Here is a 57671-nt window from a genome sequence, read left to right as displayed (position 1 = left end):
CCGGCGCTCAAGCAGGTGATCTTCAATGTCCTGGACAATGCACTCGAAGCGTCGCCTCATTGGGTCGGGCTGAACGTCAGCCGTCACGAGGACAGTCTTGTCGCCGAAGTTGTCGACACAGGCCCGGGATTTGAAAAAGCCATGCTTGCGGAATTCGGCAAGCCTTATAGTTCGACCAAGAATCGGCCCGGCAGTGGGCTTGGCCTGTTTCTTGTCGTCAACGTCATCCGCAAGCTGGGGGGCAGCGTCGCCGTCAGGAACAGATCGGAGGGGGGAGCTTCGGTCACGTTGCATCTGCCGCTGGCTGCTCTGTCCCCAGGAGGCCACAATGCCGACTAGACGCGCGCTGTTGATCGTCGAGGACGACATCGCCTTTGCAAACGCGCTGCGCCGGTCTTTCGAACGGCGCGACTACGATACGCATATCTGCCAGAGTGTCGACGGTGTGCTGGCGCTCATCGGCACGGTTGTGTTTCGATATGCTGTCGTGGATCTCAAGCTTGCCGGCGGCTCCGGCCTCGAATGCGTCAAGGCGTTGCATGAACACGACCCGGAGATGAGGATCGTAGTCCTGACGGGTTTCGCCAGCATCGCCACGGCTGTCGAGGCGATAAAGCTCGGCGCCTGCCAGTATCTCGCGAAGCCCGCCAATACGGACGACATAGAGGCTGCTTTCGGCAAGGTCGACGGGGACGCATCAGTCCCGCTCACCGAACGGCACACCTCCATAAAGAACCTCGAATGGGAGCGCATCCACGAGACCCTTGTCGACACCGACTTCAACATTTCGGAGACGGCGCGGCGCCTCGGCATGCATCGACGAACGCTAGCGCGGAAGCTAGAAAAGAGACGCGTGACGTGAAAGAGCGAAATTAGGAAACACCAACGGCCGCGCGCTTCGGAAAAAATACCGTCAGTCCGCAACGCTACGCCGGCACATGGCCAGCAGCGGTCTCGTGCCGCGATCCGTCTGATTTTGGTCATCTTCGTGCTCGCCCTCGCCGGCCGGCAGGCGATTGTGCGGCGCTCGGCTGCCGATCCAGCCGGCAACGACGATGCCACCGCCTCAACGGCAGGGCGGCCCCACCCATCCCTGCCATCCGCCGATCTTCAACGACGAGGCCGACATGGCGGCGAAGAAGGACCTTTCCGGGGCTCCGAACATTCGGGATTCAGACATCGCGGCACTTCGCGGTCTCCAGTGCGTTGACGAAATCCAGCGATCGTCGCAGGGCGCCGCGAATGCTCGCGATGTCGACAGGTGTCTTCAGGCGCTGGGGATCGTGGCGCCGCGGGCGCTCCAGTCGCAGCGGCAGTTCGATGCTGACCGGGAGCGTCGCCGGCAGGATTGCCCAGTAAGGTTTGTAGCCGACCGAGCCGTCGCCGACGGCACAGAATGTCCACCCTGCCCCGGTGCTGACAACATCCTTCAGATGGGCATGACCGACAATGTCGATGGCCGCCGCTATATCCTGCGCCGGCTGCAGGATCTCGCCGCTATAGGTGAAGACGTTGCCGGCGTCGTGGTTCAGCCGGACATGCGGCGAACCGATTTCGCGGATGAAGCCTGCCCCCGATGCAGCGCTGCCGAGCAAATCGCCACTACCATGTCCGGGGTTTTCGAGCGCCAGAACGATATCGGCTCGCTCCAGCCTCGGCAGAACGGCATCGATTGCTCGACGGATAGCCGCCCGGTTCATCATCGGGCCGGCATTGGTGATCAGGAAGGATGCACCAAGACCCGTGGCAAAGGCGACGCGCCGCGACAACGCATCCACCGCATCGGGCCCCGACAAGTCGAGATGGGCAGACACGGCATTGATCCCAAGCCCGGCATTCTCCGCCGTCTGACGCAGTCTCGACGCCTTGCTGTCGGTAAATATGCTTTCATCGAAATCGACATAGCCGCGAATGAAGGCCGGTTCGACGTGGGTGGCACCGGCCGCCGCAATTTCCTCGACGGCCAGTTCCATGGAATAGCCATCGAAGAGTACGGTCGAGACCGATATGGTGCGTGGCGTCGAAGGCAGCGCTCAGGCTCCCTTGCCATAGACGATCAGTTCCGATGCTTCCTTGACCTTGGCCGGCGACAGCGCCTCGCGCCAGTCGTCACGGACCACGACGCCCTTGGCGAACCGCATCAGGCGCAGTGCGGCATCGGATGGCACTTTCGGAGAGAAGCCGAACCACATGGCGATCTCGACATTGAGATGGCCGATCAGAAAGTCGAGGGCGGCCTTTCTGGGAATGCCGTACTTGCGCTCGCACTCCTCGACAGCCTCGACCATGGTGTCGACGAAGGGCATGGCCACCATTTCGGACAGGCCGGGCTCGAGGATCGCCAGCTGCTCGATGGTGACGCGGTGGCTGTCGATGATCGGCGACCACATCGCCTTGCACACCTCCTCGCCAAGCGCGTAGTGCTCTTCCGGGCCTTGCATCAGGGCGCAGACGATCGACTGCCTGGCAATGCCGCCATGATAGTCGCGGCGGGCCGCCCACTCCGTCTCGTCGCCGAACAAAGGCGGATGGCAGGGATGGCCGACAAAATAGGTCAGATCCGGACGATCCCTCGGCAGGTCGCCGGCGTAAGGTGCTGCGGCATCAAGGATGAGCAGCATGGTGCCTTTGGCCAGCATCGGCGAGATCTGCCGCGCCACCTGGCCGATGATGTTGTCCGGCAGGGCCATCACCACGACCTTGGCGCCGGGAATGCCATTCTCCATGGCGATGGCTTTGATGTCGGCCTCCGCCAGACGCTTGCGGCCCGCATCGCCGACTTCGACGGCACGGACATCGTAGCCCGCTTCGATCAGCTTGCGCGTCACGCGGAAGCCCATCTTGCCTCCCGCCCCAAGCAACGCCACGGATGTTGTCATTTGCTTCTCTCCCATTTGCCTTGACGGTGCGACGATGGCGCAGGTTCACCGAACGCTTGCAAAACGGCCTCGATCATAGGCGAGGGTTAGCACCAAAAAGACATCATGTCATCATATGACTTTTTGCGGACAGAATTTTTTGCGACCCGGCTATTCAGCCGGCTCCGCCGCCGGCCAGCTTCGAATACAGCTCATTGGCGCGGCCAATGTGCTCGGCCATGGCGACGCTGGCGCCTTCGGCATCGCCGCCGGCGATCGCCTTGTAGATCCGCTCGTGCTCCTCGACCGTCAGACGCTCGGCACCCTTCACCGCCACAAGGTCGCGCTTGAACCGGGACAACCACTCGAGCATTCCCTTCACCACCGCCGCGATCATCGAATTGCCGCTCATCTCGGCGATGACCGCGTGGAACTCCATGTCGGCGGCCACAAATCGCGCCTGGTCGCCCTTCGCGTCCCGCAAATGTCGCAGCGTCTCGGCAAGCCGTTCCAGGCTCCTGGCCGTGGCGCGTCGCGTGGCTATGCGGACAAGGCCGGTTTCCAGCAAGAGCCTGACTTCCTTGAGTTCTTCGAGGCCACGAGAGTTCGTCGCCAGCATCATGACCATCGCCGCCGAGACCTGATCGACGATCACCTCGGGCGTCGGGTTGATCACCCGGGCACGTTCTCCGTGCGAAATCCTGATGAGCCCCATCTGCTGCAGCGTCAGCATCGCCTCCCGGATCGACGGCCGCCCTACGCCGATCATCGTCATCAGCTCCTTTTCCGACGGCAATTGAGAGCCGGGCGGGAACTCGGAGGTCGAGATTGCCGCCATCAGTCGGTCCAGCACTTCGACATACAGCTTCTTCTTCTGGACCGGCTCCATCAGCCACCTCCGTGATCACTCGGCATATCGATCCCGAGTCGCCTCGATAGACAAGGTCCCTTCACCGATTGACATTACATATATGATGACCTAACGTCCATATATGATCGCGCGCCGAGATGCCATGCGCCCGCGAATGTGGTTGCCGGAGGAGGAGCCGGAACGGGAAGCGATCCTCCCGACTGGTTATGGGCAAACACGGAAACTGACAGGCCGCTTCGCTCTCGACACCGCGTCGAATGAAGTTCCGGTACCCGCTTGCCTATTTGGTATGCTGGTATAACATGTAGCTGGTATGGCGTCCTCCGGAAGGGACGCTACAACGGAATGGCAGGCGAGCCGGCCATGCTGGCCGGTGTTTTTGGGAGGAAATATCATGAAGTCTACAATCGTGGCGGCGCTTGCCAGCGCCGCGCTGGCGAGTGTGTGCGTGCTGCCGGCAATGGCATCGTCGGACAAGCCGGTCATCGCGCTGACCAATGCCTATTACGGCAACACCTGGCGTCACCAGATGGTGGAAGCGTTCGAAGCCTCGGCCAAGGAAGCCAAGGCCGCCGGGCAGATCGCCGACTACATCGTCATGAACGGCGACGGCTCGGTCGCGCAGCAGAACAGCCAGATCGCCGAATTGATCCTGAAGAAGGTCGACGTGCTCGCCGTCGACGCCGCCTCGGAGACCGCGGTCAACGGCATCATCGAAAAGGCCTGTAAGGCCGGCATCATCGTCGTCTCCTTCGATTCGGTCGCCTCTGCGCCCTGCAACTACCAGCTCAATTTCGACTTCAAGGGCTACAAGGCGACCCAGGCCGAAGCCGTGTTCAAGATGCTCGGCGGCAAGGGCAACGTCATCCAGGTGCGCGGCGTGAAGGGCTCGGCGCCCGACAACGACATGTTCAACGCGCAGCAGTCGGTGCTGGCGAAATACCCTGATATCAAGGTGGTGGCCACCGTCTATGGCCAGGCGACCGCTTCGGTGGCGCAGGCGGCAATCGCCAACGTGCTGCCCTCGCTGCCGCATGTCGATGCCGTGCTCGGCCAGGGCGGCAGCGACGATGTCGGCATCGCCCAGGCCTTCGTTCAGTATGGCGGCGACTATACGGGCAAGATGCCGATCATCGAAGGCGGCGGCGGCACCGATTTCGTCAAATGGTGGGCCGACGAGAACGCCAAAAATGGCTACCAGACCGTATCGATGAACACGACGCCCGGCATCGGCGGCGCCGCCTTCTGGCTCGGCCTGTCGCTGCTGAAAGGCGCGCAGGCGCCGAAGCTGATGATCATGCCGGTGGCCACGGTCGATGCCAGCAACCTCAAGGAGTATGCGAAGCTGCCGGGCGGCCAGATCATCAGCCCGAGCTATTCGCTGGACTGGGTGAAGCAGAACCTGCTCAGCAAGTAACGCGACCAGACCACGGATCGGGCGCTGGCCTGGAGCGGTTCAGCTTTTATCGCTGGCCCGCTCCAGGTATTTGGTTTTACGCAATTCCGGACGGAAAACCGCTACGCACTTTTCCTGGAATTGCTCTAGGCCGCGCCCGATCTTGCCGTCGAAGAAAACGGAGGACGAATGTCCCAGCTTGCCGTTGCCGATCAGGATGATGCCGCCTCCACGGTGCCTGCCGCTCCTGCCCGGCCAAGCGTCGTCTCGCTCAGCCGGATCACCAAGAGTTTCGGGCCGACGCTCGCCAATGCGGGCATCGATCTTTCCGTCAGCGCCGGTGACGTGATCGGATTGGTCGGCGGCAACGGCGCCGGCAAATCCACGCTGATGCGCATCCTGTGCGGCGCGATGTGGCCGACGCTTGGGTCAATTTCGTTCGCCGGCGAGGAGCTGGATTTCACCGGCTACGACACCAACGAGGCGCAGCGGCGCGGCATCCGCATGGTGCACCAGGAACTGTCGCTCTGCGCCAACCTCTCGGTCGCCGAGAATTTCTTCCTCGAAACACCGGGCGAAGCGGCCAGCCGGCCCGGCTGGCGGGCGCTCTATCGCACCCGTGCCCGCGCGGCGCTCGACGCGGTCTTTCCCGGCAACGGCATCGATGCCGACGCCGAGGTCGACCACCTCTCCATCGCCGAACGGCAGATGGTTGAGATCGCGCGCGCCGCGGCAACGCCCGGCGTCAAGCTGATCGTGCTCGACGAGCCGACCTCCTCGCTCGACCTCGACCGCTCGAAGCAGTTGCGCGCCTTCGTCCGCGAGCGGGCGAAGGCCGGGCTCGCCTTCATCTTCATCAGCCACAAGTTGCAGGAGATCATCGACATCGCCACCGAAATCGTGGTGCTGCGCAACGGCCGCACCGCCTGGCAGGGCAAGGTCGCGGACGCTTCGATCGCCGGGCTGGTGCAGCTGATGGGCGGCGACGCCAATCCGGTTCACCAGCATAGCGTCTCCGCCGCATCCTCCCAGGATGTGCTGGTGCGGCTCTCCGGCCCGCTGACGGCGGAACTCGGCCACGACATCGACATCGTGCGCGGCGAGATCGTCGGCCTGGCCGGGCTCGAGGGCAGCGGCCAGAAGGAATTGCTGCACGCGATCTTCGGCACCGGCCGCAAGCACGATGCAGCGGTCGTGAGGCGCGCCGAGGCGAGCTTCATCGCCGGCGACCGGCAGAAGGAAGGCGTCTTCCCGCTGTGGAGTGTGCTTTCAAACATCAGCATCGGCGCGCTTGCCCGCCGCCCGGCACTCGGCCTGGTTTCGGAGCGCGCCAACCGCGATACGGCGAGCGGCGCCGCCAGCAAGCTGCGGCTAGACGACAAGCGCTTCCAGTCCAACATCACCGAACTCAGCGGCGGCAATCAGCAGAAGGCGCTGGTCGCGAGGGCGCTGGTCGCCGATGCGCCGATCGTCCTGCTCGACGATCCGACGCGCGGCGTCGACATCGCCACCAAGCAGGACTTTTATCGGCTCTGCAACGAGATCGCGCGCGGCGGCCGCACACTGGTCTGGCACACGACCGAGGACGCCGAACTGCTCGCCTGCGACCGGGTGCTGGTCTTTGCCGGCGGACGCATCGTGCGGGAACTTTCGGGCGAAGCGATCACGGAATCGGCGATCGTCGGCGCCTCCTTCACCCAACCGACGGACAAGCTCGCCGACGCCGGGCCAAAGGTGCCGACGGCTGCCGGACTTGCCCGGTGGCTGGTGAACGCGGCACCCTTCATCGGGCTTGCCGCGGTGCTGGGCATCATGATCTCGGCCAATCCGGCGGTCGCCTCGATCTTCGGCCTCGACCTGCTCCTGATGCCGGCGCTGTCGCTGGTGCTGGTGACGGCGGCGCAGATGTTCATCGTCGGCGGCAGCGAGATCGACCTTGGCGTCGGCGCCTTTGCCGGGCTGGTCAGCGTGCTCAGCGCCACGCTGCTCTACGACCAGCCATGGCTCGGCGCGCTGGCGCTGGCGGCCGCGCTCGCCGCCTATGCCGGGCTCGGCGGCCTGATCCAGGCGCGCAAGATCCCAGCCATCGTTGTCACGCTCGGCGCTTCCTTCATATGGGTTGGGATCGGCTATGCGCTGCAGCCGACGCCGGGCGGCGCCAGCCCCGACTGGCTGACGACGCTGTTCGGCTGGTCGGTCGGCTTCATGCCGACCTCGATCATCCTCATCGCCGCCGTCGCGCTGATCGTGTTGGTCATCGACCGGCTGCCGCTCGGCGTGGTGCTGCGCGGCTTCGGCAACAACCCGACGGCGATGATCCGCTCGGGCTGGTCGCCGACGCGCTACGCGCTGGTACGCTATCTCATCGCCGGGCTGTTCGCGGGTGCCGCCGGCCTGTCGCTGACGGCGATCAACACCGCGAGCGACATCAACTCCGGCAATTCGTTCACGCTGCTCAGCGTCGCCGCCGTGGTGATGGGCGGCTGCTCGCTGCTCGGCGGCATCATCTCGCCGGTCGGGGCCATCGCCGGCGCGATGACGTTGTCGCTGATCGGCGCGCTGCTCGGCACGCTCAACGTCAGCAGCGACTACAACGCCGCCACGCAAGGCCTGATCCTGATCGCGCTCTTGACGCTGCGCAGCCTGACCGCCGACCGCAGGAGCGAACAATGAACGCTCTGACCACCTTCAGTATCTGGGCGCAGAGGAACCGTTGGATCTGGGCGGCGATCGGCGTGCTGCTTCTGTGGCTCGTTCTGTCGGTCGTCACCAACCGCTTCAGCCTGTCCAGCCTGTCCGGCATCATGCTGTCGGCGTCCTTCCTGACCATCGTCGGCATCGGCCAGATGTTCGTGGTGACGACCGGGCGCGGCAATATCGACCTCTCCGTCGCCTCGGTGATCACGCTCAGCGCCTTCGTGGCGCTGCTGACCATCAAGGGGCAGGATGCCAATCTCGCTATCGGCGTCGCCGCCGCCATCCTGCTCGGCCTTGCCGTCGGTGTGCTGAATTCGCTGCTGGTCGTCGGGCTCGGCATTCCGGCGATCATCGCCACGCTGGCGACCGGCTATGTGCTGGCGACGGCGACGCTGCTGTCGAACCGGGCGATACCGGGCTTCGCCGTCAGCCCGGCGCTGAAGACGCTGGCGAGCGGCCGCGTCTCCGGCGTGCCGATCATGGCCATCATCGCGATCCTCGGCGTGGCGGCGACCTCCTTGGTGCTGCGCTACACGGTGTTCGGGCAGTTGCTGTCGGCGGTCGGCCAGAACCGCGCCGCCGCCCGGCTCGCCGCGATCAGGAATGGAAGGGTGATCGCGGCGGCCTTCATCATCTCCTCGGTGCTGGCCTCGCTCAACGGGCTGCTGCTCGGCGCCTATATTGGTGGCGCCTTCCTGGAGATGGGTCAGCCCTATCTCCTGCAGTCGATCGCCGCGGTGGTGCTCGGCGGAACGCTGATCTTCGGCGGTTCGGCGACGGCCGTCGGCACCTTGTTCGCCAGCATCCTGCTCATCCTGATCGTCACCACCATGCAGATCATCGGCCTGCCGCCCGGCGCGCAGGACATCGTGCAAGGCATCGTCGTCATCTTCGTGCTGGCGTTGGCGGGCCGGCAGGCGATGGTGCGGCGATCAGCTGCCGATCCCACCGGCAACAACGACGCTGCCACCGCCCAGACAGCAGCGCGGCAGTCATGACAGGCACCGCATTTACCGCTACCCGATTGCCAAAATCTGGTAGTGTGATTATACCAGTTGATAAGTTGACGACAGGCGAGACCCGTCGCCGCAGAGATCAGGAGTAGTGGACCAGATGACAACGATTGCGCTGTTCGGTGCCGGCGGGAAAATGGGCTACCGCCTGTCGACCAATTTTCGCGGATCGCCCTACACGATACGCCATGTCGAGGTGAGCGAGGCCGGCCGCGAACGGCTGAAGACCGGACTGGGCTTCGATGCGGTCAGCGCCGACGAGGCGCTGAACGGTGCCGATGTCGTGATCCTGGCCGTTCCAGACACGCATATCGGCAAGGTGGCGCAGAGTATCGAAAGCAAGCTTGCGCCGGGCACGATGGTGGTGGTTCTCGATGCCGCCGCACCCTTCGCCGGCCATCTGCCGAAGCGGCCCGACCTGACCTATTTCGTCACCCATCCCTGCCATCCGCCGATCTTCAACGACGAGACCGACATGGCAGCGAAGAAGGACTTTTTCGGGGGCGTCAAGGCCAAGCAGCATTTCGTCAGCGCGCTGATGCAAGGGCCCGAGGAGGACTATGCCAAGGGCGAGGAAATCGCCAGGATCATCTGGGCGCCGGTGATGCGCTCGCACCGCGTGACGGTCGAACAGATGGCTCTGCTCGAGCCCGGCCTTTCGGAGACCGTCTGTGCCTCGTTGCTGGTCGTCATGAAGGAAGCCGTCGACGAAGTGGTCGCGCGTGGCGTCGACCGGCAAACCGCGCTCGACTTCCTGCTCGGCCACATGAACGTGCTCGGCGCGGTCATCTTCGGCGAGACCAAGGGGGTGTTCTCGGACGCCTGCAACAAGGCGATCGAGTTCGGCAAGCCGGTGCTGATGCGCGACGACTGGAAGCGCGTCTTCGAACCGGAAGAGATTGCGGCGAGCATCCAGCGGATTACCTGAGGCGCGTCTTGCCTTCTCCCCTGTGGGAGAAGGGATGAACTCAAGTACACATCATCTGAATTAGTGGTTGACTCATCATACCAGTTGGCTTTAGCTAATGACTGGCTCGGATCGATCATCCCTCGCTGGAAAATCGAAGCCGGGACGAGTGGAGGATGGCGGGGAACGGGAGCGTGGATCGGCTCGGATGAAAGCCGGCGAACGGCTTTTCAAACCCGAGCAACGCGCTGCCTGCACTGCCTGACGAAATTCGATGCAGACAGAGGCCTTGGTCGATCAAGGCACGGTTTTTTCAACGGGAGGACTTCATGAAACTCACTCGCAGAATGACGCTTGCGGCTTTTGCCGGCGTGCTGGCGCTCGGCACGGCTATGCCTGCCTATGCGGCGGATCTCATCGCCATCATCACGCCCTCGCACGACAATCCATTCTTCAAGGCGGAAGCCGTCGGCGCCGAAGCCAAGGCCAAGGAGCTCGGCTACGAGGCACTGGTGCTGGTCCATGACGACGACGCCAACAAGCAGTCGGAGCTGATCGACACGGCGATCGGCCGCGGCGCCAAGGCGATCATCCTCGACAATGCCGGCGCCGACGCCACCGTCGCTGCCGTGCAGAAGGCCAAGGACGCCGGTATCCCCTCCTTCCTGATCGACCGCGAGATCAACGCCACCGGCGTTGCCGTGGCGCAGATCGTCTCCAACAACTACCAGGGCGCCCAGCTCGGCGCACAGGAATTCGTCAAGCTGATGGGCGAGAAGGGCAATTTCGTCGAGCTGGTCGGCAAGGAATCCGACACCAATGCCGGGATCCGCTCGAAGGGCTATCACGATGTCATCGACGACTATCCGGACCTGAAAATGGTTGCCCAGCAGTCGGCCAACTGGAGCCAGACGGAAGCCTATTCCAAGATGGAATCGATCCTGCAGGCCAACCCCGACATCAAGGGCGTGATCTCCGGCAACGATACGATGGCGATGGGCGCTTATGCGGCACTTGCCGCCGCCGGCCGCAAGGACGTCATCGTCGTCGGCTTCGACGGGTCGAACGACGTGCGCGACTCCATCACCTCCGGCGGCATCAAGGCAACGGTGCTGCAGCCCGCCTTCGCGCAGGCGCAGATGGCGGTCGTGCAGGCCGACGACTACATCAAGAACAAGAAATCTCCCGCCCAGGAAAAGCAGTTGATGGACTGCGTGCTGGTCAATGGCGACAATGCCAAGAAGCTGGAGACCTTCGCGCTCACCAACTGAGCCGGCGTCACATCAATCGCAAGGGACGGACCTCCGGTTCGTCCCTTGCCTCCATTTTCGTGGGTGCTTCCTGACCGCCATGCCGAACAAGCTGACCTGGTTGAGCTTCGCCGTGCCAATTCTTGCCGGACTGGCCGGCCTCGGGCTCACCGCCTGCAAGATCCTGCCGACGCCGTCGGCGCAAAACGGCGGCACAGCACCGGCCTTCAATCCCGACAAGATGGTTGAGGATATCTGGACGGCGAAGGTCATTCCTTACCTGCAGCAGAAGAGCGGACCGTTCTCCGAAGTGCACGCTCTGGCCACCGCCGATCCGGCCGCCGCTGGCGCCAAATACGGCAACCCGAAGAAGCAGGCAAACTCACCCTGGACCTTCGCGGTGCGCCTGGAGGGCAAGACCGTTGCGGCAAATACCCAGTCACGCGCGGCGACCATCGATGTCGACGTCGATGGCGACGGCAAGGCGGATGCGCGGGTGCAGATCGGGCCGGCGGTGCGGGGGACCGCGCTGCGCGACAGCCTCGACTTCATCCAGTTCAACGACTTCACCAACCAGATCGACTTCGCCCAGTTCGGCAAGGCGTTCAACAGCTATGCCGACAAGACTGTGCTGTCCAAGCTGCCGCGCGAGTCCCTCGAAGGCCGCAGCGCCAAGGTGCTCGGCGCCTACACGCTGGGCAGCGGCCAAGACCTGCCGCTGGTGACGCCGGCGGAGGCAGAGATCGGGCCGAAGCCATGAGCGCGGCCGGCGAACACGATGTCATCCTGAAGCTGGAGGTTGTGTCAAAGGTCTATTCGGGCACCGTCGCAGTCAAGCATGCGAATTTCGAGGTGCGCAAGGGCGCGGTCAACGTGCTGGTTGGCGAGAACGGTGCCGGCAAGTCGACGCTGATGAAGATGATCGCCGGCGTCGAGAAGCCGACTGCCGGGCGAATTCTACTGGAGGGCGAAGAGGTCTCGTTTTCGTCATCCGGCGACGCGGTGAACCGTGGCATAGGCATGGTGTTCCAGGAGCTGAACCTGTTCGGCAATTTGAGCGTCGCCGAGAACATTTTCGCCACCCGCGAAATCACCAATCGGTTCCGCAAGATCGACCGCAAGGAGCAGGAGCGTCGCGCCGCAGAGTTCCTCGAACGGCTGCAGGCCGGCATCCGCCCGGACATGCTGGTCGAGGATCTGCGCATCGGCCAGCAGCAACTGGTCGAAATCGCCAAGGCGGTCTCGCTCGATGCGCGCATCCTGATCATGGACGAGCCGACTTCGGCGCTTAGCGCGGCGGAAGTCGAGATCCTGTTCAAGGTGATCGCCGACCTCAAGGCGCGCGGCGTCGCCATCGTCTACATCTCGCACCGGCTGGAAGAGTTGATCCGCATCGGCGACTACATCACCGTGCTGCGCGACGGCCGCATCACCGGCCAGGAGCAGATGAAGAATGTCGATACGCAGTGGATCGTGCGGCAGATGATCGGCTCCGACGCCAAGGATTTCGCCAAGGCCGACGGCCATCTGCCGGGCGAGGAAATATTCCGTGCCGAAGAGATCTGCCTGCCGCGCGCGACCGGTGGACTTGCCGTCGACCATGTCTCGCTGTCGCTGCGCGCCGGCGAGATCTTGGGCATCTACGGCCTGATGGGCGCCGGACGCAGTGAACTGTTCGACTGCATCATGGGCCGTCATGCGCATTCCACCGGTTCGATCTTCATCGCCGGCAAGAAGGTGCGCGAGCGCGACACGACGCGGCGCATCCGGCGCGGCCTGGCGCTGATCCCTGAAGACCGCCAGCGTGAAGGGCTGGTGTCGATCCTTTCGGTCGCCAGCAACCTGACGCTGGCCAGCCTGTCGCGCTTCGCCCGCCTGTTCCATATCCGTGGCACCGAGGAAAGACAGGCGGTGACCGGCATGGTGCGCGAACTGGCGATCAAGGTCGCCGACCCGGCGCAGGAGGTCTCCTCGCTGTCGGGCGGCAACCAGCAGAAGGTGGTGATAGGCAAGGCGCTGCTCACCGGACCGAAAGTGCTTTTGATGGACGAGCCCAGCCGCGGCATCGATGTCGGCGCCAAGGCCGATGTCTTCCGCACCATGCGCAAGCTTTCGCGCGATGGGCTCGGCATCCTCTTCGCCACCTCCGACCTCGACGAGGTGATGGCTCTGTCCGACCGGATCGCGGTGATGAGCAACGGAAAACTGACCGGCATGTTCGATCGCGCCGAGGCGACGGAAGCGGCGATCGTCGCCGCATCGGCGCTCGGCCACGGACCCGCGGGGCATAGGGAGATGAACGCCAATGACTGACATTCCGGCCAAGGCGGCTGCCCCTTCCGCGTCCAGCGGCTCCGTGCTTTTGACGCTGATGAAGCTCAGGACCTTCATCGCGCTGATCGCCGTGCTGGTGTTCTTTTCGATCGCGGCGCCGAACTTTCTGTCGGCGGCAAACCTGATCCTGATGGCGAAGCACGTAGCGCTGAATGCCTTCCTGGCGATGGGTATGACCTTCGTCATCATCACCGGCGGCATCGACCTCTCGGTCGGCTCGATCGTCGGCCTGTGCGGCATGGTCGCCGGCTACCTGGTGCTGAACGGCATCGACCTGCAGATTGGCTACACGATCTATTTCAACGTCGTCGAGATCGCGCTGATCACGCTTGCCGTCGGCATATTGATCGGGGCGGTCAACGGGCTGCTGATCACCAGGCTCAACGTCGCGCCCTTCATTGCCACGCTCGGCGTCCTCTATGTCTCGCGCGGCCTGGCACTGCTGTCATCCGACGGTCGCACCTTCCCCAACCTCGTCGGCAAGCCGGAGCTCGGCACCACCGGCTTCGGCTATCTCGGCGCCGGCAAGCTGCTCGGTCTGCCGGTCTCGATCTGGATCCTGATCGTCGTTGCCCTGGGGGCCGCCTATCTCGCAAAGTACACGCCACTTGGCCGGCACATCTTCGCCGTCGGCGGTAATGAGCGGGCGGCGCGGATTTCGGGCGTGCGCGTCAACATGGTGAAGATGTTCGTCTACATGTTTTCCGGCTTCTGCGCGGCGATCGTCGGCCTGATCATCTCGTCCGAACTGATGGCCTCGCATCCGGCGACAGGCGAAAGCTTCGAGCTCAATGCGATTGCGGCGGCAGTGCTCGGCGGCACTTCGATGTCCGGCGGGCGCGGCACGATCGGCGGTACCATTGTCGGCGCCTTCGTCATCGGCATCCTGTCCGACGGACTGGTGATGATGGGGGTCAGCTCGTTCTGGCAGATGGTGATCAAGGGCCTCGTCATCATCGTTGCCGTTGTCGTCGACCAAGCGCAGCGCCGGCTGCAAAGCCGCGTGACGCTGATGCAGATGGCGAAAGTGAGCTGAGCATGGGTGAACTGCGCGGAGCGCTGATCGGTTGCGGCTTCTTCGCCGTCAACCAGATGCATGGCTGGCGCGACATCGACGGTGCTTCGATCGTTGCCATCTGCGACCGCGATCCGGAGCGGCTCAGGATCGTCGGCGACCAGTTCGGCATTGCGAAGCGCTACACCGATGCGGCTACGATGTTTGCGATCGAAAAGCTCGACTTCGTCGACATCGCCACGACCGTCGGCAGCCACCGGCCGCTGGTCGAGTTGGCGGCCGCCAACCGCGTTCCGGCGATCTGCCAGAAGCCGTTCGCGCCGACGCTGGCCGACGCCAAGGCGATGGTCACGGCCTGTACGGAGGCCGGCGTGCCGCTGATGGTGCATGAGAATTTTCGCTGGCAGTCGCCGATCCAGGCGGTACGCACCGTGCTCGACTGCGGCGAGATCGGCACGCCGTTCTTCGGCCGGATCTCCTTCCGCTCGGCCTATGACGTGTTTTCCGGGCAGCCATATCTGGCGACCGGAAAACGCTTCATCATCGAGGATCTCGGCATCCACATAATCGACATCGCCCGCTTCCTGCTGGGCGACGTCTCGGCGATCATCACGCGAACCGCACGCATCAATCCAAAAATTGCGGGCGAGGACGTCGCGACAATGCTGATGGATCACGACAGCGGCGCCACTTCGGTTGTCGATTGCAGCTACGCGACGAAACTTGCCACCGAGCCGTTCCCGGAGACGCTGATCGAGATCGACGGCAGCGACGGCACCATCCGGCTGGCGCAGGGCTACCGGCTCACCGTCACGGGCAAGACCGGAACTGTGGTGAGCGACGTCTCGCCGCCGCTTCTCCCCTGGGCATCGCGTCCCTGGCGCAACATCCAGGAAAGCGTCGTCGCGATCCAGAAGCACTGGGTCGACTGCCTGGCGACAGGCATCGAACCCGCGACCTCCGGCGCCGACAATCTCAAGACGTTCGCACTTGTCGAGGCGGCCTATATGGGCGCCGCGAGCCGCGAATCTGTCCATCTCGACACTTTGCTCAAATGACTGCCGATCCGTTCCACCTCTACGGCACGCAAGCGGTGGAAGCCGAACCGGTCCGGCTCAGTGCCGGCGCGCTCAGCGCCGACTTCGTCAACGGCAATCTGCGCACGATCCGCCATGACGGCACCGAAGTGCTGCGCGCCATCGCCTATATCGTGCGCGATCGCGACTGGGGTACTTATGAGCCCGAACTGACCGGCCTTGTCATCGACCAGCGGCCCGACGCCTTCTCCGTGAGCTATTCAGCAAGCTGCGCAGGACCGGGCGGAAGCCGGCTCGCCTTCCGCGCCACCATCAAAGGCTCTGCCAACGGCGAGCTGGTGTTCGACGTCGACGCCCTCCCTGACAGTGACTTCGAGACCAATCGCTGCGGCTTCTGCATCCTGCATCCGATCGTCGGCCTCGCCGGCAGTTTTGTGACGGTCGAACATACGGACGGCAGCGTTGTGGATACGAAGCTGCCGCTGCTGATCGATCCCTGGCAGCCCTTCAAGGATATGCGCGCCATCACGCATCAAGTTCGTCCGGGCGTCAGCGCCGAGTGCCGGATGGAAGGCGACGTGTTCGAGATGGAGGATCAGCGCAACTGGTCCGACGCCTCCTACAAGACCTATGTGCGGCCGCTCGCATTGCCATGGCCATATGTGTTGCCTGCTGGCGAGCCGATGCACCAGACGATCAGCCTGCGCATCGCCGGCGACACCAAGGTGGCTGCCGCGACAGCGAACGCCGGACCGGTCCGCGTCGAGCTTGGCGAAGCCGGACCAAGGCTCCCTGATGTCGGCGTGGTCATCTATCCCGAGGACGTAGAGTCGGCGCTCGCGCAATTGCCGATGCTGTCGAAGCTCGGCCCGCAAGAACTCCTTCTCCACTACGATCCAACACGCGGCCATGGCCTGGAAGCCTTGCATGCCCATGCTCGGCTTGCCGCCGCCTATCCGGCCCGGGCAACGCTCGAATGCGTGGTCGCCTGCGCGGGCGACCTCGACGCCGAACTCGCCGATGTCGCCGACATGGTGCGTCGGGCAGGTTTGCGGCTCAATGCCATTGCCGTCTCGCCCTCGGTCGACCGGCGGTCGACGCCGCCGGGCAGCGCGTGGCCTGAGTGCCCGCCGCTCGAAGACGTCTATGCCGCCGCGCGCCGTGCCTTCCCTGACATGCGCCTTGGGGGCGGCATGTTCAGCTATTTCACCGAGCTGAACCGCAAGCGTGTTCCCGCCAACGAGCTCGATTTCATCACCCATTGCACCTGCCCCATCGTGCATGCCGCCGACGATCTCAGCGTCATGCAGTCGCTGGAGGCGCTGCCCTTCATTACCCAATCGGCGCGGGCGATCTTCGGAGAAAGACCCTACCGGATCGGGCCGTCGACGATCGCCATGCGCCAGAACCCTTATGGCGGCGCGACCAAGCCCAATCCCGGGGGCCAGCGCATCGCCATGGCCAATCGCGACCCGCGCCATGCCGCCCAGTTCGCGGCGGCATGGACGATCGGTTATGCAGCGCGTGTCGCGCCGGCCGGGCTGGGGGTGCTGACACTTTCCAGCTTCACCGGGCCGTTCGGCGTGCTCGCGGCATCCGGAGAACCGGTCGCCGAAGGATCGCCGCGGCCGATCTTCCAGGCCATCGAGGGGCTCTGTGAACTGGCTGGCCTTGCATATGTGGCGGCAAGGACAAGCGACGAGACCAAGGTGCTGGCGCTGGCCGGCCGCACCGCTTCGGGCGAGACCATTCTATGGCTGGCCAACCTGACGGCAGACGACGCGCCGGTCGACATTTCAGCACTTGGCCGAAGCCAGCTGATGCTGACGCCTTACGCGATCGCCCGAATCGGCTAGTTGCCGGAATTCATCACATAGAGGGCGCGCGAACGTTCGAGGTGCTTGATCATCGCCTTTTCGGCGCCATCGGCATCCTTCTTCTCGATGCGGCCGATGATCTCTTCGTGCTCGGTCAGCGTGAACTGTTCCTTGCCGGTCCAGATCAGCATTTCGGTGTGGTATTCCTTCAGCCAGCCCAGCATGGCTTCGCTGACCGCGACATAGATCGGGTTGCCCGAAATCGCCGCGATCTGGGTGTGGAACTTCATGTCGGCGGATATGAAAGCTTCGGAATCGCCGCGAAAACTCCGCTGTTCGGCAACGGTGGCGCGCAGCCGTTGCACGTCTTCGGCGGTGGCCTTTTCGGCAGCTTCCCTGACCATGCCACGCTCGAAAAAGATGCGCGCAGTCTTGAGGTGCTCAAGCGTGTCCTTCGACGACGACAGGATGATCTTGGCCGCGCCATCGACCTGCTTGATGATCGACTTGGCGGTCAGCTGCAGCACCTTGGCACGCTCGCCATGCGAGATCGCCACCAGCCCCATATTGCTCAGCGCCTGCATCGCCTCGCGGATCGCCGGACGGCCGACCTCGAAGCGCTCCATCAGCTCGCGCTCGGAGGGCATGTCGTCGCCCGGCATCAGTTCGCCGCTGGTGATCAGCCGCTTCAGCCGCAAGAAGACTTCGTCGGAAAGCTTGCGCCGGACGATCGGTTCCGAACGGTTCATCGTCGCGAATCACTCCCTTGACCCGGCCCTATCTAACACCGCCGACGCAATTCCCGGAATTGCTGTCGCTCGACCCGAGCTGAAACGTCCAGCCGGATATTGCTTGCAATACTTATGTACTCATTATACCAGATTTCGAGCAGCGGTGAACTTTTTTCGAACGCCTCGGCCTGAGACTGCGGACCATGATAACCCTCACCTATCGCATAGAGACATCAGGCAGCATCGAGGCGCTGGCGGCCAAAATCGCCAGCGACCAGTCGACCGGCACCTTCGTTTCGCTGCCCGGGGAGACCGAGGAGTTGAAGGCGCGGGTGGCGGCGCGCGTGCTGGCGATACGGCCCCTACCCGACGCCAAGCGGCCATCCATTCCTGAAGCGGGCAACGGGCCGTTCAAGCGCGCCGATGTCGACATCGCCTTCCCCTTCGATGCCATCGGCACCGACCTCGCGGCGCTGATGACCATCGCCATTGGCGGCACTTATTCGATCAAGGGCCTGTCCGGCATCCGCATCGTCGACATGAAGCTGCCCGAGCAATATCGCGGCGCCCATCCCGGCCCGCAATTCGGCGTCGCCGGCAGCCGCAGGCTGACCGGGGTAACGGACCGCCCGATCATCGGCACCATCGTCAAGCCGGCGCTGGGGCTGAGGCCGCATGAGACGGCCGCGATGGTGGGCGAACTGATCGAGGCCGGCGTCGATTTCATCAAGGACGACGAGAAGCTGATGAGCCCCGCCTACTCGCCGCTGGCGCAGCGGGCGAAGGCGATCATGCCGCTCATCCTCGACCATGAGCAGAAGACCGGCAAGAAGGTGATGTATGCGTTCGGCATCTCGCATGCCGACCCCGACGAGATGATGCGCAATCACGACCTGGTGGCGAAGGCCGGCGGCAATTGCGCGGTGATCAACATCAACTCCATCGGCTTCGGCGGCATGGCTTTCTTGAGGAAGCGCTCTGGCCTGGTACTGCACGCCCACCGCAACGGCTGGGACATCCTCACCCGCCATCCCGGTCTCGGCATGGATTTCAAGGTCTGGCAGCAGTTCTGGCGGCTGCTCGGCGTCGACCAGTTCCAGATCAACGGCATCGCCTCGAAATACTGGGAGCCGGACGACTCCTTCATCCGCTCCTTCGAGGCGGTGACGACGCCGCTGTTTTCGCCTGATGATTGTGCGCTCCCGGTAGCGGGCTCCGGCCAGTGGGGCGGGCAGGCGCCGGAAACCTATCAGCGCACCGGCCGCACGGTCGATCTCCTCTATCTTTGCGGCGGCGGCATCGTCAGCCATCCGGACGGGCCGGGCGCTGGCGTGCGCGCCGTGCAGCAGGCCTGGAAGGCGGCGGTCGATGGCATTCCGCTGGCGGATTTCGCCAGGAGCCATGTCGAACTGGCACGGTCGATCGAAAAGTTCGGCAACGGCAAGGCGGCCTGAACCATGCAGGACCTTCTCCTCAGCTATTATGGCGACGACCTCACCGGCTCAACCGATGTGATGGAAGCGCTCGAGCTCGGCGGCGTGGCGACCGTGCTGTTCATGCGCCACCCAGACGAGGCGTTGCTGTCACGCTTCGCGGATTGCCGCGCCGTTGGGCTGGCGGGCACCAGCCGCAGCGAGACGCCGCAATGGATGGACACGCATTTGCGAGACGCCTTCATCTGGCTGAAAACGCTGAAGGCCGAAATCTGCCACTATAAGGTCTGCTCGACCTTCGATTCCAGCTCGAAGATCGGCAGCATCGGCCGGGCGATCGAGATTGGCCGCTCGGTGTTCGGGCAGGACAGCGTGCCGCTGGTGGTCGGTGCGCCGCAGCTCAAGCGCTACACCGCCTTCGGCCATCTGTTCGCGGCCTATCGCGACCGATATTTCCGCATCGACCGCCATCCGGTGATGAGCCGCCACCCCATGACACCAATGGATGAAGCGGATCTTCTGATCCATCTGTCGCGGCAGACGGGGCTTGCCTCGGGACTGCTCGATCTGGCGACGCTGCAGTCCGCGTCGCGGTCGCAAGCGTTCGATCGCCTTGTAGAGAATGGCGCGGCCATCGTGCTCGTCGACGTCGACAGCCGGGAGACCCAGACGCTTGCCGGAAAGGAGCTATGGCGCACGCGCAGGCCGGGCGGCACCTTCGTCGTCGGCTCCTCGGGCATCGAATATGCGCTGCTCGCTGCATGGGCAGAGACCGCGACCGTGCACGCCGAGCCTCGCTTTTCGCCACCGGGCGTGGCCGACCGGATCGCGGTGGTGTCGGGCAGTTGCTCGCCGACGACTGAACGGCAAATCCGGCATGCTTTGACCGACGGCTTCGACGGCATCGAGGTCGACCCGGTCGAGCTGGTCTCGGAGAGTTCCGAACATGCTATCGCGCGTGCGGCGGCATGCGGCCGCGCCAGCCTGCAGGCCGGGCGCAGCGTCATCTTCTACACCGCGCTTGGGCCTACCGCCGACCGAGGCGCCGAGATCGACCGCCAGGAAGGCGCCCGCCACAAGCTCGGCCGCGGCCTCGGCGCGCTGCTTCGCGAACTGACGATCGAACAGAAATTGAAGCGAGTGGTCATCGCCGGCGGCGACACGTCGAGCCATGCGCTCGGCCAGATGGGCGTCGATGCGCTGACGGTCAGGATGCCGCTGCCCGCCTCCCCCGGCTCGCCGCTCTGCGTTGCTCATTCCAGCATCGCGGCGATCGACGGGTTGGAGGTCGCGCTGAAGGGCGGGCAGGTCGGAACCGACCGCTATTTCTCGGCCATTCGCGACGGCCTTGGCGGTTGACAGCGGCGTTGCGCACTCACCCGCTCGCTGTCAGTAGGGGGAACTGATCAATGACACAGAAGCCTTAAGTCTGGATCGGTACAAGTTTCTCGCGGAGGCGCGTGCCTTCGCCAGCGGGCTGCTCGCCGACGCCTCGCGCGTCCAGCTCTTCGTCATCGCTCCCTTCACGGATATCGAACATCTGCAACATTGTCGGTTCAGGAAGGAGGCCAGGCCATACGCATTGCTCAGACGATCGGCCTGCTACTGCGGCAAGAATGCGCCCTGAGGGACGTGGGTCTTTTAAACAAAATCAATCAGTTAGCAGATGGTTCGCCCAGCCATTTCCTTCGTATGTCCTCGTATGGCCTGGCGACCCAAAGAAGAGACCTGACTGAGGCAGACCACGGTTCGCGAGCAACATTGGCTAATCGTCATAAGTCGGATGGATCAACGCACGTCGGGTGTCCTGGTGGTGGCTTGGCTTTCGGGCCAGCCCCTTCCCGCCATTTAATCGCCGGGCCTCAGGGCCCCTGCTCGACCGGCACCGATAAGATATCCATCCTAGGCCGGGTGTTTGCACGAGCACTGGCATCTTAAGCTCATATATTCTCAGTCGGCTGCCCGCTCATTGAGAACCGTCGCGTGGGCACCGTGGTGCTGGGCTGTTTGGGACTGCATTTTACTGCGCCTGGCCTATCCGCACATGATGAACTGGATGGTGATTATGATGAGACCCTTTATAACGGTCGCTGAAATTGCGATAATCAAGGGGAGACGATGCGTTACATACGTCCTCATTCAATAGACGACGCCGTTGGCCTGCTGGCCGCCTCAGACGGCACGGCCGCCATTCTCGCCGGGGGCAGCGACCTCCTGGTGAGGATGAAAGGCGGTCTTGTCGAACCCGACCTGATCGTCGACATCAAGGCGATCGAGGGCTTGAGCGAAATCAGAGAAACGGCCGACGGTTTCAGCATCGGTGCGGCGGTCCCCTGCGCCGTAGTGGGAGAGAGCGCGGCGCTGGAGAAGGCATGGCCGGGCGTCGTCGAAGCGGCCAAGCTGATTGGCTCGAAGCAGGTGCAGGGGCGCTGCACCATCGTCGGCAATCTCTGCAATGCCTCACCTGCGGCCGACAGTGTGCCGGCGCTGGTGGCCGCCGGCGCCAAGGCATTGGTTGCCGGGCCGGCGGGCAGGCGCACCATTCCCGTTGAGACCGTGCCGACCGCGCCGGGCAAGACCTCGCTCGCCAAGGGCGAGATCATCGAGGCGATCCTGCTCGACAGGCGCCCGCCGCGTTCGGGCGATGCCTATCTGCGGTTCATTCCGCGCACGGAGATGGATATCGCGGTGGTCAGCGCCGGCGTGAACCTGACGCTCGATGAGCAAGGTGTCGTCAAGACGGCCCGCGTGGCAGTGGGCGCTGCCGCGCCGACGGTGCTTCTGGTGGACGAGGCAGCCGAGGTCCTCATTGGCTCCAGGCTGGACGAAGCGACACTCGAGAGGCTCGCCAAAATCTGCTCTGGGGCCTGCCGCCCCATCGACGACAAGCGCGGCACCGTCGAATTCAGAAGGAAGGTTGCGGGTGTGCTGACCAAGCGGGCCGCCGCGGCCGCCTACGCGCGTGCAGGAGGCAAATGATGTCTGGAGTTGCAGTCTCAACGACAATCAACGGCGACAGCGTCGAGTACCTTTGCCAGCCGGACGAGACGCTGCTCGACGTCCTGCGCGATCGCCTGGGGCTGACGGGCGCCAAGGAAGGCTGCGGCACCGGCGACTGCGGCGCCTGCAGCATCATCCTCGACGACCGGCTGGTGTGCTCGTGCCTGGTGCTCGGCGCGGAGGCTGAGGGCCGGCGCGTCGAGACCATCGAGGGCATGGCGCATGGCGATCAGTTGCATCCGCTGCAGCAGAAGTTCCTCGAGCACGCAGCGCTGCAATGCGGCATCTGCACGCCGGGCTTCCTGATCGCGGCCAAGGACCTTTTGGCCAAGAACCCCGACCCGACCGAGGAGGAAATCCGCTTCGGTCTCGCCGGGAACCTGTGCCGCTGCACCGGCTACGACAAGATCGTGCGCGCCGTCCAGGACGCGGCCACCGTGATGAAGGGAGCCTAAGATGAATTTCGATCCGCGTTTTTCGGGGCGTAAATTCACATCCGTCGGCACGCGCCCGATCCGTCCCGATGGCGTCGACAAGGTGACGGGCCGCGCCCGCTACGGCGCCGACTTCAACATGGCCGGCCAGCTGGTCGGGCGCGTTCTCAGAAGCCCGCACGCGCATGCGAGAATCAAGAAGATCGACACCTCGAAGGCGGAGAAGCTGCCCGGCGTGAAGGCGGTAATCACCGCGGCCGATTTGCCGGACCTCACCGATGGCGATGCGGCCATGTATGACGTCCTCGACAATTGCATGGCGCGCGGCAAGGCGCTCTATGACGGCCACGCGGTGGCAGCGGTGGCGGCCGTCGACGCCCGCACGGCGAGGCAAGCGCTGAAGCTGATCGAGGTCGACTACGAGATACTGCCGCATGTCACCGATGTGGACGAGGCGATGAAGCACGCCGCGCCTCTCATCAACGACGCCATCTTTACCGAGGGCCTCGAGGAAAAGCCGGTAAAGCCGTCCAACGTCACCAAGCGCAGCCAGTTTGGCCACGGCGATGTCCATCAGGGTTTCGGCCACGCCGATTTCATCGTCGAGCGCTCCTTCAAGACCGAGCAGACGCACCAGGGCTATATCGAGCCGCATGCCTGCGTGGCGAGCGTCAGTTCCGACGGCACCGCTGATCTCTGGGTGTGCACGCAAGGCCATTTCGTCTATCGCCAGCACTGCGCGCAGCTGCTTGGCATGGAGGCCTCGAAGCTGCGCGTCACCTCGTCGGAGATCGGCGGCGGCTTCGGCGGCAAGACCCATGTCTGGGCCGAGCCGGTGGCGCTGGCGCTATCGCGCAAGGCGGGCCGGCCGGTCAAGCTGGTGATGACCCGCGACGAGGTCTTTCGCGCCTCGGGCCCGACCAGTGCGACTTCGATCGACGTCAAGATCGGCGCCCGCAAGGACGGCACCATCACCGCCGCCGAAGCGACGCTGCGCTATTCATGCGGCCCGTATGCCGGCTCCTGGGCCGAGATCGGCGCCATGACGGCGTTTGCCTGCTACAGGCTCGATAACGTCAAGACGGTGGGCTACGAAGTGCTGGTCAACCGGCCGAAGACCGCGGCCTACCGCGCGCCCTCGGCACCGATGGCGGCCTTCGCGGTGGAAAGCGCGATCGACGAGCTGGCCAAGGAGATCGACATGGATCCGGTCGACTTCCGCATCAAAAACGCCGCGCAGGAAGGCACCCGCTCCTCCTACGGCCCGGTCTATGGCCCGATCGGCATCGGCCCGACGCTCGAGGCGGTGAAGAACCATCCGCACATGAAAGCGCCGCTCGGCAAGAACCAGGGCCGTGGCATGGCCTGCGGCTTCTGGTTCAACTTCGGCGGCCAGACCTGCACCGACCTCAACATCGGCATGGACGGCTCGGTCTCGCTGGCCGTCGGCACGGTCGATGTGGGTGGTTCCCGCGCGTCGCTGTCGCTCGTGGCGGCGGAGGAGCTCGGCATCGACTATTCCCAAGTCAAGGCGGTGGTCGCCGACACCTCCAGCCTCGGCTACAACGACATGACGGACGGCAGTCGCGGCACCTTCTCGTCCTCCATGGCGACCATCTCGGCCGCCCGCAACGCGATCAAGATCCTGCGGGAACGCGCCGCGCAGATGTGGGACATTTCCGTCGACGACGTGGTCTGGGAAAAGGGCCAAGCGATCGCCAAGGGCGAGAAGCATGGCAATCTCGGCAAGCTGTCACTGAAGGAGATCGCGCTCGCGTCGGGCAAGACCGGCGGACCGATCGCCGGCCACAGCGAGCTCGTCGCCGACGGCGCCGGCGTCTCCTTCGCCACCCATATCTGCGATATCGAGGTCGATCCCGAGACGGGCTCGACCAGGGTGATCCGCTACACGGTGGTGCAGGACGCCGGCAAGGCGGTGCACCCGACCTATGTCGAAGGGCAGTACCAGGGCGGTGCCGCCCAAGGCATCGGCTGGGCGCTCAACGAGGAGTATATCTACGGCAAGGACGGGCGGCTGCAGAACCCCGGTTTCCTCGATTATCGCATCCCGGTCTGCTCGGACCTGCCGATGATCGACACGCAGATCCTCGAGATCCCCAATCCCAACCATCCTTATGGGGTGCGTGGCGTCGGCGAGACGTCGATTGTGCCGCCGCTGGCAGCAATCGCCAATGCGGTGTCGAATGCCGTGGGCGTACGGATGACGCATATCCCGATGTCACCGCCGCGCATCCTGGCGGCGCTCGAGGCCGAAGGCTGATGGTCGAAGTGACGCTTTGGGGGTCGCTTGGCACGGCCGCCGGAGGCAAGAACAAGGTCGACGTCGAGGCCAAGGACATAAGGGAGCTGTTCAGAAAACTGGCTGAGCAATATCCCGGCCTCGAGCCCTGGATCGATCGCGGTATCGCTGTCTCCATCGACGGGGTGATCTATCGCGACACCTGGTCGAAGGAATTGCCACAAGGCGCTGAAATTTTCCTGCTGCCGCGTCTCGCCGGGGGGTAACTACCATCGACGACCAAATCCTGGTTTGTGATGCAGGCTCGAGACAAGGCCCGGCTGTCACCGACAATTCTTAACCCGCCGGTGAGTTAGGCAGCAATCCACGACTGCTTCGGGTGGCCGTGAATTGACCCGGAGCAAGCGACCTTCCGCTTAGAGCAACTCCAGGAAAAGTGTGAACCGGTTTTCCGTCCGGAATTGCGTCAAAACAAATAGATAGAGCGGCTCTGCGTTTCCGCGAAACGATGCACCGGTCTAGGGTCGACACCAGTGTATGCGCACCAGCTCGCGTTCAATCGGCGAGAGGGATAAACTGACGGCATGCAAATGCGCGCGCTCGATCATATTGTGCTCTGTGTTAGCGATATTGCAACCACATGCCGATTCTACGAGCGCGTGCTGGAACATGCAGTCGCGGGAAGAACGTCCTGGCAAATGGTCGCTGTACTTCGGTATGAACAAGATCAGCCTGCAGGATGCCCGCGCATCGCCAGCCATTGCACGCGACACCGTTCCGGGAAGCGGCAACTTCTGTTTACTAACCGATACTCCGATGGATGCGGTCATCCTACATCTTGAGCGTCATGGCATAACGATTGTGGACGGGCCAGGCGAGCGGGCCGGTGCGCTGGGTGCAATCCTTTCGGTCTACTTCAAGGACCCCGACGGCAACCTCATAGAGGTGAGCAATCAACTCTAGGACAGCATTTGGCTGCGGCTGGCCTTCCGTTCGACTCCAGATAAATATCTGTCCTTCCTTTGTAAGGCTGGCATCTGGGTTGACGGTCGGAAAAGCGCCGTCGCGCCAGTTGCGCGTACCTCATTACACGGTTTCGAGCCGGCTGAACCGAACCGGGATGAGTTTCCGAGTCTCGAGTTGCCCTGCCGCATCCTTGTCGATGGTAGTCAGAAACTGTACTCCTTCAGACACCAAAGGCAGAACCAGACGTCCCGCTGGCTTGAGCTGCTCCAGCAAAGCCGGCGGCGTCCGCTCAGCCGCCACGCTAAGCAAGATCTTGTCGAATGGGGCATGCTCGGACCAGCCGCGAGACCCGTCTCCGACACGAATGGCGATATTGGAAAAGCCAATGTCCCGCAGCAGAGTTTCGGCATGGCTTGCGAATTCCTCGATGATCTCGACGCTCCAAACTTGTCCGGCGAGTTCCGCGAGGATTGCCGTTTGGTAGCCCAGGCCAGTGCCGATCTCGAGCACTGCCTCGTGCGGTTGAGGAGCAAGGAGATCGGTCATCAGAGCGACAATGAAGGGCTGCGAGACGGTCTTATCGAAGCCGATCGGCAGCGGCATGTCCTGGTAGGCATAAAGCGCCAGCGGGGCTGGCACGAAGCGATGCCGCGGCACCCGCCGCATCGCTGCCATCACCCGCTCATCGAGCGTTGCCTTGCCGAGTTCTTCACTTGCAAGGTCGGCATGGATTGCAATCACCTCGACCATGTGCCTGCGTAGAACCGCCAGATGCTCTTCATTCATCGGCTTCATGACGGTGGGGCGTTCCTCAACCAGTCTGCTGCCAGATAGCTTTATATCCTGTTCGTCTTGTCACTGTAACGCCCGCCATCATTTCCAGCGAGAGCCTCCGGCAAGCGCGAGTGACTTGGGGCCGTCCGATATTCAAGCACTTGCAGCGCGATGGCTGCCTATGTCGCGGTGGACGACGGATCCGCGGCACGGTCTCGTTGACATGGTGCAGCCCTGCTAGCAGGTCGCGATCAAGGATGGAGCCCTCCGCGGTTGCTTACCGTGTAGTTACAACTGAATATGCAAATCAGCTCCTGCTAGAAATCAAATCTTCAGGATAGCTTGGCATCCTTGCCCATCGCCGACGACCGGATGGCTCGGATGGATGTTCAGGAGAAAGCAGCTTAAGGGCCCATCGATTGTGTCAGATCGGATGCACCTCGAAGTGCAGGATGATCCTGCCATAGCTGCAGAAGTTGACCGACTTCTGGCGCGCCGCACGCGCGATATCCGCCTCAAAGGCGAGATCAAACGCCTGTTTCGAGCGCGTGTCTGGTCGCAAACGGCGAAGATCATCCGCGCCTGGATGATCTGGGTGGCTTTTTTGGATGTGCTGACCCTGGCGCTCAACATGTTGATGCTTCCAAGGGCAATCGCGCTGTCGATGCTCTTGCCTGGCGCCATCATTCCGCCCGTCGTTATGGCCATCGTCCTTGTCTGGCGAAAACCGCAGGCGCCCTGGCTCCAAGGGGCTTCGCTGATCGCAGGCATGTTCCTCATCTTGTTGTCGATTGCTTTGGTCGGCGTAAGCGCTGGTGGCGAGTTCTACGAACGGCACTTGAACATCATGCTGTTCGTGGCCATTACAGCCATCATCATCTTCGGCATCCCGCTGGCCTGGACGGTAACTATTGCCGCATTGGCGCTCGGTCTTTATCTCGTTTTTCAACTGCAGAACCCGGGCATCGAATTTTGGGAGCGCCGTGGCTGCGACGCTGTTTTTCGCCAGCGGTATCTTCGCAACGGTCGCCGCGCGGCGCATCATGACAATTCTCGCTCAGAAGACTTTCCTATTTGAGCTTCGCGACAGACGCAGGGTCGCCGAACTGGCGGAAGCGAACGATCGGCTGGAACTTCTGGCGCGTACCGATCCGCTCACCGGCATCGCCAACCGGCGCTGGATGACGGAAACGCTCGACCGCCTATGGGGCGGTGGCAGAAAATGCCCCGACGGTGCCGCGATGCTGATGTGCGACATTGACGACTTCAAGAAGCTGAACGATCATCTCGGCCATGCTGAGGGCGATCGCTGTCTGGTCGAGGTCGCCAGCATTATCCAGGAAAACGTGAGGCGCGATCACGATCACGTGGCCCGCTACGGCGGCGAAGAATTCCTCGTGCTCTTGCCCGGGGTGGACGAGGAAGAGGCCATCTCTGTGGCTGAGCGAATTCGTAAGAGCGTTGAGGCCACCGCTTTTCCTAACCCGGCATCCCGCGTGTCGCGCCGCGTCACCCTCAGCATTGGAGTTGCAGTTCAGACGGCTGACGAGGCCATCTCACCGGAGCAGTTACAGCGTCAGGCGGATGCGGCACTCTATCTTGCCAAGCAAACCGGCCGGAACCGAGTGCTGCTCCACAGACAGGAGTCATTCGGGCGCAAACATATTCAGTCGACACGGTGATGCCGTGGTAGGCCGCGACGCGATAGTAGAATTGTCGCTTCGCTGCGCCGTCCTTGAGCGAGAGTCTTCGCGGTGTCCGACGGCGACATGAGCGCCAGCCTGAATCCGCGCTTGTTGAGCTCTTTGGCTATCGCGGCTCCCATGCCTCGACCCGCGCCGGTGATCACCGCCACTGGGCTCTCGATATGTGTGTCCGACATTGACCCTCCTTGAGCTGCAAGGACACTGCGACCTCAGCTCCATGTTGATTTTCGAAATGCAGTGCACAGCCGGCCAAATCCCCGGATCTGCCAGGTCAATTTGTGGCGTTTGACTTCCCCAGGGGATAGGCGGCGCCGGATGCGAGTGCCAGGCGCAGATCATGCTGCAATCATCAGCCTGTGGGATCGATGACGTCAGACGCATCAGCACGAGCCTAAAAAATGGGGGGACCATGGAGCAGGGCGTCGATGCCTGGTGGACGGAGAAGGTTTCATTGATAAAAAGATGGGCTGTCATGTCTGACTGAGGCAAGCGTCGTGCTGCGGCGGTAGTGCTTCTACGTCGGCACTACCGCTGCGCCTGACAATGCCGAGGTCCTCCACAGGGACCCGTATCTTCATGGCTGCACTCTTCGTTGTCTCGTCAAGTCGTCGTCGTCACATGCGGCAGCGCAGAGCTTCGGGGTCGTAGGGCGATTCCGCGATCACCCGCGCCTTGCGCATCTCGCCGAGGATCGGCACCTCCAGTTCCGTGCCCAGCTTACCGAGTTCCACCGGCAGCAGCGCAAAGGCGACGTCGTGGCCGAGCGTATAGGCATAGCTGCCGGAGGTGATGCGGCCGACAAGCTTGCCCTCGTGATGGACGCCTTCGTGGATGAGTGAGCTCGCGCCATCCGTGTCGATGGCGATCGTCACCGATCGCTGCCTCATACCTTCCTGCTGCTGGCGCACGAGTGCCGCCTTGCCAATGAAATCGCCCTTGTCCAGCCGGATGAAGCGATCGAGGTTGCTTTCCCAGGCACTCAACTCCGGGTTCATGTCGCGGTACATGGCGCGATAGGATTTTTCGAGCCGCAGCGATTCCAGCGCATGCAAGCCGATGAGCCGCAGGCCGTGGGGTTCGCCGGCCGCCAGCAGTGCCTTGAGAAGGTGACGCTGGTAGCACAGCGGATGGTAGAGTTCCCAGCCGAGCTCACCTTCATAGTTGATGCGCAGCAGACGGACATCCGTGGCCAACCCCACCGTGCCGGACTTCACGCCGAACCACGCAAACGCCTCGTTGGACAGATCGATCTCGGTCAGCCCTTGCAGAACCTCGCGTGCCTTCGGGCCAACGATCGTGAAGCAGCCGCGCTCGTTCGTGACATTGCGGAGCTGCACGCTGCCGTCCTTGGGCAACAGCTTCGACAGATCGTCGAAATTCCAGCGTTCGGCGCGCGGCGTGGAGATGAGGTAGAAGGTGCCGTCCTGCAGGCGTGAAATCGTATATTCCGCTTGCACGCCGCCGTTCTTCGTAAGGTGATGGCTGAGATTGACGCGGCCGATCTTCGGCAGTCGGTTTGCGAGGATACCATCCAGCCACGCTTCGGCGCCCGGACCGGAGACCTCGAACTTCGTCATTGGTGTCATTTCGACGAGACCGACGGCGGTGCGCACGGCCCTCACCTCCTCGCCGACATAGTGACCTTTCTGGGTCCACCGCCAGCTATACTGATCCTTCGCCTCCACGCCTTCCGGCGCGAACCAGTTCGGCATTTCCCAGCCGTTGAGCACGCCCCAGACCGCACCGCGCTTGGTCAGAATATCGTAGGAGGGTGCGGTCTTCTGCGGACGGGCTGCCGGCATGTCCTGGTAGGGATAGTGCAGTTCGGCGTGCGTACCCCAGCATTCGCGCACCTTCTGCCGCGTCCACTCCTTATTGGCGTAGTCACCGAAGCGGCGCGGATCGATTTCGGACGTGTCGAGGCTGTTCGCACCCTCGACGATGCGTTCCGAGAGATAGTAGCCGATTGCACCGCCCCAGAGGATGCCTCCCGCAACGCCTTCCGCGAGCCAGACATTCTCCAGCCCCCAGGCCGGACCGACCAGCGGTAGTTCGTCGGCCGTCATCTGGAACGGGCCTCGAACGTTCGCCTTGATGCCGACGCGACCGAGCGCCGGCACGAGGTTCAAGGCACGCTCCCAGTTCCAGGCGACCGCGTCGAAATCCTCTTCGAGCAGGTCCGCGCCGAACGATTCAGGAACGCCGTTTTCGGCGAAGAGCTTCAGGCGTTCCGTCTTCTCGTAGGGTCCGAACATCAGCCCGTCGCCTTCTTCGCGCAGGTAGCCTTCGTAACCTTCGTCGCGCAGGATCGGCATTTCCGGCAGGCCCTGGCGCTTGCGCTCCACCACTTCGGGAACCGCATTGGTGATCCAGTACTGGTGGACGATAGGGATTGCCGGGATTTCCAGGCCGAACATGGCGCCCGTCTGGCGTGCATAGTTGCCGGTCGCCGAAATGATGTGTTCGCAGGTGATTTCGCCCTGATTGGTGAGGATCTTCCATTCTCCGCCCGGGATGCGCTCGAAGCCGCGCACTTCGGTGTTGAGGTAGATCCTCGCGCCCCGGTCGCGGGCGCCCCTAGCCATGGCCTGCGTCACGTCCGCCGGTGCGATGTGCCCGTCATCGGGATGGTAGAGTGCGGCCCGCATCTCCTTGTTTTCGAGCAGTGGCCAGAGCTCACGCGCCTCCTGCGGTGTCACCAGTTCCGCGCGGATGCCCTGCACCGCTGCGACACTCATGTAGCTCTTGTATTCATCCAGGCGGTCTTGCGTGTTGGCGATGCGCAGCTGGCCGCACTTGTGCCAGCCCACATGCTGACCGGTTTCCGCTTCGAGACCTTCGTAGATTTCTATCGTCTTGGCGATCATGCGGCCGATATTGATGCTGCGCATGTAGGAGGGAATGAGGCCGGCGGCATGCCAGGTCGATCCGGCCGTAAGCTGTGTGCGTTCCAGAAGAGCGACGTCGGTCCAACCGCGTTTCGTAAGACCGTAGAGGATGGCGGCGCCGACACAACCACCGCCGATGACGACAGCGCGAGCATGAGTTTGCATTGAGAGGCTCCCTCGAATTGGTTTTGCAACCTACAAACGCCTTACCGACCTGTAATGTTGATAAAAATTGTCGAGCGGCATAACTTGAAATTATGCACAGGCTCCGCTCCCTGGTCCCGTCCGCGAATTATCTCTTCTGCTTCGAGGCAGCCGCCCGACGCCGCAGTTTCACGGCTGCCGCACAAGAACTGAATGTCAGCCAGCCCGCCGTCAGCAAGACGATCCGGCTGCTTGAGCACGCGACGGGGCTGAAGCTCTTCCGCCGCGACCATACACGGCTGGAGCTGACCGCAGAGGGGCAGCGGCTTTACAAGGAAACGCAGGAAGCGTTCGACCATCTGCACATGGTCATCTCCTCGCTGCAGAAGAAGCATTCGAACGACGTGGTTCGCGTTTCTTTCTCCGCCGCCTTCGTGCAGCTCTGGCTGCTGCCGCGCCTCAAGGACTTCAAGGCGAAGCACCCGGACGTTTCGCTTCGCATCGAGGAAAGCAGCCGCGACCATCAGGACCTGCTCGAAGAGGACATCGACCTGTCTGCGCGCCTCGGCAACGGCAAGTGGCCAGGCATCCATGCCTGGCGCTTCGTGACGGAAGAAGTGCTGCCGGTGTGCAGCCCGGACTATTTGAAGGAACATGGACCGATCCGCGAGCCCGCCGACCTTTTGCAGCATACGCTCCTGATTTTCGAGGAACGGCACCGGTTGCGTCTCGGCTGGCGCGAATGGCTGGAGCGGCACTCGGTTCCGGCGGCGCGGCTGAAGCAGGATTTCGTCTTCACCGATGCGCTCGGCTCGATTGAGGCGGCGGTGCTCGGCCAGGGTATCGCGCTCGGCTGGAAGCATCTTGTCCATGACCATGTCCGGGCCGGACCTGGTCTTCCCGCTGGCGGAGTCCTATCGCTCGGGACAGGCGATCCACATCATCATGCCGGTGCAACGCGCGCCCAAGCGCGGAACCGAACTCTTTCGCAACTGGCTGATCGAACAGAATGTCGACGCCGATATGCTGCGGGTTGGTAAGGAGTGAAAAGGCCCCTTAGCATCGTGCAGGCAACTTCGATGCCTCAGCCACCTGGTTGTCGCATTTAGTATAGAAATGCACCCAGCGTACGGGCAAAGACCGAGACCTGGTCGAACCTGGGCGAACGTTGACGGGCGGCAGCCAGCAGTTCACCTTCGCTAGATTGCTCCTTTCGACGGCGGCTGATACTCGGAATTTCATCAAATCCTTATGCAAGACAAGACAGCACGGGCGACGAAGCAGCCCGCAAGAAATGACCGCAGCCAGGCCGTCAATGCGGACCTGATCGCCGTTGTGATTGCCGTGACCACTGGCGAACCGAGAGTTCTCACCATCGAGCAGGCTCAGGCTTTGCCGTCCGGTCCTTTTGAGCTCGGCCATCGCTCCTTGCAGTCGGGTCTGCGGGCGTGGGTGGAGCGGCAGACCGGTCATCAGCTGGGCTATATTGAACAGCTCTACACCTTTGCCGACCGCGACCGGACCGGTGACGAGCGCGTGCAGATCTCGATCAGCTATCTTGGCCTGACGCGGGAAGAGCAGGCAGAACGTTCGCAAACACATGGTTGGCACGGATGGTACGACTATTTTCCGTGGGAAGATCACCGCGCCGGCGTACCTTCTATTCTGCCTGACATCGTCGTGCCCCGTCTTTCGGCCTGGTCCGACGACGCGGAAGATCCAAGCATACGCCGCGACCGCCGGCAGCGTGTTGCATACGCCTTCGGTCTGGATGATCGCGACTGGAATGAAGAACTCGTTCTGCAGAGGTACGAGCTGCTTTACGAAGCCGCGCTGGTGGCCGAGGCCACACGCGGTCGGGACAACGGCAATCCGCCGTCCATCCCTGGCCGTCCGATGATCGCCGATCATCGCCGTATTCTGGCAACAGGAATCGCCAGGCTGCGAACCAAGATCAAGTACCGCCCCGTCGTCTTCGAGTTAATGCCAGCAACGTTCACATTGCTGCAGCTTCAGCGAACCGTAGAGGCGCTGGCAGGCAGGCTCGTTCACAAGCCAAACTTTCGGCGTCTGATCGAAGAGCAGGATCTGGTCGAGGAGACAGGCGAGACAATGTCCGACACCGGGGGGCGCCCGGCGAAGCGTTTCCGCTTTCGCCAGACGGTTCTGGCGGAGCGAACTGTCGCAGGGACGAAATTGCCACTCTCACGCGGTTGACATTCCTTATACTCAAGATAAGTATATGCCCTAGTTATACTCGTTTAGAGAATAATAGGGTTGACCATGCTGATCGCCTCCGCACGTACGACCGCGCTCTATGATCGAGTGCGACGGGTCATTCCGCCAATCGAATGGCCGGCATTCACCGATGATATCGAGGCCATTCTCGATCTGAAGCGGCAGCGAAACGCCGTCATCCTGGCGCACAACTACCAGACGCCGGAGATCTTCCACTGTGTTGCCGACATCGTCGGCGACAGCCTGGCGCTTGCCCGCAAGGCGATGTCGGTCGAAGCCGATGTCATCGTGCTGGCCGGCGTGCATTTCATGGCCGAGACGGCCAAGTTGCTCAACCCGATCAAGACGGTGCTCATTCCGGACATGGAAGCTGGCTGTTCGCTCGCCGATTCGATCACCGCGGCAGATGTCCGTCTCATGCGGCAGCGCTACCCGGGCGTACCAATTGTCACTTATGTCAACACCTCCGCCGCCGTGAAGGCCGAGTCCGACATCTGCTGTACCTCGGGCAATGCAAAAGCCGTGGTGGAGTCCTTGGGTGTTCCCCGGGTGATCATGTTGCCGGACGAGTATCTGGCCCAGAACATCGCCGCCCAGACCGGTGTGAAGATCATTGCCTGGAAGGGTCACTGCGAGGTGCACGAGCGGTTTACGCCCACCGACATCCGCCAACTGCGTGAGAACCATCCGGGCGTGACGGTGCTGGCGCACCCCGAATGCCCGCCGGAAGTCGTCGCCGAAGCTGACTTCTCTGGTTCGACGGCCGCCATGTCCGACTATGTCGGGAAGCAAAAGCCGGCGCGGGTCGTGCTGATGACCGAATGCTCGATGAGCGACAATGTCGCAGTCGAGCATCCCGAGGTCGAGTTCATCCGGCCCTGCAATTTGTGCCCGCATATGAAACGGATAACGCTCGCCAATATCCGTACGGCACTCGAGCAGAACCGCCATATCGTCACCATCGAGCCGGAGATCGCCGGGCGCGCGCGGCTGGCCGTCGAGCGGATGCTGGCAGTATGAGCATGGACGTCCGCGATCTCGCCGGCCGGCCGGTCATCATCGGCGGCGGCATAGCCGGTCTGACGACCGCGCTGCACCTGGCGCCCGAACCGGTGCTTCTCCTGTCGAGATCTCCGCTTGGCGCGGACGCGTCCAGCGCGTGGGCGCAAGGCGGGCTTGCCGCCAGCCTGGGCGAGGACGATGACCCGGCGCTCCATCTTGCCGACACGCTCGCAGCAGGCGACGGTCTTTGCGATGCGCAAGCGGCAAGGCGCATCGTATACGCCGCGCCCGCCGCGATCGAGGATCTGGCACGCCTTGGGGTTCGCTTCGATCGGACACCGGCAGGCGCTCTTCGTCTCGGGCTGGAGGCCGCGCACAGCCGGCGGCGCATCGTTCATGCCGGGGGTGACGGCAGCGGACGGGAGGTCATGCGCGCCCTGGTCGCCGCCGTGCGCTCCACGCCGACAATAGAGGTCATCGAGGGCGTCGAAGCACGCCGGCTGGTCGTGGAGGATGGCAGGGTCGCCGGCGTGCTGGCGAGTTGTTCGACGGGTCCAGTGTTCCTCGCCACGGGACGGGTCGTTCTCGCCACTGGCGGGATTGGCGGGTTGTTTCTCGACTCATCCAACCCGATGGGCAGTTGCGGACAGGGCCTGGCGCTCGCAGCGCGCGCGGGTGCCGTCCTTGCCGACCTGGAGTTCATCCAGTTCCACCCGACAGCCCTTGACGGGCCCTGCCGTCCAATGCCGCTCATCAGCGAGGCGGTTCGCGGCGAAGGTGCGGCGCTCGTCGACGAGACAGGGCGGCGCTTCCTCGACGGCGTGCGCGGCGCGGAACTCGCACAGCGCGACATCGTCGCGCGCGCTGTCTGGAACCATCTCGCGGACGGCCATCGCGTCTTCCTCGACGTGCGCGAAAGGCCGGGCACGGCATTCGCGCAGCATTTTCCAACGATCGCTTCAGCCTGCAGCAAGGTCGGCATCGATCCGGCGCGTGACCTCATTCCCATCCGGCCGGCGCAGCACTACCACATGGGTGGCGTCGCCGTGGATCTGGGCGGGCGCACGTCGGTTCCGGGACTTTGGGCTTGCGGAGAGATCGCCTCGACCGGGCTGCACGGCGCCAACCGGCTTGCCAGCAACTCCTTGACCGAGGCCGTCGTCTGCGCGCGCTGGGTTGCCGAGAGTGTAGCCGCTTCGCCCTACGACGGCGGAAAACCAGCAGTGGCGCATGACCTGCCGGCGCAAGATCCAAAGCTTGTGCGCCCTCTCCTGTCGCGTGGCCTCGGCGTCATGCGGGATGGCGAAGGGTTGAAAGAGACCGCGCGGGCCTTGCTGCCGTTGTTGCAACGGCACGGTGCGGCGTCCGATCCCGCCGCCGTCGGGCTGGTGTTCGCGGTTGCCGCCTTGCAGCGCCGGGAAAGCCGTGGGGCTCATTTCCGGACGGACTTTCCGCATCATGCGGCCGTCGCCCGCCGTTCCCAAATCACGCTCGACGCGGCCATTGCCGCAGCGCGGGAACTCGCATCCTCCCCAACGCTTGAAAGCGTCTTTTGATGAGCCTCCCACCACTTCCCGCAATCATGATCGAGCCCCTGGTGCGCGCAGCCCTTCTCGAAGACCTTGGCAGGGCCGGCGACCTGACCTCGGACGCCGTCATACCGAAGGACAGTCATGCCACAACCGTGCTTGCGGCGCGCCAGGCCGGAACTGTCGCCGGGCTCGACCTGGCAATGCTCGCCTTCCAGCTCATTGATCAGAACGTTGACATCGAGGTGCATCGCGCGGACGGCAGCGAGGTGGTGCCCGGAGAGGTCATTGCAGTGGTGAGCGGTTCGGCGCGCGCAATACTCATGGCGGAACGGACGGCGCTCAATTTTCTCTGCCATCTGAGCGGCATCGCCACCGCGACGGCATCGGTAGTCTCAGCGGTTCGCGGGCACAAAGCAAAGGTCGTCTGCACCCGCAAGACGACGCCCGGATTGCGGACGGTCGAAAAATATGCGGTGCGCGCCGGCGGCGGCTCCAACCACCGCTTCGGCCTCGACGACGCCATCCTCATCAAGGACAACCACATCGCCATCGCCGGCGGAATTCGCGCGGCCATCGAGCGCGCGCGAGGCAATGTCGGGCATCTCGTCAAGATCGAAGTCGAGGTCGATACGCTAGCCCAGTTGGATGAGGTCCTGGCCCTCGCCCCCGATGCCGTGCTGCTCGACAATATGTCGGTCGATGAGCTTCGCCAGGCGGTGGCCATGGTTGCCGGCCGGTCGGTCACAGAGGCGTCCGGCGGGATCACCGCGGCGACAGCGCCCGTCTTCGCCGCGACCGGCGTCGATCTGATTTCGATTGGCTGGCTGACTCATAGCGCGCCGATCCTCGACATCGGGCTCGACTACCGTGAGCTTTGACCGTCGGGCCTGACCATCGGCGGCCGAATGACTTTTCTCGACACGAACAGGGCAACGGATCAATGCGAAAGATAGTCGCCAGCAAGCGGCAGGCGCAGGTTTCCTACTATCGGCACGGGCATGGCGGTGCCACGTGAGCACTCCTGCACTGGGCGCTGCGGCCAAATTGTGAGCCCCTACGCGAGAGGCGCGCCCTGAACCGACCACCGACGCCTATTGCTTGACCGAGGTGGAGGTGCCCCAGGTGTCGGACAGCACGTAACCTTGGGGATACGGATCTGTCGGATCGAGATAGTAATTGTGCTCACCTGTGATCCAGGCCCGGCCGGTGATCTCCGGAACGATCGCCCTGCGGCCGCCGACCTCCGTCAGCTCAACAATCCTGCCTGTGAAGCGCGAGCCGATGATCGATTCATGGATCAACACATCGCCCACTCCCATCAGGCCGCGTGCCTGCAGCACAGCCATGCGGGCCGATGTGCCGGTTCCTGTCGGACTGCGATCCGAGCGTCCGGGCGAGACGATGCAGGTGTTGCGAGTGACGTTGCCCGGACCCTGGAACGGCATAGCGAACTGCACGATCGACACGCCGCGCACATGGTCGAATTCCGGATGGACGACATCGAGCTGTTCGCGCGCGGCCCGTCGGACCTTCTCGCCGGCCATCGCCAGTTCGCGAGCCTCGTCGGGGGCGACCGAAAAGCCGAGCGCCTTGGCATCTACGATCGCATAGAACATGCCGCCATAGGCGATATCGACCGTGAGCGTGCCGAGCCCTTCAACCTCGATGTTGGCATCGAGGCGATCGACAAAGGCAGGCGCGTTGCGGAAGGTGATCGACAGGCATTTGCCGTCGCGGCATTCGGCGCGCACCTCGATGACGCCACCCGGCATGTCGAGCTTGAAGCGTGTCTCGGGCTCCTGCATCGGCACCATGCCGGTCTCAAGCAGCACCGTGGAGACGCAGATCGTATTGGACCCGGACATCGGAGGGTATTCCGTCGGCTCCATGATGATGGCGCCCGCGGCGCAATCGTCACGCGTCGATGGGACGAGCAGGTTGACGTGCCGCGCAACACTGCCGCGCGGCTCGCAGATCAGCATCCGCCTGATATGGTCGTGATCACGTTCCATCGTGATCATCTTTTCCATCATGGTGCGGCCCGCCGGCGGCAGGACGCCGCCCACGATGACGTCGCCGACTTCGCCTTCGGCATGACAGCCGACGACACGAATGCTGGTTTTCGTGCGCATTGATATTTCCTTCCTCCAAATGACTATTTTACCTGGCAGGGAGCCGCCAAGTTGCACTTGCGGGCCATCAGGCAACAGCCTGCACTTGATGTCAGCAAGTGATTTTGCGTTCAGCTCTTTATGCGCCATCAAGGTAGTCCTACCGACGAAATAGGTTGTGCTGCTAGCGGAAAACCGAATGCCGTGGCCTTCTGCGTCTAGCTAGAGCGAACCGGTTTCGACGCCGCTGTCGCGAATGCCGGTCTGGGGTAAGTCGGTCGGCAAGGATCGCCAGGAACGCAATGGAGAGGCCCGCGACGATACCCAGTCCAGCGTCGGCCTTGCCGAGTGCGATATAGACCTGCTGGCCGAGGTCGCGTGTGCCGACAAGGGCTGCAATCGCCAGCATCGACAGAGCAGCCATGATGGTCTGGTTGGCCCCCAGCATGATCACCGGAACGGCAAGCGGAAGTTTCGCCTGAACCAAAATTTGAGCTGGGGTCGCGCCATCTGCTCAACTGCCTCGACCACGTCTGCGCGCATATGGCGGAGCCCATGCTCGACATAGCGAATAGGTGGCACGATGGCGTAGATCATGATGGCGATGAGGGCTGTGAACTCGCCCACCTTGAAGAACATAAGTGCCGGTATCAGAAAGACGATTAGGTGTGACGCGTGTCTTCGATGAGAAGGGGAGTTGCAGCGCAAAGGCCCAAAATGTTGAGGTATCACAGACCAACGGCTGCAAGCCGATGGTACCGTTGGCTGGGATCGAACCAGCGACCTCCGGATCCACAATCCGGCGCTCTAACCATCTGAGCTACAACGGCACGTGTGCCTGGCAGGATCCAGATGAAGCTTGTTCTCCGGGATCCGCACTGTCGTTCGGCGTTGCGTCCAATACGGGCTATCGGATCTTAATTCAAGGCCTTTGAGAAGCAAAGGTACGGTTCTACAAACCGCGGCGGATTCCGCCGGACAAAAGAAAAGGCCGGCGGGAGGAGGTGCCGGCCTTTTCCTGTTACGAGCCAGCGGGAGGAGGTGCTGGCTCGTCACCCCGGGGAGCAGAGGGAGGAGGTTCCACTCGCCGGGTATTCACTTGGTCACTTTATCGCACATCTATTTGTCTGACGAAATGCGACGTTTTGATGCATCGCCAGGATGAGCGCAAATATTAGGCGGCCTTGATGTCCTTCAGGGCCTTCTCGAAAGCGGTCTTAACCGGCTTGGAGACGTCCTCGGCAGCCTTGGAAGCAACGGCCTGGAATTCCTTGGCCTGCTCGACGGTCGTTTCAACACGCTTGCGCAGGAAGGAGGTCTGCAGCTCGACGACTTCCGACAGCGACTTGGCGCCGATCAGGGCTTCGAGATGCGAGAAGCCGGCTTCGGCATTGGCGCGCAGAGTGGCAATGGTCTTGAGCGACAGGTCGCTGGAAACGGTCTTGGCGGTCTCGAAGGTCGATTCCAGGACCTTCTGGGTCTCCTCGGCGCCGGTCTTCAGCTTGGTGTAGGCCTCTTTCGACTGCTCGACGCCCTTTTCGGCGAAAGCGCGAATCTGGTCGGTGGTCTTGGAAGCATCGAAGGTCGGGAATTCAACGTTCTCGATCGTCTCGCCGGTCTTGGTCTTGGACATTTTCCATCCTTTTCAGTGGTAGCGGCTTTGACAGAAAGCCGTCTCGTTCATGTATAATGGCAATATAGAGGTTTTTTTGTGCGATGCAACATCTTTGTTGCGGTGCACCATAAAATTCTTCCCTACCGTTAACCAAGAGCCCAGAGATTCCGACCGCTGCACGTCATAGCTTGTGGACCTTCGCCCCGCCGGCTTTTATTAACAAAGCGTTAACTGAAATTGCCCGCCGAGGGATTCGCCAAGCGCATGCCGCCTGAAAACTACTCCTTCCTCGACGTCGCCGTGCTCGACGCGGTCCGCCAGCGCTTCGCCGCCGGCGACGCGATCGCCATATTGTCGGCGGACCTCGAACAGGTGATCTGGGCCAATGGGCCCGGGGCCGCGGCGTTCGGCTACCCGGATATCGAGGCCATCATCGGCGCCTCGGCACGGCTGCCGCTGATCGCCCGGCGCCAGATCATGGCGACCAGCGGCTTTCCGGAGATCGGCAGCGACCGTGCCATCACGGTCAGGCTGGCGACCGGCCTCAGCAGCCGTGCCGTCGGCTTCCTGGCCAGCGCGGTCAGGATGCCGGATGGCGAGGATGCGATCATGCTGGTGCTGCCGGCGGCGCAAACCGGCTCGCGCAGCCCGGCCGAGATCGCCAGCCGCGCCATTGGCGGTTTCACCGAAGATGGCCATTTCATCGCCTTCATCAACGCCGCGGGCGGTGTCGAGGCCGCCTCGGACGGCTTTGCGGCGCTCGGCATCCAGCCCGAGACGCTGGAAGCCCTTGTTGGCGATGTGGCAAACGGCGACGAGCGTATCGTCAAGCGCCTGGTTCCGGGCAGCGCCAGTTCCTATCCGGCCGGCCTCGCCCGGCTGACCGACACGCGCCACCTGCTGGTGGTCATCGACGAAGACCAGCTCGACGATGAAGGGGCCGTTGGCGAGCCCTACGCCGCATCGGCAGAAGACAACAAGGCCGGCCGGGCGGAAGCCGGTCAGGATAATGAGCCCACGACAACAGCTCCGACGGCTGCGGCAGCGGACGTGGCGCCGGACGCCGGACGCGTCGCACGGCCGACCGACAAGCAGCCTGCCGCTTCGGCGACGCAAAGCCCGGACGACGGTGAACGGCAAACAACGGGCGGAGCGCCGGCGCAACACGACCACTGGTATTTCAATGCCGGCGGGGATGAGGCGAGACAGCCGAACCGGTCAGGCACTCCGGTGCAGGTCGACGCCCCGGCCGAAAGCAGGCAACAGGAGCTTGCCAGGGCCGCCTCTGCCGCCGAACGCCCCGTCGCGGCGACAATCGACCGTTCGGCACCGCCGCTGCGCTTCGTCTGGCGCACCGATGCCGAAGGCAGGTTCAGCGCGCTGTCGGCGGAATTCGCCGGGATCGTCGGCAAGCCCGCCGCCGATGTGATCGGCCGCCGTTTCAAGGATGTGGCGGCCACTTTCGGTCTTGATGCCTCGGGCGAGATCGCCGGCCTGCTGGAGCGGCGCGACACCTGGTCCGGCCGTTCGGTGCTGTGGCCGGTGGCCGGCTCCGATCTCAAGATACCAGTCGATCTGGCGGCGCTGCCGGTCTATGGCCGCAGCCGCGCCTTCGAAGGTTTTCGCGGTTTCGGCGTTGCCCGCAGCGGCGACGCGGTGGTCGATCCGGAAGCGATCGGCATGGCGCTTGTCCCCAATGGCGAGACGCACCGGACCAGCGAGCCCGCAGGTGAGGCGCCCGAGACGGGGACAGCCGAGCCGGCCGACCCGTTCAAGGGCGAAGTGCCGGCGCTGACCATCGTGCCGAAGCCAGAACGCCGCTTCGCCGACAAGGTGATCCGGCTGGCCGAGCATCGGCAACCGGCCAACGATAAGGGCCTGTCGACCCTGGAGCGCAGCGCCTTCCGCGAGATCGGCGAGCGGCTGAAGAAGGACAGCACGACCCCGGTCGAACCGCCGGCCGCGGAGACCCGCGCCGAGGACACAAAAGCAACCGCCGACGGGGATGCCCCGATCGAGGCAGTCGACGCGACTTTGCCCGGGCAATCCGGCGTCGCACAGCAGCCGGAGCCGTCCGCCGAAGTCGGTGAGCAGGCGAAAGTCGCAGCAACCGTCAGCCGGCCGCCGGAAAGCGAAACGGAAGCGGCTGAACAACCCGAGAGCGACGCCGAAGACGAGAAGGATCTGGCGCGGCTCGACGGCGTCCAGCCGGAGGAAGATAGCGAAGAGACCCCCACGGACCAGACCGCGGCGCCTGCCGTCTCGGGCTCGCTGCTCGACTATGCCGACCATACGGACGAGCCGGGCCAGGTTGCGGACAGTAGCGACGCGCCGGTTTCCGAGCCGGACCAGGCGACAGTAGCACCGGAAGCCACCAAGGCTGAGGATACCAAGCCGGCTGTTGCCGAGGCGCCGGCTATGGGCGCCGGCGAAGACGACAGCATGACATCAGACGATTTCCGCGACGCCGAGGACAGCGAGGACTGGGCGCCGGCCGACGAGGACACCGCTGCTTCCGTCGAGGAAGCCGCCTCGTTGGCAAAAGACAGTGTCTCTGACGCGGCTTTGCCACCTCCGGAGCAGCCGCTGCTCAAGGTGCCGCCGCTCAAGCTCGACGGGTTCCTGCCCTCGGCTTTCTCAACCGGGTATGAGACCAAAGCCCCCGATACATCGATCCTCGGCAAGCTGCCGGTACCGCTGCTCATCCATTCCGGCGACGAGCTTCATTACGCCAATGACGAGTTCCTCCATTTGACCGGCTATGACGCGCTCGACGATTTGGCCGATGCCGGCGGCCTCGGCGCCTTGTTTGCCGATCATTACTCCGACGACGGCGCTGCCGACGAAAGCGATCGGGCGCTCAGGCTGAAGGCGCGCGACGGGCAGGAATTCCCGATCGACGCCATCCTGCGCTCTGTTCCGTGGCGCGGCGGCAAGGCGCTGATGCTGGTGGTGCGCCGTTCCGGCGAGGACGAGGCGGTCGCTGCCCTGCATGGCCTGTCGGACGAACCGACCCAGCCCGATGTTTCCGAGCTCAAAAGCCGCATTGCCGAAATGCGCACCATCATCGACACCGCCACCGACGGCGTGGTGCTGATCGGCCGCGACGGCGCGATCCGCTCGATCAGCCGTCCGGCAGAAGCATTGTTCGGCTTCGACAGCGACGAGGTGGCCGGCAAGCCGTTCGCCTCGCTGTTCGCCATCGAGAGCCAGCGCGCGGCGCGCGACTATCTCAACGGGCTTTCCGAGCCCGGCGTTGCCAGCGTGATGAATGACGGACGCGAGGTGATCGGACGCGAGGCGCAGGGGCGCTTCATTCCGCTGTTCATGACCATCGGCAGGCTGCCCAGCGACAGCGGCTTCTGCGCCGTGGTGCGCGATATCACGCAGTGGAAGCGGGCCGAGGAGGATCTCACCCAGGCGCGCGCCGTGGCCGAGCGCGCCTCTTCACAGAAGACGGATTTCCTGGCTCGTATCAGCCACGAGATCCGCACGCCGCTCAATGCCATCATCGGCTTTTCCGAACTCATGGTGGACGAGAAATTCGGGCCGGTGGCCAATGACCGCTACCGCGATTACCTACGCGACATCAACCGCTCGGGCAACCACGTGCTCGACCTCGTCAACGACCTGCTCGACATTTCGAAGATCGAGGCCGGCCAGCAGGAGATGGACTACGAGGCGGTGTCGCTCAACGACACGCTGGCCGAGACGGTGGCGATGATGCAGCCGCAGGCCAATCGCGAACGCGTCATCATCCGCTCCAGCTTCGCTTCGCGGCTGCCGGAAGTGGTTGCCGATTTGCGCAGCGTGCGCCAGATCGCCCTCAACATCCTGTCCAACGCCATCCGCTACACACAGGCGGGCGGCCAGGTCATTGTCTCGACCGCCTACGAGACCTCGGGCGATGTCGTCATGCGCGTGCGCGATACCGGCATCGGCATGAGCCAGGCCGAGATCGAGCAGGCGCTGAAGCCGTTCAAGCAGATCAACGCGCTGAAGCGCGGACGCGGCGACGGTACCGGTCTCGGACTGCCGCTGACCAAGGCGATGGTGGAGGCCAATCGGGCTCGCTTCAGCATCAACTCGACGCCCGGCGAAGGCACGCTCGTCGAAGTCGCCTTCCCCTCGACCCGCGTGCTGGCCGAGTAGGCCCGATCCATTGCTTTTGCAGCAAAAGAAAAGGCGTCCAATGGGACGCCTTAGGTAATGAGATTGCTGTCACAACGGGGCTTGAGCGAAACTGATCCTCAGGGGACGAGGACGGGATTTCTCCCTCAAGTTACATGCGACTATCAGCGCCGGCCCTTAACAAATCCTTACCGGCCGGGCGGAAAATTTACGAATGTGTACCACTCATGAAATCTAGGTAAATTCGACCGAGATAATTCGTTAACCATCGTGATGGCCTTTTAGCCATGCATGCCGTTCTCCCAAAACCGCCACACACTTTTGGGCGGCATGCATCAGTCGGCAAGCTGCGGCAGATTTTTGAACAACTCCAGCGCCTCGGGATTGGCGAGCGCCTCCTTGTTCTTGATGGCGCGGCCATGCACCACGTCGCGCACCGCAAGTTCGGTGATCTTGCCCGATTTGGTGCGCGGAATGTCGGTGACGGCGACGATCTTTGCCGGCACATGGCGGGGGCTCGCCCCGGTACGGATTTTCGCGCGGATGCGTTTTTCCAGATCGGCGTCCAGCACCACGCCGGCGGCCAGCCGCACGAACAGCACGATGCGCACGTCATTGTCGAAATCCTGGCCGATGCACAGCGCCTCGAGGATCTCCGGCATCTGTTCGACCTGGTTGTAGATCTCCGCCGTGCCGATGCGCACACCGCCCGGGTTGAGCGTCGCGTCGGAGCGGCCATGAATGATCAGGCCGCCATGGGCGGTCCATTCGGCGAAGTCGCCGTGGCACCAGACATTGTCGAAGCGCTCGAAATAGGCGGCCTTGTATTTCTTGCCTTCGGGGTCGTTCCAGAAGCCGATCGGCATTGCCGGAAAGGCTTTCGCGCAGACCAGTTCGCCCTTCTCCTGCCGGACCGGCCTGCCGTCGTCGTCCCAGACGTCGACGGCAAGGCCGAGGCCGGGTCCCTGGATCTCGCCGGTCCATACCGGCTCAGTCGGCACGCCGAGCACGAAGCAGGAGACGATGTCGGTGCCGCCGGAGATCGAGGCCAGATGCACGTCCTTCTTGATGCCGTCATAGACGAAGCGGAAATCCTCCGGCGACAGCGGCGAACCGGTCGAAGAGATGGTGCGCACCGTGGACAGATCATGGCTGCGGATCGGCTCGAGGCCGGCCTTGCGCACGGAATCGATGAATTTCGCCGAGGTGCCGAAATAGGTCATCTTCTCGGCATCGGCGAAGTCGAACAGCGCATTGCCGTCCGGGTAGAAGGGCGAGCCGTCATAGAGCAGCAAGGTCGCGCCGGAGGCCAGGCCCGAGACCAGCCAGTTCCACATCATCCAGCCGCAGGTGGTGAAGTAGAAGAGGCGGTCGCCGTCGAGCAGGCCGGCATGCAGGCGCTGTTCCTTGATGTGCTGGATCAGCGTGCCGCCGGCCGAATGGACGATACATTTCGGAATACCGGTCGTGCCTGAGGAAAACAGGATGTAGAGCGCGTGCGCGAACGGCAGCCTCTCGAAGCTGACCGGCTTGGCGGCAAAGGGAGACAGCGCCTCCTCAAGGCTATCCGCCCTGTCGATGGTCGCTGCCACATCCGCCGATGTGCCGAGATAGTCGACGATCAGGATCTTGCGGACGGAAGGCAGCTTTGCCGCCACCGTCGCGATCTTGTCGGCGACCTCGATCGCCTTGCCATTGTACCAGTAGCCGTCGGGCGCGATGAACACGACGGGCTCGATCTGGCCGAAACGGTCGAGCACGCCCTGCTCGCCGAAATCGGGAGAGCAGGACGACCAGACGGCGCCGATCGAGGCCGCCGCCAGCATAGCTGCGACGGTCTCCGGCATGTTGGGCATCATGGCGGCGATACGGTCGCCTTTCTTCACCTTCAGCGACAGGAAAAGCTGCTGCAGGCGCGAAGTCAGCGCATTGAGTTCGTTCCAGGACAGCCGCCGCTCGACCTTGTCCTCGCCGCGAAAAACGATCGCCTCGCCTGACCCGGTTTTCTTCAAAAGGTTCTCGGCGAAGTTCAGCGTCGCGTCGGGAAAGAAGGCTGCCCCCGGCATCTTTTCGCCATCGACCAATGCGCGATCGCCCTTGTCGCCGACGATACCGCAAAAATCCCAGACCAGGTCCCAGAACGCCTCGCGATCGTCGATCGACCAGCGGTGAAGCTCTGCATAGGCGGCGAAGGAGAGACCGGTTTTCGCCGCCGCGGCTTTCATGAAGGCGGTCATCGGCGCGGCGTCGATCTGGTCTTGCGTCGGGGTCCAGAGTGGTGCGTCGGCAGCCATGATCGTTCCTCCACGGGCTGCACCGCTTATGCATATTGCGTTGCAGCAGGGCAAGATTTTGTTCCGACAAGTGATGACGCATCGGGAAAACCGCCGGCAAAGCAGATGTCCATGGCTGTTGGTGTGCGCAAATGCCATCGCCGGGCCATAAAGACTTGAAATGCGTCAGCGCTGGGTTACACCCGTCGGGCGATTTGTCGGCAATGGAAGCAACCGGGGCGATATGCGATCATCTTTGATCCGGCGCGGAATATGGGCGATCGGCGTTGCCGTGCTCGTGATCGCGCTGGTCGTCGCCGCCCTGCCGCTGTTTGCCTCGACCCGCATCGTGCGCGACCGCATCGCCTGGGAGATGAGCGCCTGGAGCGGCTTCAGGGTCACCATCCAGGGCTCGCCGCGCATCGAGGTCTGGCCGAAATTCCGGGCCATCCTGAGCGACGTGACGCTTTCGCAGTGGACCGAGACCGACGCCCCGCCGGTGATCGAAGCCGAGCGCGTCGAGGTCGACCTCTCCGCCATGGCGGCATTGCGCGGCGACGTGGTGTTTTCCACCGCGCGGCTGGTGCGGCCGACGATCAGGGTCCAGCGTGCGACAAACGGTTTCTACCTGCCGGCCATTCCGACCGGCGGCCGCATCACGCGCTCGATCGACACGGCGCGCGGTGTAGTCAGTGCCGATCCGGCCAAGCCCGATCTCAGCAAGCTGCCGGCCGATCCATTCGGCACGGTGGAGTTCAGGGACGGCCGCATGGTGGCTCTGGTCGGCGGCAAGGAGACCGAGATCCTGAGCAGCCTCACCGGCCAGGCGAACTGGGCGGCGATGAACAGCAATGCGACGATGACGGCGACCGGCATCTGGCGCGGCGAAAGCGTAGCCGTCGATTTCGCGTCGCCAAACCCGCTGGTGTTGTTTGCCGGCGGTGCCGCGCCAATCACGCTATCCTTCAAGGCCGCACCGGCCACCTTTTCCTTCGACGGCATGGCCTCGATGTCGGAGAATGGCTATTTCGATGGCCAGGCGAAGTTTGCAGCGCCCTCGCTGCGGCGCGTGCTCGAGTGGTCGCAGGCCGGCATCGCGCCAAGTGCAGCGATCGGCTCGGTCTCGGTCGCCAGCAAGGTGACGGCGTCGGCCGGCCGGGTGAAATTCGAAAACACCACGGTGGCGCTCGACAACAATCCGGGCATGGGGGCACTGGACTTCTCCTTCGGCGAGACCCTGCCGGTCATCTCCGGCACGCTCGCCTTCGACACGCTCGACCTCCGGTCGTTTCTGTCCGCTTTCACGCCGCTGGCACCAACCGGAGAGTCCGGCCCCGGCGAGATCGACACCAGCTTCGCCGACAAGGTCAATCTCGACCTCAGGCTGTCGGCGGCGCACGCCACGGCCGGACCCGTCCAGCTTGCCGACGTCGCCGCCACGGCGCAGGTCAAGAACGGGCTTGCCGTCTTCGACATTTCGGATGCCTCGGCGTTCGGCGGCAACATCCAGAGCAGCCTGCGTTTCGACCGCAAACCCGAAGGCACGCAGGTCGAGATTCGGCTTCTCGCATCCGACGTCGACGGCGGCGCCTTCGCCACCGCGGCCGGCATGACGCGGCTGGTGCCGGTCGGAACCGCAACCGTCTCGGTCATCCTGAAAGGGCCGGGCAAATCCTGGGATTCGATCTTCGAAAACGCCGACGGCTCGGTCACGGCGACGTTCGGGCCGGGCGCGCTCACCGGGCTCAACCTGCCGGCCTTCCTCAAGCGCACCGAACAGGGCGGGTTCTTCGCGCTCGACGACGTCTCCAACGGGACGCTGCCGATCGACGGCGCCGAGATCAAGGCCAGCATCTCGAAGGGCGTGGCGCGGCTGGACAAGGCCGAGGCCAATTCGGCGAAGTCCAAGATCTGGCTTTCCGGCATCGCCTCCTATGCCGGACGGGGGCTGGCGCTGTCGGGCGGCGTCATCCAACCTGAGCAGGCCGCCAAGCAGCCGGATGGGCAGCAAGGACCCAACCAGTCGTCCTTCTTCGTCGGCGGCACCTGGAGCACGCCGTTCATCTCGCCCATCAGCCGCGGCATTTCGGGCGAATAGACCGCCCCTTCTCCCGTCAGGCAGCCAGCACTTGCGGCTGCCTGCCTTAACGATCAGCCGCGCTGCGCCGCCTGCTCGTCGAGCTGGCGCTGCACTTCACGCCGCTTGTTGGCGAGCGAGGCGATGATGACGCCGATGGCGACGACGGCGATCAGAATGGTGCAGGCGGCGTTGATTTCCGGCGTCACGCCGAGGCGAACCTGGCTGTAGATCTTCATCGGCAAGGTTGTGGCGCCAGGGCCCGAGGTGAAGCTGGCGATCACCAGGTCGTCGAGCGACAGCGTGAAGGCCAGCATCCAGCCGGAGACGATGGCCGGCATGATCACCGGCAGCGTGATCTGGAAGAAGGTCTTCACCGGGGTCGCGCCAAGATCCATCGCGGCTTCTTCCAGCGAACGGTCGAAGCTGATCAGGCGCGACTGCACGACGACGGCGACAAAGCACATGGTGAAGGTGATATGGGCGAGCGTGACGGTCAGGAAGCCGCGGTCCAGTCCGACGGCAACGAAGAGCAGCAGCAGCGACAGGCCGGTGATGACCTCAGGCATGACCAGCGGGGCAAAGACCATGCCGGAAAACAGCACCCGGCCCCTAAAGCGCGTGTAGCGGGTCAAGGTGAGCGCCGCCAAAGTGCCGAGCACGGTGGCCACCGTGGCCGAGATAACGCCGACGCGGGCCGTTACCCAGGTGGCGTCCATCAGGCCCTGGTTGTGGAACAGCGAGACGTACCATTTGGTCGAGAAGCCGCCCCAGACGGTGACCAGTTTCGACTCGTTGAACGAGAAGACGATGAGCAGGACGATCGGCAGGTAAAGAAAGGCAAAGCCCAGCACGATCGAGGTGATATTGAATCGGCTCCAGGTGGCGTTCATTTGCCTTGCTCCTGAGCGCGCGCCTGGGCCTGCTGGAAGAGCATGATCGGCACGATCAGCAGCAACAGCAGGATGACGGCGACGGCCGACGATACCGGCCAGTCGCGGTTGCCGAAGAACTCGTTCCACAGCGTCTTGCCGATCATCAGCGTCTGTGAGCCGCCGAGCAGGTCCGGAATGACGAACTCGCCCACTGCCGGGATGAACACCAGCAGGCAGCCGGCGATGACGCCGGGCAGCGACAGCGGAAAGGTGATCTTCCAGAAGGCACTGGTCGGCGGGCAGCCGAGGTCCTTGGCCGCCTCGATCAGCGAGTAATCCATCTTCTCCAGCGACGAATAAAGCGGTAGCACCATGAACGGCAGATAGGAATAAACGATGCCGATGAAGATCGCCGAATAGGTGTTGAGGATGATCAGCCGCTCGCTGATGACGCCGGTGGCAAGCAGGAACTCGTTGAGCAGGCCCTCGGGCTTGAGGATGCCCATCCAAGCGTAGACGCGGATAAGAAACGAGGTCCAGAACGGCAGGATGACCAGCATCAGCAGGGTCGGGCGGATACTTGCGGGGGCGCGCGACATGCCATAGGCGATCGGATAGCCGACGAACAGGGTCAGGACCGTCGAGATCGCGGCGATGATGACGCTGGTCACATAGGCGTTGAAGTAGAGCGCGTCCCCGATCAGCCAGGCGTAATTGTCGATGCTGAGCTGCTTGAGCTGATCAAAAAAGCCGGAAATGCCGCCGCTGAAATCGAGCACCGGCGTGTAGGGCGGCATGGCGATCGCGGTCTGCGACAGCGATATCTTGAAGACGATGATGAAGGGAATGAGAAAGAAGAACAGCAGCCAGAGATAGGGGATGATGATGACCAGACGGCCGACGAAAGCCGCTCCCAGTCTGGCCAGTGGGGACTGGGCGGCATCTGCCGATGGGGACGTTGCTGCAGCGGCGGCGGCGTTCGACATGGTCGCCCCCTACCGTGTCAGCACGACGCCGGCATCGGACCGGAAAGAAACCCAGGCGCGGTCGTTCCAGCTCAGCGGATCTTCGGTCACGCGCGCCGCATTCATCGTGCTCGCCCGCACCATCTGTCCGTCGTCCAGCCTGACGTGATAGACGGTCATGTCGCCGAGATAGGCGATGTCGTAGACTTCACCTTCGAGCGCATTGACCGCGTCGGCCGGCTTCCTCGACGAAATCCTGATCTTCTCCGGCCTGATGGCGAAGACGATGTCGGCGCCGGCCGCGGCATCGCCGGCGTTCTCGACGACGATCTGGGCTCCGGTGGCGCCCGCGATGCGGGTTGTCTTTGCCGTCCGCTCGGCAACCTTGCCTTCGAACATGTTCACGTTGCCGACGAAGTGGGCGACAAAGCGCGAGGCAGGCGCCTCGTAGACTTCGGGCGGCGTCGCCACCTGCATCACCTCGCCCTTGTCGAGGATGGCGATGCGATCGGCCATGGTCATCGCCTCTTCCTGGTCGTGGGTGACGACGACGAAGGTCAGACCAAGCTTCTGCTGCAGGTCCATCAGCTCGAACTGCGTTTCCTCGCGCAGCTTCTTGTCCAGCGCACCGAGCGGCTCGTCGAGCAGCAGCACCTTCGGTCGCTTGGCGACCGAGCGGGCGAGCGCCACGCGCTGGCGCTGGCCGCCCGACAATTGGTGCGGCTTGCGCTTGGCGAACTGCTCGAGCTTGACCAGCTTCAGCATCTCGGCGACGCGCGCGGCGATCTCGGGCTTCGGCATGCCGTCCTGCCTGAGGCCGAAGGCGATGTTGTTCTCGACCGTCATGTGCGGGAACAACGCATAGGACTGGAACATCATGTTGACCGGCCGGCGGTAGGGCGGGATGCCGCGCAGATCCTGGCCGTCGAGCAGGATGCGACCGGCGGTCGGCTCCTCGAAACCGGCAAGCATCCTGAGCAGCGTCGACTTTCCGCAGCCCGACGCGCCGAGCAGCGCGAAGAACTCGCGCTCGAAGATGGTCAGCGACAGATTGTTGACGGCGGTGAAGTCGCCGAACTTCTTGGTGACATTGTCGAACTGGATATACGGCTTGGCGTTCGGATCATTCCATGGCGCGAAATCCCTGCGGATGCTGCCAAGCGATTTCATATCCCCACTCCGTCTGCTGCGTTCCCCGAAAAAGATTTGACCCCGGCAGATGGCTGCCGGGGTCGTGTCTGATCGCCTACTGACCGGTGACGATCTTGGTCCAGGTGCGCGTGATGAGGCGCTGGGTCTTCGGATCGTAGGGCTGGACGGTATAGAGTTTCTGCAAGGTCGCCGCATCCGGATAGATCGCCGGATCTTCGAGCACCGCCTTGTCGATGAACTGCTGCGAGGCCTTGTTGCCGTTGGCGTACAGCACATAGTTCGATGATTTGGCGATCACTTCGGGTTTCATCATGTAGTTGAGGAACTCGAGCGCCTCGGCGACATGCGGCGCATCGGCCGGTATCGCCATCTGGTCGAACCACATCTGGGCGCCTTCCTTCGGCACGGCATAGCCGATCTCGACGCCTTGCTTGGCCTCGACGGCGCGGTTGCGGGCCTGGAAGACGTCGCCCGACCAGCCGACCGCCAGGCAGATGTCGCCGTTGGCGAGCGCGTTGATGTATTCGGACGAATGGAATTTTCTGATGTAGGGCCGGATCTTCAGCAGTGTCTCTTCGGCCTTGGCAATGTCGTCGGGCGAGGTGCTGTTCGGATCGAGGCCGAGATATTTCAGCGCCGCCGGAATGATGTCGGCCGGCGAATCCAGCACGTAGACGCCGCAATCCTTCAGCTTAGCCAGGCTTTCCGGATTGAAGAACGCGTCCCAGCTGTCGATCTTGTCGGTACCGAGCGCGGCTTGCACCTTCTTGATGTTGTAGCCGATGCCGACGGTGCCCCACATGTAGTTGATCGAATATTCGTTGCCGGGGTCGTATTTGGCGGTCCGTTCCAGAACGGTGTCCCACATGTTGGAGATGTTCGGCAGCTTCGACTTGTCGAGCTTCTGGAACACACCAGCCTGGATCTGGCGGGCGAGGAAATTGCCGCTCGGCACGACGACGTCATAGCCGCTGCCGCCGGCCAGGAGCTTGGTTTCGAGGATCTCGTTGGAATCGAAGGTGTCGTACACAACCTTGATGCCGGTCTCCTTGGTGAAGTCGTCGATGATCGAGCTGTCGATATAGTCGGACCAGTTGAAGACGTTGACGACGCGGTCCTCGGCATGACCGCCTATGGTGAAAAGTGTCAAAAATGCCGAAGTCGCCGAAAGCCAGAGCGCTTTGCGGATCATGCTATTCTCCTTTGGTGAGTGTTCCATCGCCGGTCCGTCGCGACATCCGCGCGGCCGGGCTTTTGTTTCAGATTGTTGGGCTTGCCGGAGAGCGGCAAGCCAGAGTTGGCGCAGCAGGCCTGGCTCGATGTCCGATCGGATGGAGAGCTCGCGTACCCATGCCAGGATCTTGTGGGCGTTTGGCCGCCGTCAGAAGCTTTCGCCACGGCGCGGGCAGGGATACGACGATGTTGTCCGGTCTCGATCGGACCGGCGGAGACACTTGGCAAGATACGCCTGTCTTGTTGTTGCCGTGGCCGCAACCTGCCCGCGCCGCAACACCATTGTCAATGGCAAACGCGTGCGCCGCATTGATGCCGCATCAATTAGGCGATGGCAGGCCAGTGACGCCCGGCCGCTCGGGTCGCGCCTGACGCTTGAACTCGAGTCCGATATGGACGAGCAGCGCCGTGACGACGACCGTACCGCCGATGATGGTGCGCGCCGACGGCACCTCGGAATGGACCAGCCAGACCCAGATCGGGCCGAGGATAGGCTCGAAGGTGCCGAGCAGGGCGGCGATCGCCGCCGGAACAAGTCGGGCGCCGGTGGCGAAGAAGACAAGGCCGACGCCGAGATTGATGACGCCAAAGACAAACAGAAGACCCATGTCGTGGCTGGAAACGGCGAATGCCGATGCCTGAGACGCGGCGAAGGCGCCGGCCAGCATCGTGCCAAGGCAGGTCGCCGGCGTCATGCGCACATAGGCGAAGCGCCGGGTGATGACGGTGGCGATCGAGAACACGCAGGCGATGAGCAGCGCCAGACCGTCGCCGATGGGAGACACGGTGCCGCCAAGCGATTCCGACACCATGATGGCGACGCCGGCAATGACGGCGGCGATTGCCAGCCAGGTCGCCCTGGTCACCCGCTCGCGAAACAGCAGCCAGGCAAGCAGCGCAGCCAGCAGCGGCACGCCGGCCTGCATCAACAGGATGTTGGCGACTGTGGTGTGGGCCAACGCGACGATGAACGAGGTCGATGCGATGGCGAAGCAGAAGGCCACGGCCAAGCCAGGCAGGCCCATGTCGCGAAACAATTTCAGCATGCCGCGCCAGCCGTCGCGCCAGGCCATGAACGCGATGAGAAAGGCGGCGGCCCAGGCCGAGCGCCAGAACACAATCGTCCAGTTGTCGGTGATGTCGAGGAACCGGGCGATGGTCCCGCCAAAACTCCACACCAGCGCCGACAGGAACACCAGAAGCATGCCTATACGTTCCTCGCGTGGCGAGACGACCGGCGAAGAAGCACTTGGCGATGCGGTATCGGTCATGGTTGCCACTGTCGCGATTTCCAGGACGGCACGATGCGCGATGGACGACAGAAACGTGCTTCAATTGCGTAGGGCAAAGACGAAGGTCGGACGAGGTCCACCGAATGGCGGCGGTTGTGACAACGGGTTGCCGTCGCGAACCGCCTCACTGAAAATCGAAAGCGCTCAATCCGGTCACCATCTCGTCGAGGCCGAGCGGGCGTGTCACCGGCGGCTCGGCGCGGGCGAGGCAGCCGATGCGTTCGCAGAGCCGGCAGGCAGGGCCGACCGGCGTGGCCGGGGCGGGGCCCTGTCCGGCCTTGCCGCTTGCGGCCGGCCCCGGAAGGGCCGCGCCATAGACGATCTCGTCGCGAAAGCCGATGTCGCAGGCCAGGAGCAGGGCGGTGCGTCGCGGGCGTTCCGAGAACGAGCCTTGCGGGCCTTCCAGCGTGCGGGCGATGCAGAGGAATTCGGCGCCATCGGGCATCTCCACCGCCTCGACAAGGATTTGGCCCGGCAGCGTGAAGGCGGCGTGGACGGGAAGCTTTGGGCAGCCGCCGCCGAAACGGCTTTGCGGAAAGCCCTGGCTGCCCGCCTTGCGGAAGCGGTTGCCGGCGTTGTCGACCTCGAGCATGAAGAACGGGACGCCCTGCGCACCCGGCCGCTGCAGCATGGTCAGCCGGTTCGCCGCCTGTTCGAAGGACACGCCGAAGCGCGAGCGCAAAACGTCGACGTCGTAGCGGGCGCGCACCGCCGCCGAATGGAAGGCCTGATAGGGCATCATCAGGGCGTGGGCGGCATAGCGGCCGAGTTCGAAACGAGCGAGCCTTCGGGCCTCGTCGGTGGTCAGCTTCAAGCCTTGAATCTCGCCGGCGACCGCGACCGTCATGCGGATCAGGCAAGCCTCCATCGCCACCTCGCGCAACTGGTCGAATGGCGACAGCCGCTCGGACAGGAACAGGCGCTGCGAGTGGCGGTCGTAGCGGCGGCGCCAGTTCGGCATGGTGGCGACCGGCAGCACCTTGACCACGATGCCGTATTCGCGCCTCAGCCAGGCCTTCAGCGCGCCGAACAGGTCGTCGCCCGGATCGAGCAGCGCGGTGAAGGCCTCGGCCTCCTCCTCGAGCGCGGAAAAGTGGTTCGGCCGGCGCTCGAAAATCTCGTGCACTTCGTCAACCGGAAGACGGGCGCCGGAGAGCGCGGTGGCCCGACCCTCGCGCGCCAGAAGTTCGCTGAGATCGGAAAGCCGCTCGGCCTGCTCGCGATAGGCGCGGAAAAGCTTGATCATCGCGGCCGAGGCGTTGGGGGCGGCCTCGGCCAGCTCGATCAATTCCTGGTCGCCCGGCAGTTCGCCTGAAAGCAGCGGATCGCCGAACACTTCCTTCAAGGCCGATATCGATCCCCTCGCCTCGCCCTGCAATTCATGCGGATCGACCTTGTAGACGGATGCCAGCCTCAGGATCAGCTGGACCGTCAGCGGCCGCTGGTTGCGCTCAATGAGGTTGAGATAGGACGGCGAGATGCCAAGCCCTTCTGCCATCGCCGTCTGGGTCAGGCCCTTGGCGTTGCGGATGCGGCGGATGCGCGGCCCGGCGAAGATTTTCTGGTCAGCCATCGACTGTCCTTGACAGGAATTTACACAAGTTCAGCGCAAGAGGCGCCCGCGTCAGATTTTTACAATCGTGACAAATTTACAGCGCTCGCCAGTCAAACACAACACAGATTTTCCCTTATTTTCCGACCAAAATGGCAGTTTTCCTCGCTTGTTTCGCGCCGCAATGTAAATGATGTCACACACACTGACGACGCAGATCTATCATGACGCGGCGTTTCGAAACCAGCATCTGACGAATTGGAGTGACCAATGACCGATTTTTACAATCTCGTCCCATCCGCGCCCGAAGGCCGGTTCGACGGCATCGAACGGCCCTATTCGCCGGAGGATGTGAAGCGGTTGCGCGGTTCGGTCCAGATCCGCCAGAGCCTTGCCGAAATGGGCGCCAACCGGCTGTGGAAGCTCATCCACGAGGAGGATTTCGTCAACGCACTCGGCGCCATGTCGGGCAACCAGGCCATGCAGCAGGTTCGCGCCGGGCTGAAGGCAATCTATCTGTCGGGCTGGCAGGTCGCGGCCGACGCCAACACCGCGTCGGCGATGTATCCGGACCAGTCGCTCTATCCCGCCAATGCAGCACCCGAACTCGTCAAGCGCATCAACCGCACTCTTCAGCGCGCCGACCAGATCGAGACCTCCGAAGGCAAGGGGCTTTCGGTCGACACCTGGTTCGCGCCAATCGTCGCCGACGCGGAGGCCGGCTTCGGCGGACCGCTCAACGCCTTCGAGATCATGAAGGCCTTCATTGAGGCGGGCGCCGCGGGCGTCCACTATGAGGACCAGCTGGCGTCGGAAAAGAAGTGCGGCCATCTCGGCGGCAAGGTGCTGATCCCGACCGCGGCGCATATCCGCAACCTCAATGCGGCACGCCTGGCGGCCGACGTCATGGGCACGCCGACGCTGGTCGTCGCGCGCACCGACGCCGAAGCGGCAAAGCTTTTGACCTCGGACATCGACGAGCGCGACCAGCCCTTCGTCGACTATGATGCCGGCCGCACGGTGGAAGGCTTCTATCACGTCAGGAACGGCATCGAGCCCTGCATCGCCCGCGCCATCGCCTACGCGCCTTACGCGGACCTGATCTGGTGCGAGACCTCGAAGCCCGACCTGGCCCAGGCCAAGAAGTTCGCCGAGGGCGTGCGCAAGCATCATCCGGGCAAGCTGCTCGCCTATAATTGCTCGCCGTCATTCAACTGGAAGAAGAACCTCGACGACGCGACCATCGCCAAGTTCCAGCGGGAACTCGGCGCCATGGGCTACAAGTTCCAATTCATCACGCTGGCCGGTTTCCACCAGCTCAATTTCGGTATGTTCGAGCTGGCCCGCGGCTACAAGGCGCGGCAGATGGCGGCCTATTCGGAATTGCAGGAGGCCGAGTTCGCGGCGGAGGTCCATGGCTACACCGCGACCAAGCACCAGCGCGAGGTCGGCACCGGCTATTTCGACGCTGTGTCGATGGCGATCACCGGTGGCCAGTCGTCGACCACAGCCATGCATGAATCGACCGAGCACGCCCAGTTCAAGCCGGCAGCGGAATAACAAGGCAAAACAACCAGAGGAAACGCCCGAGAGGGCAAGGAACAAGGAGAAGACCAATGGCATCGATAAGCCGCGTCAAGGAACGAGCTGAAGAACAGTCGACCACGATGAGCGTCGACCAGCAGGCGACCATCCGCATGCTGGCCAATGATTTGCACAGGCTCAATCAGTCGGTCATGAAGGCGGTCGAAGCCGGCGTCTCCGTCGAGCTCGTGCGCTCGGCGCGCCACCATGGCGGCGACGGCAATTGGGGGGACCTGCTGATACCGGTGATCGTCACCCAGCAGAGCCACGGCTGACCAAATCCCCAGCGCGCTCGCTTCGCGGGCGTTCTTCGGCGGATGCAGTCTCGCCCGCGCGGTTACGCGCGGGCGACTTTCGTTCTAGCACTACTGCCAGGAATAGAACTTGCACTAAATTTTAGCTTTTCTTGCAATATTGTACATGCCTGCCGTTTCAGCTTGACACCAGTATTGATCTCACGCCATTTGTGTCGCAGGTTTCAACCCTGCATTGAAACAGAGATGAGTGC

At 63.3% G+C, this 57671-nt stretch carries 46 protein-coding genes, 1 tRNA gene and 3 pseudogenes (1 of these 50 running past the window's edge); 31 read left to right on the top strand and 19 right to left on the bottom strand.

The features are described from left to right. Nucleotides 1–339: the 3' portion of an ATP-binding protein gene (locus AC04SI_RS17760; protein WP_404281177.1), read on the top strand. The gene continues 942 nt to the left of window position 1, outside the view; the window shows 339 of its 1281 coding nt (coding positions 943–1281); its start codon lies beyond the left edge, outside the window; its stop codon occupies nucleotides 337–339. Then, complete coding sequence (locus tag AC04SI_RS17755) at nucleotides 329–862, top strand: response regulator transcription factor (RefSeq protein ID WP_404281175.1); 534 nt, start codon at nucleotides 329–331, stop codon at nucleotides 860–862. The genes AC04SI_RS17760 and AC04SI_RS17755 overlap by 11 nt, the downstream gene beginning before the upstream one ends. Nucleotides 863–1172: 310 nt before the next feature. On the opposite strand, the gene AC04SI_RS17750 is transcribed toward AC04SI_RS17755, so the two are convergent. The 3 genes from AC04SI_RS17750 to nanR form a co-directional block, all read right to left on the bottom strand. After that, nucleotides 1173–1973 carry a sugar phosphate isomerase/epimerase family protein gene (locus tag AC04SI_RS17750; protein ID WP_404281173.1) on the bottom strand — a complete coding sequence of 267 codons (801 nt, stop codon included), beginning with the start codon at nucleotides 1971–1973 and terminating at the stop codon, nucleotides 1173–1175. A gap of 60 nt (nucleotides 1974–2033) precedes the next feature. Next, nucleotides 2034–2879 carry a phosphogluconate dehydrogenase C-terminal domain-containing protein gene (locus tag AC04SI_RS17745; RefSeq protein WP_404281171.1) on the bottom strand — a complete coding sequence of 282 codons (846 nt, stop codon included), beginning with the start codon at nucleotides 2877–2879 and terminating at the stop codon, nucleotides 2034–2036. Between the two features lie 154 nt (nucleotides 2880–3033). Beyond that, nucleotides 3034–3747 (bottom strand): transcriptional regulator NanR, encoded by a 714-nt coding sequence (gene nanR / locus AC04SI_RS17740; protein WP_488474578.1) that lies wholly within the window; start codon nucleotides 3745–3747, stop codon nucleotides 3034–3036. Nucleotides 3748–4123: 376 nt separating this feature from the next. Between nanR and AC04SI_RS17735 the strand changes: the two genes are divergently transcribed. From AC04SI_RS17735 to apnL, 10 genes are all read left to right on the top strand, one after another. Further along, the gene (locus AC04SI_RS17735) at nucleotides 4124–5146 is read left to right on the top strand and encodes a substrate-binding domain-containing protein (RefSeq protein WP_488474577.1); all 1023 of its coding nucleotides are present in this window, start codon (nucleotides 4124–4126) and stop codon (nucleotides 5144–5146) included. A gap of 168 nt (nucleotides 5147–5314) precedes the next feature. After that, nucleotides 5315–7798, top strand: coding sequence for an ATP-binding cassette domain-containing protein (locus AC04SI_RS17730; RefSeq protein ID WP_404281165.1), 2484 nt, complete (start codon nucleotides 5315–5317; stop codon nucleotides 7796–7798). Next, complete coding sequence (locus tag AC04SI_RS17725) at nucleotides 7795–8820, top strand: ABC transporter permease (protein WP_404281164.1); 1026 nt, start codon at nucleotides 7795–7797, stop codon at nucleotides 8818–8820. Before AC04SI_RS17730 ends, AC04SI_RS17725 begins: the two co-directional genes overlap by 4 nt. A gap of 115 nt (nucleotides 8821–8935) precedes the next feature. Then, a complete protein-coding gene (locus AC04SI_RS17720) occupies nucleotides 8936–9763 on the top strand; it encodes a phosphogluconate dehydrogenase C-terminal domain-containing protein (RefSeq protein ID WP_404281162.1) in 828 nt (275 codons plus the stop codon). 308 nt (nucleotides 9764–10071) lie between these two features. Then, the gene (locus AC04SI_RS17715; RefSeq protein WP_404281160.1) at nucleotides 10072–11013 is read left to right on the top strand and encodes a D-ribose ABC transporter substrate-binding protein; all 942 of its coding nucleotides are present in this window, start codon (nucleotides 10072–10074) and stop codon (nucleotides 11011–11013) included. A gap of 79 nt (nucleotides 11014–11092) precedes the next feature. Then, nucleotides 11093–11752 carry a DUF2291 family protein gene (locus tag AC04SI_RS17710; protein ID WP_404281158.1) on the top strand — a complete coding sequence of 220 codons (660 nt, stop codon included), beginning with the start codon at nucleotides 11093–11095 and terminating at the stop codon, nucleotides 11750–11752. After that, a complete protein-coding gene (locus tag AC04SI_RS17705; RefSeq protein WP_404281156.1) occupies nucleotides 11749–13305 on the top strand; it encodes a sugar ABC transporter ATP-binding protein in 1557 nt (518 codons plus the stop codon). Before AC04SI_RS17710 ends, AC04SI_RS17705 begins: the two co-directional genes overlap by 4 nt. After that, nucleotides 13298–14362 carry an ABC transporter permease gene (locus AC04SI_RS17700; protein WP_404281154.1) on the top strand — a complete coding sequence of 355 codons (1065 nt, stop codon included), beginning with the start codon at nucleotides 13298–13300 and terminating at the stop codon, nucleotides 14360–14362. The genes AC04SI_RS17705 and AC04SI_RS17700 overlap by 8 nt, the downstream gene beginning before the upstream one ends. A gap of 2 nt (nucleotides 14363–14364) precedes the next feature. Then, complete coding sequence (locus AC04SI_RS17695) at nucleotides 14365–15399, top strand: Gfo/Idh/MocA family protein (RefSeq protein ID WP_404281152.1); 1035 nt, start codon at nucleotides 14365–14367, stop codon at nucleotides 15397–15399. After that, nucleotides 15396–17234 (top strand): D-apionate lactonase, encoded by a 1839-nt coding sequence (gene apnL, locus AC04SI_RS17690; protein ID WP_404281150.1) that lies wholly within the window; start codon nucleotides 15396–15398, stop codon nucleotides 17232–17234. Before AC04SI_RS17695 ends, apnL begins: the two co-directional genes overlap by 4 nt. Here the strand turns inward: apnL and AC04SI_RS17685 are convergent. Next, entirely contained in the window at nucleotides 17231–17944 is a 714-nt protein-coding gene (locus tag AC04SI_RS17685; RefSeq protein WP_404281148.1) for a transcriptional regulator NanR, read from the bottom strand. The genes apnL and AC04SI_RS17685 overlap by 4 nt on opposite strands. Nucleotides 17945–18129: 185 nt before the next feature. Here AC04SI_RS17685 and oiaX point away from each other — a divergent pair, with 185 nt between their 5' ends. From oiaX to AC04SI_RS17645, 8 genes and pseudogenes are all read left to right on the top strand, one after another. Beyond that, entirely contained in the window at nucleotides 18130–19380 is a 1251-nt protein-coding gene (gene oiaX, locus AC04SI_RS17680; protein ID WP_404281146.1) for a 3-oxo-isoapionate-4-phosphate decarboxylase OiaX, read from the top strand. Between the two features lie 3 nt (nucleotides 19381–19383). Then, nucleotides 19384–20718, top strand: a complete 1335-nt coding sequence (locus AC04SI_RS17675; RefSeq protein WP_404281144.1) for a four-carbon acid sugar kinase family protein — start codon at nucleotides 19384–19386, stop codon at nucleotides 20716–20718. A gap of 759 nt (nucleotides 20719–21477) precedes the next feature. After that, complete coding sequence (locus AC04SI_RS17670; protein ID WP_488474576.1) at nucleotides 21478–22338, top strand: FAD binding domain-containing protein; 861 nt, start codon at nucleotides 21478–21480, stop codon at nucleotides 22336–22338. Beyond that, on the top strand, nucleotides 22338–22814 hold the full coding sequence (locus tag AC04SI_RS17665) for a (2Fe-2S)-binding protein (protein ID WP_404281141.1): 477 nt from the start codon (nucleotides 22338–22340) through the stop codon (nucleotides 22812–22814). The genes AC04SI_RS17670 and AC04SI_RS17665 overlap by 1 nt, the downstream gene beginning before the upstream one ends. Nucleotide 22815: 1 nt before the next feature. Next, the gene (locus AC04SI_RS17660; protein ID WP_404281140.1) at nucleotides 22816–25074 is read left to right on the top strand and encodes a xanthine dehydrogenase family protein molybdopterin-binding subunit; all 2259 of its coding nucleotides are present in this window, start codon (nucleotides 22816–22818) and stop codon (nucleotides 25072–25074) included. Continuing rightward, nucleotides 25074–25319, top strand: coding sequence for a MoaD/ThiS family protein (locus AC04SI_RS17655; protein WP_404281139.1), 246 nt, complete (start codon nucleotides 25074–25076; stop codon nucleotides 25317–25319). The genes AC04SI_RS17660 and AC04SI_RS17655 overlap by 1 nt, the downstream gene beginning before the upstream one ends. A gap of 318 nt (nucleotides 25320–25637) precedes the next feature. After that, nucleotides 25638–25703: pseudogene (locus AC04SI_RS17650) on the top strand (hypothetical protein); the annotation flags it as partial. Nucleotides 25704–25722: 19 nt separating this feature from the next. Beyond that, nucleotides 25723–26016, top strand: a complete 294-nt coding sequence (locus tag AC04SI_RS17645) for a VOC family protein (RefSeq protein ID WP_488474575.1) — start codon at nucleotides 25723–25725, stop codon at nucleotides 26014–26016. 123 nt (nucleotides 26017–26139) lie between these two features. Here the strand turns inward: AC04SI_RS17645 and AC04SI_RS17640 are convergent, their stop codons facing one another. Continuing rightward, nucleotides 26140–26814, bottom strand: coding sequence for a protein-L-isoaspartate(D-aspartate) O-methyltransferase (locus tag AC04SI_RS17640; protein ID WP_488474574.1), 675 nt, complete (start codon nucleotides 26812–26814; stop codon nucleotides 26140–26142). 412 nt (nucleotides 26815–27226) lie between these two features. Between AC04SI_RS17640 and AC04SI_RS17635 the strand changes: the two are divergent. Then, nucleotides 27227–28475, top strand: a pseudogene (locus AC04SI_RS17635) (GGDEF domain-containing protein). Here AC04SI_RS17635 and AC04SI_RS17630 read toward each other — a convergent pair. After that, nucleotides 28460–28675, bottom strand: coding sequence for an SDR family NAD(P)-dependent oxidoreductase (locus AC04SI_RS17630; RefSeq protein WP_488474573.1), 216 nt, complete (start codon nucleotides 28673–28675; stop codon nucleotides 28460–28462). The pseudogene AC04SI_RS17635 and the gene AC04SI_RS17630 sit on opposite strands and share 16 nt — an antisense overlap. A 438-nt stretch (nucleotides 28676–29113) precedes the next feature. Beyond that, a complete protein-coding gene (locus AC04SI_RS17625) occupies nucleotides 29114–31552 on the bottom strand; it encodes a GcvT family protein (RefSeq protein ID WP_488474572.1) in 2439 nt (812 codons plus the stop codon). A 92-nt stretch (nucleotides 31553–31644) separates the two neighbouring features. On the opposite strand from AC04SI_RS17625, the pseudogene AC04SI_RS17620 reads away from it, so the two are divergent. The 6 genes and pseudogenes from AC04SI_RS17620 to nadC all read left to right on the top strand — a co-directional run. Next, a pseudogene (locus tag AC04SI_RS17620) lies at nucleotides 31645–32361 on the top strand (LysR substrate-binding domain-containing protein); the annotation flags it as partial. Nucleotides 32362–32401: 40 nt separating this feature from the next. Continuing rightward, on the top strand, nucleotides 32402–32578 hold the full coding sequence (locus AC04SI_RS17615; protein ID WP_488474592.1) for a hypothetical protein: 177 nt from the start codon (nucleotides 32402–32404) through the stop codon (nucleotides 32576–32578). A gap of 204 nt (nucleotides 32579–32782) precedes the next feature. Next, on the top strand, nucleotides 32783–33748 hold the full coding sequence (locus tag AC04SI_RS17610) for an NUDIX hydrolase (RefSeq protein WP_488474571.1): 966 nt from the start codon (nucleotides 32783–32785) through the stop codon (nucleotides 33746–33748). Between the two features lie 66 nt (nucleotides 33749–33814). After that, a complete protein-coding gene (nadA, locus tag AC04SI_RS17605) occupies nucleotides 33815–34789 on the top strand; it encodes a quinolinate synthase NadA (protein WP_488474588.1) in 975 nt (324 codons plus the stop codon). Then, entirely contained in the window at nucleotides 34786–36327 is a 1542-nt protein-coding gene (locus AC04SI_RS17600) for an L-aspartate oxidase (RefSeq protein ID WP_488474570.1), read from the top strand. Before nadA ends, AC04SI_RS17600 begins: the two co-directional genes overlap by 4 nt. After that, nucleotides 36327–37181: a carboxylating nicotinate-nucleotide diphosphorylase gene (gene nadC / locus AC04SI_RS17595; RefSeq protein WP_488474569.1), complete on the top strand. Its 855-nt coding sequence runs from the start codon at nucleotides 36327–36329 to the stop codon at nucleotides 37179–37181. The genes AC04SI_RS17600 and nadC overlap by 1 nt, the downstream gene beginning before the upstream one ends. A 213-nt stretch (nucleotides 37182–37394) precedes the next feature. Here nadC and AC04SI_RS17590 read toward each other — a convergent pair whose 3' ends face one another. The 5 genes from AC04SI_RS17590 to AC04SI_RS17570 form a co-directional block, all read right to left on the bottom strand. Continuing rightward, a complete protein-coding gene (locus tag AC04SI_RS17590) occupies nucleotides 37395–38435 on the bottom strand; it encodes a proline racemase family protein (RefSeq protein WP_404281128.1) in 1041 nt (346 codons plus the stop codon). Between the two features lie 163 nt (nucleotides 38436–38598). Beyond that, on the bottom strand, nucleotides 38599–38868 hold the full coding sequence (locus AC04SI_RS17585; protein WP_488474587.1) for a hypothetical protein: 270 nt from the start codon (nucleotides 38866–38868) through the stop codon (nucleotides 38599–38601). Continuing rightward, nucleotides 38865–39053, bottom strand: a complete 189-nt coding sequence (locus tag AC04SI_RS17580) for a hypothetical protein (protein WP_488474591.1) — start codon at nucleotides 39051–39053, stop codon at nucleotides 38865–38867. Before AC04SI_RS17580 ends, AC04SI_RS17585 begins: the two co-directional genes overlap by 4 nt. A 114-nt stretch (nucleotides 39054–39167) precedes the next feature. After that, a tRNA-His gene (locus AC04SI_RS17575) sits at nucleotides 39168–39244 on the bottom strand. A gap of 344 nt (nucleotides 39245–39588) precedes the next feature. After that, nucleotides 39589–40047, bottom strand: coding sequence for a phasin (locus AC04SI_RS17570; RefSeq protein ID WP_488474568.1), 459 nt, complete (start codon nucleotides 40045–40047; stop codon nucleotides 39589–39591). A 246-nt stretch (nucleotides 40048–40293) separates the two neighbouring features. Between AC04SI_RS17570 and AC04SI_RS17565 the strand changes: the two genes are divergently transcribed. Beyond that, a complete protein-coding gene (locus AC04SI_RS17565; protein ID WP_488474567.1) occupies nucleotides 40294–44181 on the top strand; it encodes a histidine kinase dimerization/phospho-acceptor domain-containing protein in 3888 nt (1295 codons plus the stop codon). 314 nt (nucleotides 44182–44495) lie between these two features. Here AC04SI_RS17565 and AC04SI_RS17560 read toward each other — a convergent pair whose 3' ends face one another. Beyond that, entirely contained in the window at nucleotides 44496–46454 is a 1959-nt protein-coding gene (locus AC04SI_RS17560) for an acetoacetate--CoA ligase (protein WP_488474566.1), read from the bottom strand. Between the two features lie 223 nt (nucleotides 46455–46677). Here AC04SI_RS17560 and AC04SI_RS17555 point away from each other — a divergent pair, with 223 nt between their 5' ends. Continuing rightward, entirely contained in the window at nucleotides 46678–48531 is a 1854-nt protein-coding gene (locus AC04SI_RS17555) for an AsmA family protein (protein WP_404281120.1), read from the top strand. 53 nt (nucleotides 48532–48584) lie between these two features. On the opposite strand, the gene AC04SI_RS17550 is transcribed toward AC04SI_RS17555, so the two are convergent. The 6 genes from AC04SI_RS17550 to AC04SI_RS17525 form a co-directional block, all read right to left on the bottom strand. Then, a complete protein-coding gene (locus AC04SI_RS17550; RefSeq protein ID WP_488474565.1) occupies nucleotides 48585–49403 on the bottom strand; it encodes an ABC transporter permease in 819 nt (272 codons plus the stop codon). Further along, the gene (locus tag AC04SI_RS17545) at nucleotides 49400–50371 is read right to left on the bottom strand and encodes an ABC transporter permease subunit (protein WP_488474564.1); all 972 of its coding nucleotides are present in this window, start codon (nucleotides 50369–50371) and stop codon (nucleotides 49400–49402) included. The genes AC04SI_RS17550 and AC04SI_RS17545 overlap by 4 nt, the downstream gene beginning before the upstream one ends. A gap of 9 nt (nucleotides 50372–50380) precedes the next feature. Beyond that, entirely contained in the window at nucleotides 50381–51520 is a 1140-nt protein-coding gene (locus AC04SI_RS17540; RefSeq protein ID WP_488474563.1) for an ABC transporter ATP-binding protein, read from the bottom strand. Between the two features lie 76 nt (nucleotides 51521–51596). Beyond that, on the bottom strand, nucleotides 51597–52694 hold the full coding sequence (locus tag AC04SI_RS17535; RefSeq protein ID WP_404281117.1) for a polyamine ABC transporter substrate-binding protein: 1098 nt from the start codon (nucleotides 52692–52694) through the stop codon (nucleotides 51597–51599). Nucleotides 52695–53055: 361 nt separating this feature from the next. After that, nucleotides 53056–54006 (bottom strand): DMT family transporter, encoded by a 951-nt coding sequence (locus tag AC04SI_RS17530; RefSeq protein ID WP_488474586.1) that lies wholly within the window; start codon nucleotides 54004–54006, stop codon nucleotides 53056–53058. Nucleotides 54007–54151: 145 nt separating this feature from the next. Further along, on the bottom strand, nucleotides 54152–55600 hold the full coding sequence (locus tag AC04SI_RS17525) for a helix-turn-helix domain-containing protein (protein WP_488474562.1): 1449 nt from the start codon (nucleotides 55598–55600) through the stop codon (nucleotides 54152–54154). A gap of 249 nt (nucleotides 55601–55849) precedes the next feature. Between AC04SI_RS17525 and aceA the strand changes: the two genes are divergently transcribed. Together aceA and AC04SI_RS17515 are read left to right on the top strand one after the other, a co-directional pair. Continuing rightward, nucleotides 55850–57139, top strand: a complete 1290-nt coding sequence (aceA, locus tag AC04SI_RS17520) for an isocitrate lyase (protein WP_488474561.1) — start codon at nucleotides 55850–55852, stop codon at nucleotides 57137–57139. Nucleotides 57140–57195: 56 nt separating this feature from the next. Then, nucleotides 57196–57438: an SMc00767 family acetate metabolism repressor gene (locus tag AC04SI_RS17515; RefSeq protein WP_006202762.1), complete on the top strand. Its 243-nt coding sequence runs from the start codon at nucleotides 57196–57198 to the stop codon at nucleotides 57436–57438. Nucleotides 57439–57671 lie beyond the last annotated feature (233 nt).

The organism is Mesorhizobium sp. CNPSo 4689 (assembly GCF_057784325.1).
The sequence above is the reverse complement of the archived record's forward strand: the minus strand, read 5'-3'. Positions and strand labels throughout refer to the sequence as shown.

Bases quoted from the DNA above. Each gene is read 5' to 3' on its own strand.
- AC04SI_RS17755 (WP_404281175.1), top strand. From the start codon at position 329: ATGCCGACTAGACGCGCGCTGTTGATCGTCGAGGACGACATCGCCTTT.
- AC04SI_RS17750 (WP_404281173.1), bottom strand. From the start codon at position 1,973: ATGGAACTGGCCGTCGAGGAAATTGCGGCGGCCGGTGCCACCCACGTC.
- AC04SI_RS17745 (WP_404281171.1), bottom strand. From the start codon at position 2,879: ATGACAACATCCGTGGCGTTGCTTGGGGCGGGAGGCAAGATGGGCTTC.
- nanR (WP_488474578.1), bottom strand. From the start codon at position 3,747: ATGGAGCCGGTCCAGAAGAAGAAGCTGTATGTCGAAGTGCTGGACCGA.
- AC04SI_RS17735 (WP_488474577.1), top strand. From the start codon at position 4,124: ATGAAGTCTACAATCGTGGCGGCGCTTGCCAGCGCCGCGCTGGCGAGT.
- AC04SI_RS17730 (WP_404281165.1), top strand. From the start codon at position 5,315: ATGTCCCAGCTTGCCGTTGCCGATCAGGATGATGCCGCCTCCACGGTG.
- AC04SI_RS17725 (WP_404281164.1), top strand. From the start codon at position 7,795: ATGAACGCTCTGACCACCTTCAGTATCTGGGCGCAGAGGAACCGTTGG.
- AC04SI_RS17720 (WP_404281162.1), top strand. From the start codon at position 8,936: ATGACAACGATTGCGCTGTTCGGTGCCGGCGGGAAAATGGGCTACCGC.
- AC04SI_RS17715 (WP_404281160.1), top strand. From the start codon at position 10,072: ATGAAACTCACTCGCAGAATGACGCTTGCGGCTTTTGCCGGCGTGCTG.
- AC04SI_RS17710 (WP_404281158.1), top strand. From the start codon at position 11,093: ATGCCGAACAAGCTGACCTGGTTGAGCTTCGCCGTGCCAATTCTTGCC.
- AC04SI_RS17705 (WP_404281156.1), top strand. From the start codon at position 11,749: ATGAGCGCGGCCGGCGAACACGATGTCATCCTGAAGCTGGAGGTTGTG.
- AC04SI_RS17700 (WP_404281154.1), top strand. From the start codon at position 13,298: ATGACTGACATTCCGGCCAAGGCGGCTGCCCCTTCCGCGTCCAGCGGC.
- AC04SI_RS17695 (WP_404281152.1), top strand. From the start codon at position 14,365: ATGGGTGAACTGCGCGGAGCGCTGATCGGTTGCGGCTTCTTCGCCGTC.
- apnL (WP_404281150.1), top strand. From the start codon at position 15,396: ATGACTGCCGATCCGTTCCACCTCTACGGCACGCAAGCGGTGGAAGCC.
- AC04SI_RS17685 (WP_404281148.1), bottom strand. From the start codon at position 17,944: ATGAACCGTTCGGAACCGATCGTCCGGCGCAAGCTTTCCGACGAAGTC.
- oiaX (WP_404281146.1), top strand. From the start codon at position 18,130: ATGATAACCCTCACCTATCGCATAGAGACATCAGGCAGCATCGAGGCG.
- AC04SI_RS17675 (WP_404281144.1), top strand. From the start codon at position 19,384: ATGCAGGACCTTCTCCTCAGCTATTATGGCGACGACCTCACCGGCTCA.
- AC04SI_RS17670 (WP_488474576.1), top strand. From the start codon at position 21,478: ATGCGTTACATACGTCCTCATTCAATAGACGACGCCGTTGGCCTGCTG.
- AC04SI_RS17665 (WP_404281141.1), top strand. From the start codon at position 22,338: ATGTCTGGAGTTGCAGTCTCAACGACAATCAACGGCGACAGCGTCGAG.
- AC04SI_RS17660 (WP_404281140.1), top strand. From the start codon at position 22,816: ATGAATTTCGATCCGCGTTTTTCGGGGCGTAAATTCACATCCGTCGGC.
- AC04SI_RS17655 (WP_404281139.1), top strand. From the start codon at position 25,074: ATGGTCGAAGTGACGCTTTGGGGGTCGCTTGGCACGGCCGCCGGAGGC.
- AC04SI_RS17645 (WP_488474575.1), top strand. From the start codon at position 25,723: ATGCAGTCGCGGGAAGAACGTCCTGGCAAATGGTCGCTGTACTTCGGT.
- AC04SI_RS17640 (WP_488474574.1), bottom strand. From the start codon at position 26,814: ATGAAGCCGATGAATGAAGAGCATCTGGCGGTTCTACGCAGGCACATG.
- AC04SI_RS17630 (WP_488474573.1), bottom strand. From the start codon at position 28,675: ATGTCGGACACACATATCGAGAGCCCAGTGGCGGTGATCACCGGCGCG.
- AC04SI_RS17625 (WP_488474572.1), bottom strand. From the start codon at position 31,552: ATGCAAACTCATGCTCGCGCTGTCGTCATCGGCGGTGGTTGTGTCGGC.
- AC04SI_RS17615 (WP_488474592.1), top strand. From the start codon at position 32,402: ATGACCATGTCCGGGCCGGACCTGGTCTTCCCGCTGGCGGAGTCCTAT.
- AC04SI_RS17610 (WP_488474571.1), top strand. From the start codon at position 32,783: ATGCAAGACAAGACAGCACGGGCGACGAAGCAGCCCGCAAGAAATGAC.
- nadA (WP_488474588.1), top strand. From the start codon at position 33,815: ATGCTGATCGCCTCCGCACGTACGACCGCGCTCTATGATCGAGTGCGA.
- AC04SI_RS17600 (WP_488474570.1), top strand. From the start codon at position 34,786: ATGAGCATGGACGTCCGCGATCTCGCCGGCCGGCCGGTCATCATCGGC.
- nadC (WP_488474569.1), top strand. From the start codon at position 36,327: ATGAGCCTCCCACCACTTCCCGCAATCATGATCGAGCCCCTGGTGCGC.
- AC04SI_RS17590 (WP_404281128.1), bottom strand. From the start codon at position 38,435: ATGCGCACGAAAACCAGCATTCGTGTCGTCGGCTGTCATGCCGAAGGC.
- AC04SI_RS17580 (WP_488474591.1), bottom strand. From the start codon at position 39,053: ATGTTCTTCAAGGTGGGCGAGTTCACAGCCCTCATCGCCATCATGATC.
- AC04SI_RS17570 (WP_488474568.1), bottom strand. From the start codon at position 40,047: ATGTCCAAGACCAAGACCGGCGAGACGATCGAGAACGTTGAATTCCCG.
- AC04SI_RS17565 (WP_488474567.1), top strand. From the start codon at position 40,294: ATGCCGCCTGAAAACTACTCCTTCCTCGACGTCGCCGTGCTCGACGCG.
- AC04SI_RS17560 (WP_488474566.1), bottom strand. From the start codon at position 46,454: ATGGCTGCCGACGCACCACTCTGGACCCCGACGCAAGACCAGATCGAC.
- AC04SI_RS17555 (WP_404281120.1), top strand. From the start codon at position 46,678: ATGCGATCATCTTTGATCCGGCGCGGAATATGGGCGATCGGCGTTGCC.
- AC04SI_RS17550 (WP_488474565.1), bottom strand. From the start codon at position 49,403: ATGAACGCCACCTGGAGCCGATTCAATATCACCTCGATCGTGCTGGGC.
- AC04SI_RS17545 (WP_488474564.1), bottom strand. From the start codon at position 50,371: ATGTCGAACGCCGCCGCCGCTGCAGCAACGTCCCCATCGGCAGATGCC.
- AC04SI_RS17540 (WP_488474563.1), bottom strand. From the start codon at position 51,520: ATGAAATCGCTTGGCAGCATCCGCAGGGATTTCGCGCCATGGAATGAT.
- AC04SI_RS17535 (WP_404281117.1), bottom strand. From the start codon at position 52,694: ATGATCCGCAAAGCGCTCTGGCTTTCGGCGACTTCGGCATTTTTGACA.
- AC04SI_RS17530 (WP_488474586.1), bottom strand. From the start codon at position 54,006: ATGACCGATACCGCATCGCCAAGTGCTTCTTCGCCGGTCGTCTCGCCA.
- AC04SI_RS17525 (WP_488474562.1), bottom strand. From the start codon at position 55,600: ATGGCTGACCAGAAAATCTTCGCCGGGCCGCGCATCCGCCGCATCCGC.
- aceA (WP_488474561.1), top strand. From the start codon at position 55,850: ATGACCGATTTTTACAATCTCGTCCCATCCGCGCCCGAAGGCCGGTTC.
- AC04SI_RS17515 (WP_006202762.1), top strand. From the start codon at position 57,196: ATGGCATCGATAAGCCGCGTCAAGGAACGAGCTGAAGAACAGTCGACC.